The 57671-nt window shown below is 39.0% G+C and carries 49 protein-coding genes and 1 pseudogene (1 of these 50 running past the window's edge); 26 read left to right on the top strand and 24 right to left on the bottom strand.

Going from position 1 to position 57671, the window contains the following annotated elements; genetic code table 11:
• From dnaN to ACTB0Y_RS11350, 13 genes are all read right to left on the bottom strand, one after another.
• Positions 1-69, bottom strand: partial view of a DNA polymerase III subunit beta gene (dnaN, locus tag ACTB0Y_RS11410; RefSeq protein ID WP_463206949.1) — the 5' portion only. 1059 nt of this gene lie to the left of the window's left edge; the window shows 69 of its 1128 coding nt (coding positions 1-69); it begins with the start codon at positions 67-69; its stop codon lies beyond the left edge, outside the window.
• Between the two features lie 41 nt (positions 70-110).
• Positions 111-1145: a DUF4340 domain-containing protein gene (locus tag ACTB0Y_RS11405; RefSeq protein ID WP_463206948.1), complete on the bottom strand. Its 1035-nt coding sequence runs from the start codon at positions 1143-1145 to the stop codon at positions 111-113.
• A 212-nt stretch (positions 1146-1357) separates the two neighbouring features.
• Positions 1358-3097: a gliding motility-associated ABC transporter substrate-binding protein GldG gene (gldG, locus tag ACTB0Y_RS11400; protein ID WP_463206947.1), complete on the bottom strand. Its 1740-nt coding sequence runs from the start codon at positions 3095-3097 to the stop codon at positions 1358-1360.
• A gap of 17 nt (positions 3098-3114) precedes the next feature.
• Positions 3115-3846 (bottom strand): gliding motility-associated ABC transporter permease subunit GldF, encoded by a 732-nt coding sequence (gldF, locus tag ACTB0Y_RS11395; RefSeq protein ID WP_463206946.1) that lies wholly within the window; start codon positions 3844-3846, stop codon positions 3115-3117.
• A gap of 171 nt (positions 3847-4017) precedes the next feature.
• Positions 4018-5238, bottom strand: coding sequence for an ATP-binding protein (locus ACTB0Y_RS11390; RefSeq protein WP_463206945.1), 1221 nt, complete (start codon positions 5236-5238; stop codon positions 4018-4020).
• A gap of 54 nt (positions 5239-5292) precedes the next feature.
• A complete protein-coding gene (locus tag ACTB0Y_RS11385) occupies positions 5293-5847 on the bottom strand; it encodes a hypothetical protein (RefSeq protein WP_463206944.1) in 555 nt (184 codons plus the stop codon).
• Between the two features lie 169 nt (positions 5848-6016).
• Complete coding sequence (locus ACTB0Y_RS11380; protein WP_463206943.1) at positions 6017-7108, bottom strand: glycosyltransferase family 4 protein; 1092 nt, start codon at positions 7106-7108, stop codon at positions 6017-6019.
• A 189-nt stretch (positions 7109-7297) separates the two neighbouring features.
• Positions 7298-8143, bottom strand: coding sequence for an AmmeMemoRadiSam system protein B (gene amrB / locus ACTB0Y_RS11375; RefSeq protein ID WP_463206942.1), 846 nt, complete (start codon positions 8141-8143; stop codon positions 7298-7300).
• A 2-nt stretch (positions 8144-8145) separates the two neighbouring features.
• Positions 8146-9141 (bottom strand): AmmeMemoRadiSam system radical SAM enzyme, encoded by a 996-nt coding sequence (gene amrS / locus ACTB0Y_RS11370; protein WP_463206941.1) that lies wholly within the window; start codon positions 9139-9141, stop codon positions 8146-8148.
• On the bottom strand, positions 9141-9662 hold the full coding sequence (gene amrA / locus ACTB0Y_RS11365) for an AmmeMemoRadiSam system protein A (protein ID WP_463206940.1): 522 nt from the start codon (positions 9660-9662) through the stop codon (positions 9141-9143). Before amrA ends, amrS begins: the two co-directional genes overlap by 1 nt.
• Before the next feature lie 34 nt (positions 9663-9696).
• A complete protein-coding gene (locus tag ACTB0Y_RS11360; RefSeq protein ID WP_463206939.1) occupies positions 9697-10002 on the bottom strand; it encodes a hypothetical protein in 306 nt (101 codons plus the stop codon).
• Positions 10003-10005: 3 nt separating this feature from the next.
• Positions 10006-12438, bottom strand: a complete 2433-nt coding sequence (locus ACTB0Y_RS11355) for a bifunctional UDP-N-acetylmuramoyl-tripeptide:D-alanyl-D-alanine ligase/alanine racemase (protein WP_463206938.1) — start codon at positions 12436-12438, stop codon at positions 10006-10008.
• A 21-nt stretch (positions 12439-12459) separates the two neighbouring features.
• Complete coding sequence (locus ACTB0Y_RS11350) at positions 12460-13041, bottom strand: thymidine kinase (protein ID WP_463206937.1); 582 nt, start codon at positions 13039-13041, stop codon at positions 12460-12462.
• Positions 13042-13246: 205 nt separating this feature from the next.
• On the opposite strand from ACTB0Y_RS11350, the gene ACTB0Y_RS11345 reads away from it, so the two are divergent.
• The 5 genes from ACTB0Y_RS11345 (at position 13247) to ACTB0Y_RS11325 (ending at position 19269) form a co-directional block, all read left to right on the top strand.
• On the top strand, positions 13247-14062 hold the full coding sequence (locus ACTB0Y_RS11345; protein WP_463206936.1) for a hypothetical protein: 816 nt from the start codon (positions 13247-13249) through the stop codon (positions 14060-14062).
• Positions 14063-14065: 3 nt separating this feature from the next.
• Positions 14066-14734: a 16S rRNA (cytidine(1402)-2'-O)-methyltransferase gene (gene rsmI, locus ACTB0Y_RS11340; RefSeq protein ID WP_463206935.1), complete on the top strand. Its 669-nt coding sequence runs from the start codon at positions 14066-14068 to the stop codon at positions 14732-14734.
• A complete protein-coding gene (locus tag ACTB0Y_RS11335) occupies positions 14721-17504 on the top strand; it encodes a sensor histidine kinase (RefSeq protein WP_463206934.1) in 2784 nt (927 codons plus the stop codon). The genes rsmI and ACTB0Y_RS11335 overlap by 14 nt, the downstream gene beginning before the upstream one ends.
• 3 nt (positions 17505-17507) lie before the next feature.
• Positions 17508-18254 (top strand): LytR/AlgR family response regulator transcription factor, encoded by a 747-nt coding sequence (locus ACTB0Y_RS11330; RefSeq protein WP_463206933.1) that lies wholly within the window; start codon positions 17508-17510, stop codon positions 18252-18254.
• 319 nt (positions 18255-18573) lie between these two features.
• Entirely contained in the window at positions 18574-19269 is a 696-nt protein-coding gene (locus tag ACTB0Y_RS11325; RefSeq protein ID WP_463206932.1) for a YjjG family noncanonical pyrimidine nucleotidase, read from the top strand.
• Position 19270: 1 nt separating this feature from the next.
• On the opposite strand, the gene ACTB0Y_RS11320 is transcribed toward ACTB0Y_RS11325, so the two are convergent.
• The 5 genes from ACTB0Y_RS11320 to rpsO form a co-directional block, all read right to left on the bottom strand.
• Positions 19271-20722 carry a TrkH family potassium uptake protein gene (locus ACTB0Y_RS11320; protein WP_463206931.1) on the bottom strand — a complete coding sequence of 484 codons (1452 nt, stop codon included), beginning with the start codon at positions 20720-20722 and terminating at the stop codon, positions 19271-19273.
• 3 nt (positions 20723-20725) lie between these two features.
• A complete protein-coding gene (gene trkA / locus ACTB0Y_RS11315; protein ID WP_463206930.1) occupies positions 20726-22066 on the bottom strand; it encodes a Trk system potassium transporter TrkA in 1341 nt (446 codons plus the stop codon).
• Between the two features lie 126 nt (positions 22067-22192).
• On the bottom strand, positions 22193-24235 hold the full coding sequence (locus tag ACTB0Y_RS11310) for a ComEC/Rec2 family competence protein (protein ID WP_463206929.1): 2043 nt from the start codon (positions 24233-24235) through the stop codon (positions 22193-22195).
• A gap of 103 nt (positions 24236-24338) precedes the next feature.
• Positions 24339-26453 carry a polyribonucleotide nucleotidyltransferase gene (gene pnp, locus ACTB0Y_RS11305; RefSeq protein ID WP_463206928.1) on the bottom strand — a complete coding sequence of 705 codons (2115 nt, stop codon included), beginning with the start codon at positions 26451-26453 and terminating at the stop codon, positions 24339-24341.
• A gap of 60 nt (positions 26454-26513) precedes the next feature.
• Entirely contained in the window at positions 26514-26783 is a 270-nt protein-coding gene (gene rpsO, locus ACTB0Y_RS11300; RefSeq protein ID WP_057954892.1) for a 30S ribosomal protein S15, read from the bottom strand.
• Between the two features lie 264 nt (positions 26784-27047).
• On the opposite strand from rpsO, the gene fsa reads away from it, so the two are divergent.
• A complete protein-coding gene (fsa, locus tag ACTB0Y_RS11295) occupies positions 27048-27704 on the top strand; it encodes a fructose-6-phosphate aldolase (protein WP_324066918.1) in 657 nt (218 codons plus the stop codon).
• 9 nt (positions 27705-27713) lie between these two features.
• Positions 27714-28334, top strand: coding sequence for an L-threonylcarbamoyladenylate synthase (locus ACTB0Y_RS11290; RefSeq protein ID WP_057953639.1), 621 nt, complete (start codon positions 27714-27716; stop codon positions 28332-28334).
• A 12-nt stretch (positions 28335-28346) separates the two neighbouring features.
• On the opposite strand, the gene ACTB0Y_RS11285 is transcribed toward ACTB0Y_RS11290, so the two are convergent.
• Positions 28347-29240 (bottom strand): EamA family transporter, encoded by an 894-nt coding sequence (locus tag ACTB0Y_RS11285; protein WP_463206927.1) that lies wholly within the window; start codon positions 29238-29240, stop codon positions 28347-28349.
• Positions 29241-29601: 361 nt separating this feature from the next.
• Between ACTB0Y_RS11285 and ACTB0Y_RS11280 the strand changes: the two genes are divergently transcribed.
• A complete protein-coding gene (locus ACTB0Y_RS11280; protein ID WP_463206926.1) occupies positions 29602-31410 on the top strand; it encodes an aconitase/3-isopropylmalate dehydratase large subunit family protein in 1809 nt (602 codons plus the stop codon).
• A gap of 16 nt (positions 31411-31426) precedes the next feature.
• Complete coding sequence (locus ACTB0Y_RS11275) at positions 31427-33214, top strand: aconitase/3-isopropylmalate dehydratase large subunit family protein (protein ID WP_463206925.1); 1788 nt, start codon at positions 31427-31429, stop codon at positions 33212-33214.
• Between the two features lie 51 nt (positions 33215-33265).
• Here the strand turns inward: ACTB0Y_RS11275 and ACTB0Y_RS11270 are convergent, their stop codons facing one another.
• Positions 33266-34879 carry an ATP-binding protein gene (locus tag ACTB0Y_RS11270; RefSeq protein WP_463206924.1) on the bottom strand — a complete coding sequence of 538 codons (1614 nt, stop codon included), beginning with the start codon at positions 34877-34879 and terminating at the stop codon, positions 33266-33268.
• A gap of 245 nt (positions 34880-35124) precedes the next feature.
• Between ACTB0Y_RS11270 and ACTB0Y_RS11265 the strand changes: the two genes are divergently transcribed.
• The 17 genes from ACTB0Y_RS11265 to ACTB0Y_RS11185 all read left to right on the top strand — a co-directional run bounded on the left by ACTB0Y_RS11265 (position 35125) and on the right by ACTB0Y_RS11185 (position 54518).
• Positions 35125-37389 carry an aconitate hydratase gene (locus ACTB0Y_RS11265; protein WP_463206923.1) on the top strand — a complete coding sequence of 755 codons (2265 nt, stop codon included), beginning with the start codon at positions 35125-35127 and terminating at the stop codon, positions 37387-37389.
• Positions 37390-37399: 10 nt separating this feature from the next.
• On the top strand, positions 37400-38716 hold the full coding sequence (locus ACTB0Y_RS11260) for a citrate (Si)-synthase (RefSeq protein ID WP_463206922.1): 1317 nt from the start codon (positions 37400-37402) through the stop codon (positions 38714-38716).
• Between the two features lie 183 nt (positions 38717-38899).
• Complete coding sequence (locus ACTB0Y_RS11255; protein WP_324066901.1) at positions 38900-39172, top strand: HU family DNA-binding protein; 273 nt, start codon at positions 38900-38902, stop codon at positions 39170-39172.
• Between the two features lie 98 nt (positions 39173-39270).
• Positions 39271-39939: a TrmH family RNA methyltransferase gene (locus tag ACTB0Y_RS11250; RefSeq protein ID WP_463206921.1), complete on the top strand. Its 669-nt coding sequence runs from the start codon at positions 39271-39273 to the stop codon at positions 39937-39939.
• Between the two features lie 106 nt (positions 39940-40045).
• Complete coding sequence (locus tag ACTB0Y_RS11245; RefSeq protein WP_463206920.1) at positions 40046-41275, top strand: DEAD/DEAH box helicase; 1230 nt, start codon at positions 40046-40048, stop codon at positions 41273-41275.
• 14 nt (positions 41276-41289) lie between these two features.
• The gene (locus tag ACTB0Y_RS11240) at positions 41290-41790 is read left to right on the top strand and encodes a cupin domain-containing protein (RefSeq protein WP_463206919.1); all 501 of its coding nucleotides are present in this window, start codon (positions 41290-41292) and stop codon (positions 41788-41790) included.
• Between the two features lie 45 nt (positions 41791-41835).
• Positions 41836-42033 carry a hypothetical protein gene (locus ACTB0Y_RS11235; RefSeq protein WP_463206918.1) on the top strand — a complete coding sequence of 66 codons (198 nt, stop codon included), beginning with the start codon at positions 41836-41838 and terminating at the stop codon, positions 42031-42033.
• Between the two features lie 173 nt (positions 42034-42206).
• Positions 42207-42986: a porin family protein gene (locus ACTB0Y_RS11230; RefSeq protein WP_463206917.1), complete on the top strand. Its 780-nt coding sequence runs from the start codon at positions 42207-42209 to the stop codon at positions 42984-42986.
• A gap of 201 nt (positions 42987-43187) precedes the next feature.
• Complete coding sequence (locus ACTB0Y_RS11225) at positions 43188-43946, top strand: enoyl-CoA hydratase/isomerase family protein (protein WP_463206916.1); 759 nt, start codon at positions 43188-43190, stop codon at positions 43944-43946.
• 16 nt (positions 43947-43962) lie between these two features.
• Positions 43963-45300, top strand: coding sequence for a 3-hydroxyacyl-CoA dehydrogenase family protein (locus ACTB0Y_RS11220; protein WP_463206915.1), 1338 nt, complete (start codon positions 43963-43965; stop codon positions 45298-45300).
• A gap of 12 nt (positions 45301-45312) precedes the next feature.
• On the top strand, positions 45313-46563 hold the full coding sequence (locus ACTB0Y_RS11215; RefSeq protein WP_463206914.1) for a thiolase C-terminal domain-containing protein: 1251 nt from the start codon (positions 45313-45315) through the stop codon (positions 46561-46563).
• Positions 46564-46592: 29 nt separating this feature from the next.
• On the top strand, positions 46593-47735 hold the full coding sequence (locus tag ACTB0Y_RS11210) for an acyl-CoA dehydrogenase family protein (protein WP_463206913.1): 1143 nt from the start codon (positions 46593-46595) through the stop codon (positions 47733-47735).
• Positions 47736-47762: 27 nt separating this feature from the next.
• Positions 47763-48512, top strand: coding sequence for an electron transfer flavoprotein subunit beta/FixA family protein (locus tag ACTB0Y_RS11205; protein ID WP_463206912.1), 750 nt, complete (start codon positions 47763-47765; stop codon positions 48510-48512).
• Positions 48513-48585: 73 nt separating this feature from the next.
• Positions 48586-49551, top strand: coding sequence for an electron transfer flavoprotein subunit alpha/FixB family protein (locus ACTB0Y_RS11200; protein ID WP_463206911.1), 966 nt, complete (start codon positions 48586-48588; stop codon positions 49549-49551).
• A gap of 252 nt (positions 49552-49803) precedes the next feature.
• Positions 49804-50787 (top strand): aldo/keto reductase, encoded by a 984-nt coding sequence (locus tag ACTB0Y_RS11195; RefSeq protein ID WP_463206910.1) that lies wholly within the window; start codon positions 49804-49806, stop codon positions 50785-50787.
• Positions 50788-51158: 371 nt separating this feature from the next.
• Positions 51159-52013, top strand: coding sequence for a LytTR family DNA-binding domain-containing protein (locus ACTB0Y_RS11190; protein ID WP_463206909.1), 855 nt, complete (start codon positions 51159-51161; stop codon positions 52011-52013).
• Between the two features lie 165 nt (positions 52014-52178).
• A complete protein-coding gene (locus ACTB0Y_RS11185) occupies positions 52179-54518 on the top strand; it encodes a TonB-dependent receptor domain-containing protein (protein ID WP_463206908.1) in 2340 nt (779 codons plus the stop codon).
• A 160-nt stretch (positions 54519-54678) separates the two neighbouring features.
• On the opposite strand, the gene ACTB0Y_RS11180 is transcribed toward ACTB0Y_RS11185, so the two are convergent.
• From ACTB0Y_RS11180 to ACTB0Y_RS11165, 4 genes and pseudogenes are all read right to left on the bottom strand, one after another.
• A complete protein-coding gene (locus ACTB0Y_RS11180) occupies positions 54679-55845 on the bottom strand; it encodes an ATP-binding protein (protein ID WP_463206907.1) in 1167 nt (388 codons plus the stop codon).
• A gap of 690 nt (positions 55846-56535) precedes the next feature.
• Complete coding sequence (locus ACTB0Y_RS11175) at positions 56536-56928, bottom strand: type II toxin-antitoxin system VapC family toxin (RefSeq protein WP_463206906.1); 393 nt, start codon at positions 56926-56928, stop codon at positions 56536-56538.
• Positions 56907-57125: a hypothetical protein gene (locus ACTB0Y_RS11170; protein WP_463206905.1), complete on the bottom strand. Its 219-nt coding sequence runs from the start codon at positions 57123-57125 to the stop codon at positions 56907-56909. Before ACTB0Y_RS11170 ends, ACTB0Y_RS11175 begins: the two co-directional genes overlap by 22 nt.
• Before the next feature lie 438 nt (positions 57126-57563).
• Positions 57564-57671 (bottom strand): annotated as a pseudogene (locus tag ACTB0Y_RS11165) (IS1595 family transposase); the annotation flags it as partial.

The following is a 57671-nucleotide window of genomic DNA, read 5'->3' as shown; positions in this document are numbered from 1 at the left end:
GTTACTAATCACTTTAGCAATAGCTTGTAAATGATTTAGTAAATCTGTACTGGATACAACAAAATTCATTATACTTTCTTTTTTATTTACTCAAAATTAAGAAAAACTTTTCAAAATTGTGGTTTAAAGTCTCCAAGTTCCTTAAACATTGTGGCAAAAAGGTGAGTTTGTACAAGTACCCACGTATTTTGATTTATAACACCATGAAGATGACTTACTTTAAAAATATCCTCTTTTTCTGTATTCTCATCCTCATAGGTATTTAGCCGGTGCAAACTCAGTTCTACATTATTCCCAGTGTTTAAAGTTACATTATAGCGGTAAAATAAGGAACTGCTGTACACAGAATCAATTTGTTCCTGTGTTTTTCCAATGACAAAGCGACTATGATACTTATTGTTAAATTCTTTCACAAATCGCCGAACGCTTAATGTATCGAATTTTACTGCTTCCTGACCGTCAGGCCCAAAAAGTTCGTAGCTATTCTGGCCTTTTACATCTATTGCAAATGACTCATGTGGTTTTTTTCCAACTTCAACATCAATGCGGTCAATTTGCGATTCATCGAAAAGAAATATTTTTGTCGAGCGCCACTTTACGGGGTTTGTATTAAATCTACTGGATAAATAGCCCCGGAATCCTGGTATTTCTATCACAAACGGCCGATTTGATCCTTCGAGTAATGCATAGGTTCCCAACTGGTTTTGGGTGACACCTCCGATATAAATGGTTTTTAAAAGTTCCTCATCACTGTATACTTCCACTTTGACTGATTTTGTGGCAAGGTCCTTCAAAATATTTTCTTCTGCAGCTTTTGCCACGGGCGTTTTTATTCGCATCCGATGTAAGGTTTTCATAAGCAGCTCAATAGAGTTGTTTCTTACCGGATATTTATCATTTACAAACCAACGGCCATCTTGCCTTTGGGTAAGGTCCACGATATTATTTTCCTTATCAACCATAAAGATACGGTCCACACTGGCAGTATCTTCCACATTAAAGTCGCGCAATTCACGAATAGTAGCATGCTTGCCTATTTTGAGCATATCGAACAACCTGGAGGTGCCGTAAGGTGCCAGCTGCGCTGCTACAATTACACCAACCAATAGTACAATAACAAGAATCTGTATGATATATTTTTTCATCCGTTTATAATTTTGATTTTAATTGTCGGATTTAGCTCGCCATGATGAGGTAAATATCTGACACATAGTATTTGTAGCTTTATTAGAATCATGCGAGTGCCTCGCTCCGCCAAAGCTCCGCGAAGGCGATGTGTGTCAATATTTTTGTCATGGCTCGGTTCATCCCTCTATTATTTGATTATTTTTATTTTATCTCTTTTACCTTTTCGATTTTAACTTTTCTGGGCATATCTGTATTTTCTCAGGAAATTAAATATTAACGCTACCACAAGCATCACAAGTATTGGCAGACCAATATTTAAGGCACGCCAGAATGTTTTTTCATTTCTGAGTTTTTGCCGGTCGAGTAGTCGTAGTTCGAATTTTCGTCCTCTCAAGGCTACCAATTCAAGATCGTCTGTCAAGTAATTAACTGCATTGAGCAAGAACGGTTTATTACCGCTAAAATTAATATCTTCGAACCATTTATCCGAACCTAAAGGTAATGATTGTCTTTCACCATTTCGTGTTATTACCGGATTTTTGGCAATATCGCCATCAGAAACAACGATCATCTTGGTTTTTTTGCTTTTTTCTTTAAAGTCAAAAAAGGCATTTTGTGTAAAGTCTTCTACCAACCGATTTTTAAAGGCCGACTGAAAATTTCCTTCCAGCAACACTGCTACATTTTGAGGCCCGGACCTAAACCGCTGTGGATCGGGCTTTTGATTAATAATACTCAAATCTATGAGCGCCGGCGAACTTACCACACGTGAGTATTGCGATGTTTTAAGCAAAATTTGTTTTTTCACTTCACTATTTTGTCCAACGGTGTCTAAGGGGTTAATAAACTCTGTTCTTATTGGACCGATATTGGTAGTAATGGGATGTATTGGCCTTGGTGCTAAAACCGGAAAATAAATCCACGGTGTAGGCGTAAATTGTGGTTCTGCCCCCATGGCAGCAGTATTAACCGGGATGGGCGCTGACCTAAGGTCCTGTATTATTCCTGTATTAATTCTAACGCCATAATTAAAGAGCATGTCGTTTAAATTGAGTTGCCTTTGCAGCGGTAGCGCCTGGGTTGTGCTTTTTCTGGACAGGCTATCCATATGCACGTCGATATAATCGACCAGCCACAAAACTTTACCGCCATGCATTACATACTGGTCAATTATAAATTTATCTTTTTCGGAAAACTTATTTCTCGGTTTGGCAATAATTGCAGCATCATATTTTAAGCGCAAGGAATCGCGCAAAGCATAAATGTATTCATCCGGCTCAACGAGTTTAACGGAATACATTTTATCTAATTCTCTCGCAAAGGATATGCTTTCCATGCGACGCAACTCCCCGTGTCCGGATATGAATGCAATAGTTGACGGGAAAACACTTGTAACTTCCCTGATTTTATTAAGAAAATTATACTCTAATTTTTCCTGGGCATCATTAATTAGTGGTTCTACGGCTGTTCGTCCTGTGCCATTACTTTCAATAAAATTTAAGACTACTTCTTCTCCCCGATAAATAATTACAGCTCCGGGGAAAAGGTATTTTGTTTTATATCCATCCTTATCCTCAACACGAATTGTACGTGGGTTAAGTCCTTTATCGATTAATTGCCGTGCTATTTCATTTCTTGTTTCCTGGTTTTCACTGGCGGCCGGTTTAATAAACTCATACTGAATATTTGATCCGGCGTAAGCTCTGAATTCTTCGAGTGTTTCGAGCACAGAACGCCGCAATTCTTCGAAGGCTGCTGGCAGGTCGCCATCGAGATAAACTTTCACATAAACTATATCATCCAGATCTTCAAGAGCCTTTTTTGTACTCTCATTAATAGAATACCGCTTATCTGTTGTAAGGTCGATGCGAAAAAAAACTCTTGATGAAACAAACCCAATAAGTAAAACAATGACTATACTTAGAAGAAGCTGTATGAGATGATTTCTTTTTAGACGATTACGTTTCATTTTTCCTAATTTTTTGTTTACCATTTTCGGCTTTGTAAAACAGTGCGCGTGAACAATAAGAAGATGGTAATTACTGCCAGAAAATATACGATATCGCGGCTATCAATAACGCCGCGGCTTATGGAGCTATAGTGTTCATTTATACCGAGATTTTTAATATAATATGATAACTGATCAGCTGACGTTAGCTGAGCTAAAGAATCAAAACCCACATAAAAAATGAACGATAAACTCACAGCTATAAGAAATGAAATTATTTGATTTTCACTAAGGGATGATGCAAAGACTCCAATAGCCACATAGATACTTGCCAAAAACAGCAAACCAATGTAAGCTCCCCAGGTACCACCAAGATCCAGATTTCCAACCGGGTCGCCAAGTTGCCAGATAGAATAAAAATATACAAAAGTGGGAATTAACGAAATGATTACAATTCCTGTTCCAGCCAAATATTTGGCCAGCACGATTTGCATATCGGATAGCGGTCGCGTAAGCAATAAATCAATTGTGCCTGTTTTCTTTTCCTCACTAAACAAACGCATGGTAACTGCAGGTACTAAAAACAAGAATACCCAGGGCGCCATAATAAATAAAGCATCCAGGTTAGCGTAACCTGACTCGACAACATTTATTGTTCCGGGAAAAACCCACATAAATAAACTGTTAATCAATAAAAAAATGATTACGACAATATAACCTGTAAGTGAGGTAAAAAAACTGCTAAGTTCTTTCCTGAAGAGTGTCCACATTAGCTTAATTTTTTAATAGAAATGCAAAAATAGTGCTTTTAAAAAAAATTCAAGTGAAAAGGGAAGATTTCCACAACCTTGTTTTGTAATAGCTTAAATATCAGCTCAAATCATACTGGCTAGGGGATAGATCTTTAGAATAAACAAGGGTAAAAATATTGTTGGTAGTGATTATTCGCCACCAGCCGGTAAATAAAACTTAAATATGCTGCCCTCTCCTGGTTCACTTTCCACCCAAATTTCTCCTCCGTGTCTTGATATGAACTCATTGCACAAAATGAGCCCTAAACCCGTACCTTTTTCATCTGAAGTGCCTATTGTAGATGGATTAACATCGAGTTTAAACAAACGTTGGGCATCTTTCTTGGCTATGCCTACCCCTGTATCTGAAATAGACACGTAGAGTTTTTGGTTTCGTTCTTCGTAGTTTATATCTATGTTTCCATTCTCTTCGGTAAACTTAATAGCATTTGATATCAAATTACGCATCACAGTACTAATCATGTTTATATCGAAATGCCAATATGCAGAATCCTCCGGGTAATTGATTTTAATGTTTTTTTGCCTGGCATTACCATTCAGTAATTCTACATTGTCTTCAACTACATCTTTTAAATTATACGGGTTCTTTGCAAGTTTCAACTTTCCGGTTTGGCTCCTGGCCCATTGTAAAAGGTTCTCGAGCAAAGCATAGGCATTGCTTGAAAATTTATATATCTGCTCAATAAAAACTTTTAAACGCTCCTTTTCAAAAGAATCAAAATCGTCTAACAGCAACTCAGATAACCCAATTACTGTACTAAAAGGATTCTTTAGGTCATGACCGATTATAGAAAAAAACTTATCTTTTGTATTGTTTAAGCTTACAAGCTCTTTTTTTTGATTTTCCAGCTCATCGCGCTCTCTTATTATTTCATTTTTTTGTTTCTGTATGTCCAGGGTGCGCTTTGTAAGCCGCTCCTCCAATATGTTATTATCACGCAATCGTTTTACGAAACCTTTAAGCAATGAACGTGCGAGTAATGGCTCTCCTTCTAGTGCGTCACTAAAGGCTTCATAACTTAATTCATAGAGTTCAGAAGGAATTATTGCTGTAACGCTTGCGCTCCTCGTCTCCTCATCAATGAGCGAATATTCACCAAAGAAATCATTTTCATCGAAATTGGAGAAAATATACTCGCCATCGTGCACTTGTAAGCTACCCTTTATTACAATATAAAGCGCACGCATTCTATCTCCCTTATGAAAGATAGACTCTCCCTGCTCAATTTTTATATGCTTTAAGTTCCGGGCAATCTTCTCAAGAATTGCAGCCGGAGCATCCATAAATAAAGATACGTTCCTCAGAAACTTAACTTTATCATCCAATGCATGCGCTGATTTTCGAATCATACAACTAAAAAATCCTAATTATAAACTTGCAAAATAACAATTTATAACTTCACCTCAAAGTTTTAAGCCATTTTTAAAAGGCAGGAAAGTCATAAAATCTGAGTGATGCACAATGTAAGCTTCAGTGCTGCGCTTTACCATATCACCCTCTCCGGCATGCGTTGCAATAATATGATTAACTTCCGGCGGTAACCCAACCTCTTCTGCCAGTGCAACACCGCTAAAGGGGTGGCGAAGATACTTGCCATATGTACCCTGCACAGCATTTCCATTATCATCAAGCACATATTCGAGCAACTTTCCAACATCGCACAGAATAGCTCCTGAAATTAGCACATTCATATTTACAGGTAGCTCGTCTTTAAAAAACTGATTGACTTTTAAACCACTTTCCCGCGAGATATGCACTACAGCACGCTTATGATCCATAAAGGTTACCTTTAAGTCAGGACCGACCAGGAGTGTAAAAGGTATGCGATTCAGGTCTTCTCCTTTCAAAACACTTCTTTGAAGGGCTATTTCCCATACCCGCATAGTTTTTTCACGAAGATCATTATCCTGAATCCATTCCAGTTCCTCGCCCCATAACTTTAAAACTTCTTCTTTCATATTTTATAATTTTAATTTTAATTCGATATGCACTGTGTGTTGATGTATTTTGACTAAAAATCCCCGGTTGCTTTATTCAGAACATGGGCACCATATACATTCATTGCTTAAAAATAGTAAAATTTGCATATCTCTACAAGTGAAACCTTGTAATTAGGGCGTATTTACATTAATCGCTTAGTACAATAGCTTCAATACTATCGATCATACTTTTATAATCAAATTTTCTTGCCATTTCACGGGCGTTTTTCGATAATTTTTGGTGTAAAGCTGTATCCTGAGATATTTCATGGATTACCTCTGTAATTTTGTCCATCTTTTTCACACTGATTTTATAACCATTGTAGCCGTCTTCAACTAATTCACTAATTCCTCCATGCGGTGGAACAATAGCCGGGATGCCATAATTCATGGCTTCCAGCACGGTCAATCCAAACGATTCAAGCCATTTATCAGGGTGACTTAAATTAATAACCAGCGAGGCCTTCGAATAGAATGGATGCACATCAACCTGTGCAGGGTAAAGCGACATGTTTTCAGGAAACCGGTCATTCTTAAAGTACGCATTGAGATCTTCTTCAGAGGCACTAACGACCAAATCAAAATGAACATTAGACAACCGTGCAGCCAGTTGGATAAATTCTTTTATTCCCTTATACTTTTTAAGCGAACATAGCATTAATACTGTAAACTCGTCTGTTTTGCCCCGGGGTTTTATATTGTCGGTAAAATCTGGTGACAATGCATTATAAACAACGTGCGGGTGGGTTTGCTTTACCGGATCTTTTTGCTTTAGATATTTAGATACATAAATCACATCAGAGGCTGACTTATCAAGTATTCTGAATAAGAACCGCTTTAATCTTTTAGGTTTCACAGAGGTTTCGTGTAGATGGTAAATAACCTTTTTACCTGTGAGCTTACCCGCGAGTGCAGCCGCAAAAGGCCATAGAGTATTTACATAAAAAATTACGTCTTTGCGCCAATAGCGTAGAAAAATAAAAAACAGAAAAAATTGATTGAAAAAGAAACGAAAAAAATTGATATACCTCGTGGCTGTCCACCGGTAATGAAAATAATGGTGTTTAACGCCCTCCAAATTGCTCAAAAAACCTTTCGCATTTTTGCCCGATGTAAATAAATCTATTTGATGCCCCCGGGCACTTAATCCGTTAATGACTTCTGACAATACCAATGGCGCTCCACTGTAGTCGTTATACAGGTGGACACATACTATTCGCTTTTTTGTCTTATTTTCCATCAAACATTAATCTTCGGGCAAATAATGCACTTTATCTATTTCCTTTAATTAGGCATGCAAATATAATGGCTTTATAGTAGGAATCTAATTTAACGTCATATTTGTGATAGAAAAGTGAAATAGTATTAAAATTTTGCCAAACCCCTATGAAAGCGTCTTATTACAGACAAAATCAAGATTATAAAGAATTTAAGGTTTTACCTCCAGAGGTGCTGCACATAAAAGACTGACGTAATCGACAACTTCATCAGAAGGCATTATTTCGCCGGAATGCCCCCGTCGCAAAATACTAAAGTTCACCTTTTCATTTTTCATCTTACCATAAGCCATGAGTGCTGTGATTGGGCCATATCCGCATACACTGACATTATATTTTCTAACGCGTTCAATCACCTCAGCCTCATCAAGATTCTTAATGGCCTCCAGAATATAATCATCCTTTTCTCGTCCTTTTTCGGCGCTTTCGAAATGGTTAAAATCAGATGATGCAATTACCAGAAGCTTTTGCTCTGAATCCTGTTCATACCTGTAAAGTTTTTCTGCCACATTTCTAATATTTTGCAGCTTCGGGTTACGGATAGTAATAACCGCAATTTTATTTAAATCAGGTCGATAGTGGCTGAGGTAAGGTAGCATAACCTCTGCTGCATGCTCCTCATACTGCGCATCAGATGAGACATCAAACAAGCCACTGTTTAACAATTCCTTATCTGTTTGAAAGTCAGCTCCGGGTATTTCCCATTGATCATGACCATCAATCGAAATATCAGGTCCCAGGCCTCTATGACTGGGAGATAAGATTACAACACTGTCAAATACCTGATGAATGATATGGTGAAAAAAATGCACAGCCTGGTAACCACTAAACATATACCCGGCATGTGGCACCACGCCACCGAAAACATTCAGTTTTGCATCGACGATATGTCTTAGGTTGTTGGCTTCTTTCTTTTCAATATACTCAATGAGCTTTCTGGTTTCAATATGACTTGAAGGATAGAATTTACCAGAAAATTGCGCATATCTTGTAGTCATAGTTAAATGATTATAGGGAGTTCATAATGGCAATTTAAACAATATTTTTCAGAAAGTGCAACAGTTTTTGTACTATACCCACTCCTGCTTATAAGAAGCTCCCCACACTCAGGGCAATAAGTTGATGCATCTGCATGCACATTACCGGGATATACAAACTGCAATTTCTCCCTGGCTGCTGCAACATAATCATTTATCAGTGTCAATTCAGTCGCAGGTTGGCTATATTTATATTGTGGGTAGTAACGACTAATATGGAAAGGGATCCTTTGCCCGAGATTTTCGGCAATCCAGTACAACATAGCCCTGTACTCATCAAAATTATCGTTAGCATTTGTTACTACTAAATGTGTGACTTCAAGGTGACGATCAGCTTTCTTTATTTGCTTTAAGGCATCCAGAACAGGTGAAAGCCGGCCACCGGCAAATTTCTTATAAAACTGGTTATTAAAACCTTTCAGGTCAATATTAAATGCATCAATAACTTCAATTAACTTCTCAAGGGGTGCATGATTAATGTAACCATTGCTAACGACAACAGTTGGGATTTCTTGTGATTTGGCCAAACTGGCAACATCAATCATAAAATCATAATTAATCATAGGTTCGTTATAGGTAAATGCAATACCGGCTTTTGGAGCTTTCTCAAGGGCAATGTCTATAACCTCCTGAGGGCTTAAATACTCAGCTCTGGCAAGCATTTGATGCTGAATTTGCGAAATTTGGTGGTTCTGACAAAAACTACAATTAAAGTTACACCCCAAGCCGCCAACAGATAAGATCTGGGCTCCCGGATAAAAATGGTATAGTGGTTTTTTTTCAACCGGATCAATTGCCAGGGAGCTAATTCTGCCGTAACCCATATCAAAAAGCTTGTTATCACGAGCCTGACGAACATTACAAATTCCCCATTGCCGATCTTTTAATTTACAATTATGAGGGCATAGATGGCACTCTACCCTGTCGGCCCTGATTGTATAAAAACTGGCTTCTTTCATTACTCAAACCTTTCACTTCTAAAACGGTAAAATTTTAGTTGGTCATTGTCAACCATTTGGAGTCTGGCTTTTTTCTTTACAATATCAATTTGCTTTTCTACGGTATCGACACTTTCTAAAGCAGGCAACAACACGCCTTTCCGGTGCCCGTCAGATATTATTAATCCATACACAGCCGGATCGAGCTGATCCGGGGTTACCTCCTCAAATGGGGATAGCACATCAACCGATACTTTAATTTCGGATAATTCTTCGGGTGCTACTGGCCGAAATCTTGGATCTGTTGAAGATGCTGATATCGCATTTTGCACAATTTCCTCAAAAAGGGTCTTAAATCTGGGTTCAATTGTCCCAATGCAGCCTCTCAGGTCGCCGTTCTCAAGATGTAATGAAACAAAACATCCTCTTTTTAGTAACAATCTTTCATCAACATCTTCAGGTTGTTTCAGGCGAACACCATCTACCACAAACTTTCTGACTGCTTGCTCTGCTGTTAATACGTATATGTGTTTTTGCTCCATCTCATCATTGATTTCAAAAAAAGATACTAATTATTTAATACTTTTTCAAGAAACCAATGATTAAAATAAAAATATAAACTGCAAAACCATCAATCAGAAAATAAAGCAGAAGTTGCTCCCAGGTAATCTTATCATAAAAAACGCCGATTCCTGAGACAATAGAAATGGTAATAATCAGCAAAGCTACAATCAACAATGCAATTGCGGCAAACAGCTTTGTAATACCCCGGCGACGAGCCTTTTTCTGACGTACCGGGCGCTTTTTAAAGAGATCGCGTATACTGCGACCAATTATAAAAGCGATGCCGGTAATACCTATAATAAATATTGCTTCTATCATGTTTTAATCTTTTACATAAATTCTTTTAACCCTTGCAGCCACGCTGGTAAGCACTTCATAAGGTATGGTTTCTAACCATCCTGCAATTTCCTCAATTGGTAATTCTGGGCCAAATATTACAACCTCATCTCCAACCTCCACATTAGCACCCGTAATGTCTATCATGGTCATATCCATACATACATTACCAATCACTGGATATAAATTACCGTTTATAAAAACTTTACCTCTGCCATTACTAAGTATTCGCCTGAATCCGTCGGCGTAACCGATGGGTATTGTAGCAATTTTTTTCGGGTTTTCGACTTCTCCACTGCGGCCATAACCAACAGTTTCACCCGGCATTACATCTCTGATTTGAGCAATACTTGTCCGGAGCCTGCCAACCTGCTTTAGGTCAGCATCTGCTACACTTATTCCATATAAGCCAATTCCAAGGCGCACATAATCAAACTGGTATTCGCGAAAACGCTCAATCCCGGCACTGTTTAAAAGGTGTTTTTTAATGTTTCTATCAAAGGCTAATTCCAGTTTCTTGCACATTGTATTATAAACCCTGGCCTGGTCGTGGGTAAATTTGTCATGCATTGGCTCATCGCTTGAAGCTAAATGAGAGAAAGCAGTTTGCACATACATGGCCGGCTGTTTTTTCAGCTCATCTATCAGGTTATCTATATCAGAAGGATTAAACCCAGACCTGTTCATGCCCGTATTTAATTTAAGGTGCACAGGAAATCTTCTTTCTCCCTGCTGCACCAGATATTTACCCAAGCTCGAAAGCATTCCATAATCGAAAACCACAGGTTCAAGCCGGTATCGTATCAGGCTATCAAAATCAGAGATGTGCGGATTCATGACCATAATCGGCAAATCGATCCCACGTGCACGTAAATCCACACCCTCATCGGCAAAAGCAACTGCCAGGTAAGCTACCCGGTGATACTGTAAAATATTAGCAATTTCGTGCGAACCACTACCATACGAGAATGCTTTAACCATCACAATTATGCCTTTATCGGGCTTTAGCAATAACTTAAAGTAGTTTAAATTGTGTGTTAAGGCATTGAGGTTTACCTCCAGTACTGTCCGGTGTGTTTTTTCTTCCAGAATTTTATCAACCTCTTCAAAATGGAAGGCACGGCTGCCTTTAAGTAGTATAGTAGTATCTGTTAAATCAAAATCGCCCAGGGCTGCAATTAATTCAGTGGTCGATTTAAAAAAATGGCTATCGAGATGGAAAAGCTCTCTGTATTGCATCAGGTCTTTCCCGACTCCCAGCATTAAATCAGGCTTATGAGCATTAACTAGCACTGATACTTCTTTGTACAGGTTTTCTTTTGCATACCCACTCTGAAAAATATCTGATAGCACTAAAACCTTTCGTGGATGCTGTTTTTGCTGTTCAAGAAAATCAAGTGCATTAGAAAGCGACCCCAAATCGGAGTTATAACTATCGTTGATAATAGTATTATGTGCCTTTCCCGATTTTTGCTCCAAACGCATAGGAACAGCTCTGATTTTGGCTACTGCCTTGTAAATAAAATCTGAATCATATCCTAAATAGTACAATAGTGTAATGGTATGCATTAAGTTCTCTACTGATGCTTTATCGCTAAATGGTATTGAAAGGCTTAGTTTTTGATTTGCATATTGAACTTTTAACACAGCATCATCGAGTTGCGCCTGTACATCGGCCTCTTCTTTAAAAGACCAGGTAAACTTTTTCCTCTCAGTGCAATAAGCTTCAATTTTCTCAATTACCCAATCGCCTTCATTGCGATAGATTACCACATCAGCATTTTTGAATAGCCTTAATTTTTCCTCAAGTTTTTGAGTAAATGAACTGAAGTTTTCCTGATGAGCATCACCAAGATTGGTAAACAGACCAATTGTAGGCTTTATAATAGTCTGTAATTTTTCCATTTCGCCCGGAAAAGAAATACCCGCTTCAAAAAGGCCGAATTCGGCGGCATCGCTGAGCATCCAAACAGAGAGCGGAACACCAATTTGTGAATTATAGCTACCAGGGGTCCTGGTCATCCTTACGGTGTCTCCCAGGCTCTGGGCAATCCACTCTTTAACAATTGTTTTACCGTTGCTTCCGGTTACTCCAATAACCGGTAAACTAAAATGCGACCTCCACCATGCAGCAACCAACTGCAAGGCACTAATCACATCATGGACCTTGACGAAATCTGCCTTTTCAAGCCATTGCTTTTCGGGCAATTCTGAAACTACAAATTGGCTGACACCTTTTTTAATTAAAGTAGGGATGTATGCATGGCCATTGTGATACTTGCCGGGGATAGCAAAAAACAATACCTGTTCTGGCAGGGTGAGCTTTCTGCTGTCGGTTAGCAAATATTTTACCTGACCGCTACACGACCCCAAGCATTCACCTTGCGATATTTCTGCTACTTTCTTTAGATTCAACATATCATACAATTAAAATATGCACTATTTCTGCTTTGTGACTTCTAAATAGCAATTGCGGCAAAGTGGCTCATATTCGTCTTTTTCGCCCAAAACCACTAAGTCCTGATTTTTTACCACGCGGTGAGAAAACTGGGCCAATCCTCCGCATTTTACACAGATGGCGTGCACTTTCGATACATATTCAGCCATAGCCAGTAACTGAGGCATTGGTCCAAAAGGATTGCCCTGAAAATCCATATCCAAACCCGCCACTATAACACGCACGCCCTGATTTGCCAACTGATTACAAACTCTTACCAGGTTTGAATCAAAAAATTGTGCTTCATCAATTCCAACCACATTGTTACCAGAGGCAAGCATTAGTAAATTTTCTGCAGCATCAACAGGTGTTGAACGTATAGCAGTGGAATCATGTGAAACAACATCGCTGTCTGAATACCGCACATCGATTTTGGGCTTAAATATCTCGACCTTTAACTTTGCAATTTGTGCGCGCTTGAGTCTTCTGATAAGCTCTTCTGTTTTACCACTAAACATAGAACCAACTATTACCTCCACCCAACCCGACCGATGGGTCTCTATTATTTCGGAATGTCTCAACATTTAATTTATTCCTTAAAAATCATTCAATTATAAATATTAAATATATGTCAAAAAAAGTCGTTTGTACTAAACAAAATTATAATTTTATTGACAGAAGACAGGGGGATATTTAAAAAAGCATTGAAAAAAGAAGTAACTTCTGTATAATTGGAATATTTCCAATAAATTTGCATGTTAATATAAATAATCAAATTAGATCATATTGATGAATTTTAAGAGCCTTTTGCGTTACATAAAAAATGATGTGTATGAGTTGACTGAAATACTGGGAGATTTAAAGCCTGGTAAAACTTTGACCGAAATGGATATAAAGCTTATTCATTCACGAATAAGATCGATCTCTGAGGAGTTTGATATGCTGGAGAATGGGCTTACAGATACGCTCCCAAAAGCAAAAGAAGGGCAAACCGAAAAGATTAAAGAAACGTCAGTTAGTGAGCCTCAAGTCAGCTCAAAAAAAACGGAACCAACTACTAAAAAAACGCAGCCTACTGAACCTGCAGAGCAGCAAGAACCAACCAGTGAAAATCTGGATATTGAAGCTGCACCCGAAGAAAAACCGGAAGAACCTGATCAAAACACTGACCCTGTACCTGAAGAAGAGCCCACAGATTTAAATGAAGAAATAGAAAAAAAAATACAGGATGAAATAGAGTATGCAGATACAGCTACTGAATCAGATGAGCCCAAAAAAACCATTGCAGATAAATATACGGGTGTGAAAAACTCAATAAACGAAAAAATTGCAATGCACTTTGACCAGAAGGACCTTGCCTCTAAGTTGCAACAGCACCCCATTGAAGATTTAACCAAAGCCATTAAGCTCAACGATAAAATATGGTTTATCAATGATCTTTTCGAGGGTAACGCTGATTTATACCGGGATACCATTAGTAAATTAAATACAATGGATGACCTGGAAAGTGCATTGATATTTCTTGAAAACAATTTTGATTTTAATCAGGATAAAGAAAGTTTTAAATCATTCATAGAATTCATTTATCGCAGATACCTTAAATAGCCTATGTTAAACATTGTTCCCACACCTATTGGCAACCTGGAAGATATGACTTTTCGCGCAATAAACGTGCTTAAAGCTGCTGAGGTGATTCTGGCAGAAGATACCCGAAAAACAAAAAACCTTCTTGAACACTACGAAATAACTTATGACGAGTTAATTGCATATCATAAATTTAATGAACACAAGCAGCTTCAGAAATTTGTGGAGCTTGCACAGGCAAAAAATGTTGCTTTAGTTACCGATGCAGGGACTCCGGGCATTAGCGATCCCGGCTTTTTACTTATCAGGGAATGCCTGAAAGAAGGTATCCAGGTACTTACGCTACCCGGTGCAACCGCCTTTGTGCCTGCACTCGTAAACTCCGGACTGCCATGCGACAAATTCTATTTTGAAGGATTTCTGCCGCACAAAAAAGGTCGTCAAAAAAGACTTAATTACCTGAAAGAGTTGGATCAAACCATTGTATTGTATGAATCTCCCTATCGTATAGTAAAAACACTGGAACAATTATCGGAATTTTTTGGACAGGGTCGGAAAGCTTCTGTTAGCAGGGAAATATCGAAAATATATGAAGAAACAAAAAGAGGAAATTTAATCGAATTAATTGAACACTTTAAAAACAAACCCCCTAAAGGTGAGTTTGTTATAATTATTGAAGGTGCAAATACGTAATTTACTCATAACATTAATTTTTCTTATTGCCGCATATCTTTTGCCGGGCCAACCTCCTCGCGTTATTAATTTCGATAATATTGAAGCGCTTCCGCAGGTCAAGATCAATGACATTGCACAAGATTATAAGGGTTTTGTTTGGTTAGCCACTTCAAAAGGACTGTATCAATTCGACGGCCAAAAACACAAGCTTTACGGACGAAGCACTACACTCGAATACTCCAATATTGCAGCCCTTTATGTAAGTAAGCTCGATAGTAGTTTGTGGGTAACAGCAACAAATGGAAGAGCGTGGCAAATAAAAAACACAAAAATCAAATGCTTAAATAAAGGACAATATTCGGAAACATCCAACGGAACACCTATTCAAAGCAGCTTCAAGGAGACAGATACGACGCTGAGCTTTTATACTTACGGATTGGAAGAATATACCTTTTCTAATGATTCTTTAGTTACAAAAGACACCGTTAATTATCTTTCCATTGCTTTTGATCTTGTTAAAAACTTAAAATCACAATGGCAGCAAAAAGTTGCCTTGTTCCTGCAACTCAATCTGGTTGATTTATACAATGATAAACGGTTTAAGAAAGGCAATATCATGCTTTTCAGTAATGGCAACCAGGCCACAATAAGTTTTGGTAACTTAACCATTACAGCAAATAGTGAAGAAATTAAATACAGCTTCAGTCCCAACATCATACTTGAAATGATACAAGTAGAAGGTACTGTACTGAAAAGTATTTCTGGAATTGGGCTCATTATTCAAAGACCTGAACATAAACCAGATACAATATTAAACAACCATACAATTACGAAACTTTTTGCAGACAGGAAAAATGGAATCTGGGCAGGCAGCGACAATGGAGACCTCTTCTACATTCAAAACATAGAATCGGATCACTACCAGTATCCTTTTTCAGACATTGCCACATACAAAAGTAAAGTTGTGTTATCTGAAAAAAACGGGGCACTCTACGCCTTAGAAGATAGTAAAATAAAGCAAATTGGGAAGATACCTTTCCCGGTTAATCGGCTTCATTTTATAGATTCCAACAAATTATTAGTGCTGGGAGAAAGAAAAATCCATTTGCTTTTAATGGAAAATAATAAACTTAAATTATTGCAGAAAGCGAGTCTTAAGCATGATCATATTAATAAATATACAGTTCTCGAAAATCAAATATTTACCATCGGAACTAACGGTCTGAATGTTTATAGCATTGACTCTGCCAGGTGGAAGAAAAAATGCTTACCCAAAAAGCATTTTACAAACATTTCGAACCACCGTGGAAATATCATTATAACCAATGACAATGGCATTTGGGAATTAAACAATGGGGGCAAATGCCATAAAATAAGCAATCAGCGAGTGGTTTCCCTGGGACAGAGTAATAAAACTTTGTTTTTAAGGGATACGCAAAATAAATTATCAATAATAAATGAAAAAGACGAAAAAAGTATTTATAAAATAAGACCGAAGGCGATAAATTCAATAGAAAAACATGACAGCATTATTCTAATTAGCAATTCAGAAGGGGCCTTGCTTTGTTCCATCCCAAATGAAAAAACATGGTTAAACTGCGATTTAATAAATGAAACTGCAGGATTAAACATCAAAAAAACGATTATTTATAATAATAAGCTTTATGCATTACATAAAAATGGACTGTTGGTTGTACCCTTCGATAAAATTAAGAGACAACAGCAGTACAGGCTTCAACTAAATTCCCCGTATTTAACCAAGCACAAACAGCGCGAATTCTTTTTTGATGTTGACAAAAATACTGAAAACCTTAATATTGAGATAAATAAACTTAATTTCACAAATAGCACAGAGCCGAAACTATATTACAAACTACACAACGATACAACAATATATGCTCTATCAGAAAATTACCTGGCAATAAGTAAATTGAGTGGTGGGATATCGCACCTGCAGTTATCATTCGATCCCACATTTAAAGAAAGCGAACAAATTTACCATGTGATCATAAAAAAAGAAAAGCAACTACACCAAACCTTAGCTTTTCAAATTGGATCACTTATAGTGTTTTTTGGGCTAATACTGTTGTTTTTGCGACATAGAATAAAAACTATAAACAAAAAAAATACACTTGAAGCTGCACAAATAGCTCAGATGCAAACTGTGCTTCAACAGCAGATGAATCCGCATTTTATATTCAATTCCCTTACCTCAATAAATCATTTTATTTTGCAAAATAAAGCCATGGACTCCAGTCGTTATCTGACGAAATTTTCTGTTTTGATCAGAAACATTCTGGATAATTCAAAAGAAGCATTAATTCCCCTGGCAGAAGAGCTTGAAACGTTAGAAGTATATCTCGATCTTGAATTATTAAGATTTAAAGACAGATTTACTTATTCGATTAACCTGGCACCCGACATTGATAAAAACCGCTTGATGTTACCTCCCTTTATTTTGCAACCCTTTGTTGAGAGTGCACTGAGAGAAGGTATAATAAATAAGCCGGGGAAGGGCAATATACTGCTAAATATTAGGTATGTCAAAAGCTCTATTCAATGTACCATAATAGACGATGGTATTGGCAGACCAGATGTTTTTGAACAACATACACAAAAAGGAAAAATAAATGTTAAAAATGGAACACATATTGCTGAACAGCGTATAGATCTTTATAATAAGTTAAAAAGTCGCAAAATAACCGTCCAGAAGGAGGACATGATTAATCACGAAGGAAATGCAATCGGAACCAAAGTTATATTGAGTTTCCCGATAAACTATAAATAAATTATGCTAAAAGCTGTTATTGTAGACGACGAAATAGCTGCAATTGATTCCCTTGAAATATTGCTAAACAACTGCAAACAAGATATTATTGTTGCAGGGAAAGCATCAAATATTGACGATGCCCACCGCACAATATCCAATATCAATCCAGATGTAGTATTTCTTGATATTGAAATGCCCAATGGATCAGGTTTTGATTTATTAGACCGAATTGACAATATAAATTTTGACATTATTTTCATAACTGCATTTAATCAATATGCAATAAAAGCTTTTAAATACGCTGCAGTAGACTATATTCTTAAACCGGTAGATATCAACACGCTCTCAAACGCAATTGAGCGCATTGATAGCTCAAAAGCCCAGAACAATCCGGACAAACTTAGCATATTGCAGGAAAGTATCGAAAATGAAAAACCTCAAAGAATAGCATTAAGTACCCTGGACTCTATTGAAATTGTGTACACCGATGATATAATTCAGTTCGAAGCCGAAGGAAATTACACCAAGGTATACACACTAAATAATAAACCTATAGTTGTTTCGCGTTCAATTAAAGAATATGAAGAACTGTTGACCACACCAAGTTTTTTCCGTTGTCACAAATCTCACCTCATTAACTTTAAACATATAAAAAAGGTATACAAAAACCAGAATTACATAGAAATGGTAGACAACAACCTGGCTTACATCTCCAGAAGAAAGATAAATGAATTCTTTGAAGCAATAAATGTATTCCTCGCACAATAAATCCGAACCAGTGGTGCAAGCACAAAACCTACCTGCACCATTGTTATAAAAGGTAAAATATACCGAATATTAAAAAAGTAAAACCGTTTATACATCTAACAAAACCGATAATACATCCGCTCAAAATAGTCATAGGTTTTTACATATATTTGAACCAGACAAATTCATTATGGTAATCTATCCTTATACCATATTATTGTCTGGTTTTTAGTTGGTTTATTTCAAATTCCGGGGCATTTGCTGGTTACAAATGCCCCTCTTTCTTTTAAATTTGCACGTAATTTGCATTCCACGCACTACAAATTTGAAAAAACGCGCTATGAATCGATCATACCAGCACCTGTTTTTTGACCTTGACAGAACCATTTGGGACTTTGAAACTAATGCTAAAGAGGCTATTGCAGACATCCACACACATTTCAACCTCAAAAGCCGTGATATTACACTGGAAAACTTCCACATTACATATAAAAAAATAAATGAGCAGCTTTGGGAGAAATACCGGAATGGCCTTATTACAAAAGAAAAACTTACCACCGAGCGCTTTTACAAAACTTTCAAGACACTTGGTTTCGATAGCCAACAGCAAGGGAAAGCTGCAGGTCAACTATACCTGGAACTAAGTGCTCAAAAAACACATTTATTTCCACATACGCATGAAACCCTCAGCTATTTGAATAAAAAATACGAGTTACACATCATAACTAATGGTTTTAAAGAGGTGCAAACCGGAAAGCTGAGAAATTGCAATATAGGTCAATATTTTAATCACCTTATAACCTCAGAAGATGTCGGTTTTCAAAAGCCAGATGTTAGAATATTTGAATATGCGCTACAAACAGCAGATACAAATTCTGAAAAGAGTTTAATGATTGGAGATGATGAAAAAACTGATATTCTGGGCGCCAGTAAAGCAGGCATGAATTATATTTGGTTTAACCCCGGCAGACGCGATTCACTTTTCAATTCAAGGCCAGCAATTTACTCCCTAAAAGAACTAACTGAAATACTTTAAACTAACTACGCCAAAATACAGGTGTCAATATTGCCAAAACTGTAAAAAGTTCCAGGCGGCCTAAAAGCATTAAAAAAGCAAGAAACCATTTACCCGCATCAGGAATAAAGGCAAAGTTTTCTGTGGGCCCTACACCACCAATACCCGGCCCGATATTTCCAAGTGAGGCTGCAACCGCCCCCATAGCTGTTTTAAAATCGAGTCCAATGGAAGACATTATGCCCACACCTAACACAAAAATGACAAAATAAAAAACAATGAATGCTAGCACATTCATAACTACCTTTTCCGACATAACTTTTCTATTGAGCCTTACAGGTAAGACGGCTTTGGGATGCAATAGGCGTTTGACCTCGTAGTAACTGTTTTTAATCACCACTACAATTCTTACTATTTTTATTCCACCTCCTGTTGACCCGGCAGAGCCACCAAAAAACATTAATGCAAATATCACAAACAACAAGAACTGCCCCCATACAGCATAATCAGCCGTTGCAAAACCGGTTGTAGTTACGATAGAGACAACCTGAAACAAGGCATCACGGAAAGATTTTTCGAGTGTCAACGAATCCATAATGTAATAAAGGCCTAACGTAACCAATATGGTAAAGGCAAGTACAAATCCCAAGTAATATCTAAACTCTTCGTTTTTCCAGACTTTGCTCAACTTACCATGTAATGCAAAATATGATAAAGTAAAGTTTGTACCGGCAATAAACATGAATATGGCTATCACATAATGGATGTAGGGAGAGTTAAAATAGGCTATACTGGCCTGTTTTGTAGAATAACCACCTGTTGCCATTGTGGTAAAACTATGATTAAGTGCGTCGAACCAACCCATTCCACCACCCAGCAATAATAAAAACTCGGCAAGCGTAAAAAGTGAATAAATTACCCATAGGCGTTTAGCAGTTTCCTTTACTTTGGGGTGTAACTTATCTGGTGTAAGTCCGGGCACTTCAGCACTAAACAACTGCATCCCGCCTATTCCTAAAAAAGGCAAAATGGAAAGGCTAAGCACAATAATCCCCATACCACCTAGCCATTGTGTGAGACTTCTCCAAAACAACAATCCGTGAGGCATGGATTCAATATCATTCAAAATTGAAGCTCCTGTTGTGGTAAACCCGGATATGGTTTCAAAAAATGCATCGGTAAAAGAAAGTATTTCGCCGCTAATTATAAACGGTAATGAACCAAACAGTGAGAAAACAACCCAAACAAGGCTAACAATTAGAAATCCTTCACGTTTACCAAGTTCTTTATTGGCTTTTCTATTGTAATAGAATGAAAAACCTCCAACTAAAAAAGCAATCCCGCCCGAAATAAAAAATGCCGGGGCGTCGGTACCCTCAAACCCAATTGAAACAAGCCCTGAAACAAATAGAAAAAAAGCTTCGATTAGAAGCAAAATGCCGAGAATGAATAAAATGATCTTACGATTAAGCATGAACTAGTTAAAAAAGCGTTCTATCCGATGAATAATTGATGGCAGTGCAAACACAACAACACGGTCATTGGCCATGATATGGGTATTACCGCGTGCGATAAAACCTTTTTTGTCGCGAATTACGCCGCCAATAATTGCTTCTTTTGGAAAATTCACCTCCTTTAAACTTGCCTTGGTAATTTTGGCACCCGGGCGCACTACAAATTCAAGCACCTCAGCATCTGAGCCCGTAAGGCATACAAATGAGGGGACATCAGCGTTTACTGTAAAACGCATAATGTAACTTGCCGATATTAGCTTTTTATTAATCATGGCATCGATGCCCAGGTTTTCAGCCAAATTAATATAATCTGTATTTTCTGCCGCCGCAATTGTTTTCTGAACACCAAGCCGTTTAGCCTGTATGCAAGTCAGAATATTGGTTTCCGAATCTCCAGTGACAGCCACAAACACATCCATCTTATCGACCCCTTCTTCGCGTAACAGATCTATATTACGACCATCACCATTAATTATCATGGCGCGAGGCAGTTCATCGGCCAGCTGAAAGCATTTCTCCTTGTCAAACTCAATAAGTTTAACATTACTCGACTCTTGCAATGTAATGGCTGTTCTCCGACCTATACGGCTACCACCCAAAATCATAATGTTATGCGTATCAAGTTTCTTCTGACCCGAATACTTCATCATTTTAGAGACGCCTTTCTGATTGGTAATTACATACACAATATCATTAGGCAAAAAAACATCATTACCACGTGGTATAATTGTTTGGCCGTCTCTCGAAATTGCAACTGCACGATAAATAAGTTCATTATCAATCGTCGCAGCCTCTTGTAAAGTTTTATTTATTACTGGCGCATTTTCATCGAGCTTCAACACAAAAAGCGACAACGAACCACCTGAAAAATTAAAGACCTCTGATGTTCCCGTCTGACTCAAAAGATTTACAATCTCTCTGGCAGCAAGCATCTGCGGATATACTAGCGAATCAATTCCAAGTGCTATAAACTGAGCTTTATTTATTGGAAGCAGGTATTCACGATTATCGATGCGTGCAATGGTACGTTTCGCACCTAATTTTTTACTCAAAATACATGCAGTAATATTCACCTCTAACTCATGTGTAACTGCCACAAAAAGGTCGGCATTCTTCACGCCTGCCTCCTTTAACTTCTCAAAAGATGTCGCAGAACCCTGCACTGTAAGCACATCGAAATGTGTACTAACATCCTCCAGTCTATCCTCCTGGGTATCTAATACCACAATCTGATGGTGTTCTGTTGCCAACATTTTGGCCAGATACATCCCTACTTCACCAACACCTGCAATTATTATCTTCATCGTATTCAATTAATTAGGCAATCAAAAATTTAATAGCCACAACAGGGCAATATTAAACAATTCATTTCAATTAGAAAACAATAATGCCATTGAATTTAATGCTTTATATCAACAATGAAAAGCCCTTCACCATTTTGCGACAAACGCTCCGTCACTTTTAACATTATGAAAATCAATATTAGAATCTTTGAGTTGCTCCTGCCACTTTTCTACCTTAAATTGTGAAACAGAAGCATCAGCTATTACTTTAACGGCCTCGATTTTTTCAAGCAATGGCAATAATTTGAATGGACTGCCAGAAGATAAGACCAACCATTTACATTTAATTTTCTCATGCTCCGGATAGAGGTCGGCATCGAAAAAAATGGCTCTATTTGGCATTTTACCCCATACAACATAAGGCGAACCATTGACTAATTCAGCATTTCGGGTTTCACTATGATTAAGTCCAAATTTTACTTTAAGCGGATCGGTGAACCAGGTTATGTTTTCAATACTATCAGGATTATAAAGTTGGTAGTTTTGCCCGCTAATTTGCATGGTTAATGGCTCTCCAAAAGTATTAAACACTATAAAAGAATGATTATTTATTCGTATGAAATTTTGCCAAAAAACTGTTATTACAAATAAAAACAATACGATAAAAACTTTCTTAAGATTCATATAATTGGTTCTAATGCCCCAATATGTACTAACAGCTACTAACAAATAAAGTAATACTAGCTGTATATCAGATATGTACACAGAGCTTAATGTAGACCAGCCTAAATCTTTTATCCAGCCCGTAAAAGCATTCATTAATGAAGCAAAAAAATCTACCACCTGCCCTATTTTTAAAGCGATAAAAGGGAATGGCATAAAGACCAGTAGCAATACGAACAAATACATTAATAAGGTAGCCAATGGAACCATTAATAAATTCGACAATAAAAATAGCAGTGGAAATTGATGAAAATAATATAAGCTAAGCGGTGTGGTTATGATTTGGGCAGCAATAGAAACTGCCATAAGTTGCCAAATTTTGTCGAGCGGTTTCCAGGGAATGTAAATCCACCGGTAAACAATTGGGTAAAACCCTACAATTCCAATAACGGCAAGAAAAGACATTTGAAAACCTACACTGGCAATTAATATAGGATTATTAAAAAGTAGAATAAATGCAGCAAGCGCAATGGAATTATAAATTGCATAGCGCCTACCCAGCAAGTCTCCGATTACAAATACTGTAAACATTGTAGCAGCTCGTGAAACAGAGGGAGACATACCTGTAAACATTGCATAACCCCACAGCACAGATACTGAAATTATAAACCGAAGTATTTTGCCCCATTGGGTTTTTGAAAGTGGTTTTAATAAATGCGAAATCACAAGATAAATAATACCGACATGTAAACCACTAACAGCCAACACATGCATTAATCCTGCTGCCACATAGCCTTGCCGCAAATCATGTTCGAGCATAGATTTATCGCCGAGGGTAAGTGCCGAAAAAACTGCCAGTTGTTTGTCGCTTATGCCAGACTTACGATAATAATTAAAGATTTGCCGGCGAAGCTTTTTTAGATATATTGATAGATTAAATTCCGGGGTTTTATTGAGCCTGACCCAGTTCTCATCATTCACATAAAACTGATAAAAAAAACCTTTTGATGCAGCCCAGCTACTGAAATCAAACTCTCCAGGATTTCCCTGATTGGCAATTAAATCTGGTTTAGCTTTCAATAAAAGGTAATCGCCTAAATCGAGGCTCATTGAATCCTCCCTGGAAAGGTAAACAAATGCATTGCCCCTCATCTTTTGTTTTCCTGAATCCGTAATTTGCCAGCCCAAATCCAGTTCTAATTTGAGACTATTTTTTGTACTGTCGGGGTAATCAGAAATTTGAGCTGAAAAAACCACCTCATCTTTATATTGTTGCGGCTCAACATATGTATCTGCAGTGCGGCTAACTCCAAATAAAAAGAATATCGAGATTATAAGCAGATCCTGTAGCCAGATAAATCTGTTTATTGCAAACAATAATGTAAACCCCCAGATGCCCGTCAGAACGTAAATGATAGAAGTAGTAACCTCATCAAAGGATGAGTTAAAGCAAAATCCCAGCAATATGCCTGCAAGGAAAGGTATAAGCAACCGCAGAAACGGATTATTGCGAATAATATCCTGCATTCAATCAACTTGTTTGCACCAAAAATAAATGAATGCATTGTAAGTAACAAAAAAAGGCCGTCCAAAATTTAATGGACGGCCACTTTATAAACTATATAAGGTTTTAGCTTTTATTAGGCTTTGGAAGTAATGCTTTGCGCGAAAGCTTTAACTTACCATTGTCGTCAATATTTAACAGTTTTACTTCGATTTCCTGACCAACTTCGAGTACATCCTCTACTTTACGAATGCGATTCCAGTCGATTTCAGAAATATGAAGCAACCCATCTTTATTCGGCGTAATCTCTACAAAAGCACCATAGGTTTGAATAGATTTCACTTTTCCTTTGTAAGTAGCACCAACTTCAAGAATACCGATGGCCTCTTTTATGCTTTCAATAGCATTATTGATGGCCTCAAGATCGGAAGCAACCACTTCAACGTACCCGCTATCGTCGCGCTCTTCGATAACTATGGTGGTATTAGTTTGCTTTTGTATTTCCTGAACAATTTTTCCTCCGGGGCCAATTAATGCACCAATAGATTCGGTTGGGATAACCATTTGCTCAATATGCGGTGCATGTGGTTTAAGTGCTTTGCGCGGCTCTTCAATAGTTTCTGCCATACGATCAAGTATATGCAGACGACCTGCTTTGGCCTGTTCAAGCGCTTTTTTAAGCACGTCAAATGATAGTCCGTCGACTTTAATATCCATTTGAGTGGCCAAAATACCATCACGCGTACCTGCAACTTTAAAGTCCATGTCGCCAAGATGATCCTCATCACCCAGAATATCGCTAAGCACAGCCCAACGGTCATCTGAATCTGTAATTAGTCCCATGGCAATACCTGACACAGGCTTACGAATCTGAATTCCAGCATCCATAAGTGCCAAAGTTCCAGCGCATACGGTAGCCATCGATGACGAACCATTTGACTCTAGAATGTCAGATACTACGCGAACAGCATACGGAAAATTGTCATTGGGCAACATACGTTTCAATGCTCTGTGAGCAAGGTTTCCGTGACCTACTTCACGACGACTAACACCTCTTGCCGGACGTGCGTCACCTGTTGAATATGGTGGAAAGTTGTAATGCAACAAGAATTTATCTTTTCCCTGACGCATCACCTCATCAATTATTTTATCGTCGAGTTTGGTTCCCAGCGTAACTGTGGTTAAAGACTGAGTTTCACCCCTTGTAAAGATGGCTGATCCGTGAGCTGTTGGTAAATAATCTACCTCACTCCAAATGGGTCGAATTTCATCTGTTTTGCGGCCATCGAGGCGAATTTTCTCATCAAGAATGAGATTACGTACAGCTTTTTTCTCTACATCGTGAAAGTATCGGCCTATAAGTGATTCATTAACTTCATCTTCTTCTGTAAACTGCTCAAGAAATTCATCTTTCACTGCAGCAAAAGCTTCCGAACGCTCCTGCTTATCGGCCATTGCCTTTTGTGCAACAGCATACACTTTATCATAAGTTTCTTCCCAGACTTTTTTCTCAAGGTCTTCGTCGTTTTCCTCGTGCGAATAGGTGCGTTTTTCAGTTGTACCTAATTCTTCAGCCAATTCAATTTGCACCTGGCATTGCTTCTTAATTTCTTCGTGAGCAAAACCAATTGCTTCAATCATCTCTTCTTCACTAACCTCATCCATTTCGCCTTCAACCATCAGGATATTGTCTATGGTTGCGCCTACAAGGAGGTCAATATCGGCATTTTCAACCTCTTCGGAAGTAGGATTAACCTTAAGCTGCCCATCAATGCGGGCTACGCGGCACTCTGAAATAGGGCCGTGAAAGGGTACATCTGAAACGGCTAATGCTGCTGATGCTGCCAATCCGGCCAATGCATCTGGCATTACTCCTGCTTCAGCACTGATCAACTCAATTGTTACAAAAGTATCAGCATGATAATCATCAGGAAACAATGGTCTCAGCGCCCGGTCTACGAGACGGGCAATAAGTATTTCATTATCTCCCGGACGTCCCTCGCGACGTAAAAACCCGCCTGGGAAACGACCTGCTGCTGCAAATTTTTCTTTGTATTCTACTGAGAGTGGCATAAAATCCACGTCTTCTTTGGCCTCTTGAGCTGAAACAACTGTTGCGAGCAACATAGTATCACCTAAGCGCAAAACAACTGAGCCATCAGCTTGCTTGGCCAACTTCCCTGTTTCGAGCGTAATTTCTCTGCCGTCTGCCAGGGGAATTGTTTTTTGAATAATGTTCATATAAAAATTGTTAATTTGGTAATTATATACAAAAAAAGGCAATTTCCATTGCCTTTTTTATTACTTGCGAATCTTGAGTTCTTTAATTAAGGAACGATATTTCTCAATATCTTTCTTCTTAAGGTAATCAAGCAAACTACGACGCTTCCCTACCATAGCAAGTAGCGCACGCTGCGTACCAAAATCCTTACGGTTTGTTTTCAAATGTTGCGTAAGATGACTAATACGTTCTGTAAAAAGCGCAATTTGGGCTTCTGTAGCGCCAGAGTCGTTCTCATCCTTACCGAACTTTTTGAAAAGCTCTCTTTTCTTTTCTACTGTCAAATTCATATCGCTCTTAACCTTATTTAATTTCATATTTTACAGACCGCAAAGATAGAATAATTTTTACAAAATCAACCAAAAACTACATAAAAATCCAAAATTGTGCTTTTGAGTATTGGTTTGATACTTATAAAAGTAAGCGCCCATAAGAGCTTCATACTTTATGCGCTATTATTTTGGCATAAGTATTGTCTTTTATTCCTAATTAAATTATATTTTTGCCCGACACATTAGCTTTATATAAATTTTTCAACACAAAAACGTTACAACATGAAATTTTTTATTGACACTGCAAATCTTGATCAAATTCGCGAAGCCCAGGACCTTGGTGTGCTGGACGGTGTAACAACAAATCCTTCTTTAATGGCCAAAGAGGGCATCAAAGGCGAAGACAATATCAAGAACCATTATAAAACCATTTGCGACATTGTTGATGGCGACGTTAGCGCTGAAGTAATTGCTACTGATTTTGACGGCATTGTTAAAGAAGGAGAAGCTTTAGCTGCACTTCATGAGCAAATCGTAGTTAAGGTTCCGATGATCAAAGATGGAATAAAAGCCATTAAATATTTCGCCGACAAAGGAATACGCACAAACTGCACATTGGTATTTTCACCCGGCCAGGCATTACTTGCTGCAAAAGCTGGTGCAACCTACGTATCACCTTTCATTGGCCGTCTTGACGATATTTCTACCGATGGAGTAGAGCTAATCAGGCAAATAGCCGACATGTACAACTATTATGGATTTGAAACTGAAGTGCTGGCAGCATCTATCAGGCACACCATGCACATTATACAATGTGTTGAAGCCGGTGCTGATGTCGCTACATGTCCGCTGAATGCAATTCTTGGCCTGTTAAAACACCCATTGACAGATGCCGGGTTAGAAAAATTCCTTGCTGATTACAAAAAACTTAACGGATAGCTTTAGCACATGTCAGACTATATTAAACTCTACCAGGAGGCAACTGATCAGGGCCTTGTAAGAAATGTGGCCGAAATACTTGAAGAAGGGGCAATAGTAATATTGCCTACTGACTCAGTGTATAGTCTGGCATGTGATATTCAAAATGAGCGTGCATTAGAGAAAATGGCCCGGCTTAAGGGGCTGAAGCTAAAAGAAGCTGAATTCTCAATTATATGCGAAAACCTTAGTCAACTTTCAGATTATTGTAAACCTATCAATAATCAAATTTTTAAATTATTGAAAAAGAATCTCCCGGGACCCTTCACCTTCATACTCGAAGCCAACAATAATATCCCGAAAATCTTCAAGAAAAACAAAAAGACAGTAGGGATACGGATTCCCGATAATAATATTACCCGACAAATAGTAGGTGAACTCGGGAGGGCTGTAATTGTTACATCTGTAAAAGACGATGATGAGATACTCGAATATACAACCGATCCGGAATTAATTTATGAGCAATACGAAAAACAGGTCGATATGGTTGTTGATGGCGGACTGGGTCATATAAAACCCTCAACTGTAGTTGATTGCTCATCAGGCGGTGTAGAAATAATTCGTGAAGGAATTGGAGAACTCAAACTATAACTTCTTAGGCCACTAATCCAATATAACCATAATAGCTCCGAATACCATTATTGAGATCGCTATAGTCTTAAACATTAACCGCTCCTCTTTAAAGATATACCCACCAATAAGTGCTGCAAAAAAAACTGACGTGCGCTTTACCGAAAGGGCCAAAGCCACAGCACCTGTTTTTACAGCCCATATGTGTGCATAACGATATAAAATGGTTACAACTGCCACTAACAGAACCAATCGCCACACTTTTTTTAAATCGAAATGTAATGCTTGCCTTAATACTTTACCTATAGCGGCAAAAACCGTAAAAAATAGAGCCATAAAAAAATGCTGTAGAGGCAGAAAAACCTCAGGACTTAACTTATAAGAACTAAGCAACCATTTATCGAGCAGTGATGTCAATGTAAAAACCGCCAGCGCTCCAACAATATACCAGTATCCTTTTTTAATAAATGTAATACGCAACGGCTTAAGCAAATTGCTAAAACCACCAGTTTGCAACATATAGGTGCCGGCTAATAGCAAAATCATACCAAATATTTCGGCTCCGGTTAATATATCGCCCAAAAATATCCAGGCAAACACAGCCACCAATCCCGGTGTCAGCACCAAAAGTGGCAGGGCACTGCTCAATTCAAGACGTTTAATACCAGACATAACCAGCAAGAAGGATATACTCCCTAATAAAGATTTTAACGCCACATACAAATATGTGATCAACGTAACGGCAGACAAGTCAATAAAGAACAAAAAAGGCAAAGAAAAAACGGCATTAAATAAAGCAAGTAAAAATGAGAACGACAGTGCTCCTGTTTCAAAAAGCACCCGCTTTTCAAAAATAGCCGCTATTGCAGATAACAAAGCTGAACCTAAAGCAAAATAAAACCACATAAGCTCAAAATGTGCATGCAAAGTTATTTTTTTTGTTGTATAAGAACTAAAAAAAAAGAGGAATGGTGACTAACCATTCCTCGCAGCATCCCAATAACTATTCAACACCTATATTTTTTTTGGATGCTATATTCAAACAATGAAACATACAAAAAGTTTCATTTGTTCCGTAATATCTCTGATTAGTATCAAAAAAATCGTTTTTTTTTAAATCAATACCACATTTTAATTTCACAGATCATGCTCTGTGAACTCCCTATTGCAAGAGCATCAGGTTTAAAATGTCATAATAATCATAGCCTTAGCCAAAATATTAAAAGAATTACCTTTTCCAAGGCTAAAATATTATATTTGTTTGAAACAAAACAAAACCAAACTTACCATGGGAAAAACAATAATTGAAAAAATACTGGCTTCGCATTCTGCCAAATATGATGTAAAACCCGGAGACATTGTAGATATTGAAATTGATGTAAGAGCTGCAAGAGACTTTGGTGGTGCCAATGTTGTAAAAAACATCAGAGACAACAACCTTACGATTGTAGATCCGGATAAAACCTTCTTTACTTTTGATACCAATCCGACCGGATCGGACCAGAAATATGCCGTTAACCAGCAAATTTGCAGACAATTTGCCCGCGAATATGGCATAAAAGTTTATGATATCGATAATGGGATCGGAACCCATACCATGATTCACGAAGGTTTGGTATATTCAGGACGTACAGCCATTACTACCGATTCTCATGCCAACATACTGGGTGCTGTAGGAGCCTTCGGTCAGGGCATGGGCGATAAAGATATAGCTGCAGCCTGGGCAAATGGTATGATTTGGTTTAAAACTCCAAAATCAATTAAACTTATTTTTAAAGGCAAACGCCCTGAAAAGGTAACTGCTAAAGATATTGTCCTTAATCTGCTCGAAAAATTTGGGGCCAACACCCTACTTGGATATTCGGTGGAATTTTATGGCGAAGCTATTGATGAGCTAACCCTCGATGAGCGCATTACAATAGCCTCAATGGGAACCGAAATGGGTGCAATCACACTTATGTTTCCGCCTTCAGAGCAAATCCTAAAATATAGTGAAGAGCGTGCAGGACATAAGATAGAACCCATTTTTGCAGACAAAGATGCCGAATATGATCAGGAAATCAGCCTGGATATCAGTAAATTCACACCAAAAGTATCACTGCCCGGGGCACCACATGATACGCAAAATATCGACAAATTAGACAAAATAAAAATAGACTCTGCTTTTCTTGGCAGTTGCACTAACGGACGTATCGAAGACCTGAGAACTGCTGCAGCTATCCTCAAAGGACGACAGGTTGCACCGGGTGTTGTATTTAAAATCGTGCCTTCGACAAATGAAGTTTGGGAACAGGCCTTAGAAGACGGCCTGTTACAAATCTTTAAAAATGCAGGAGCATTATTCTCAAATGCCGGGTGTGCAGGCTGTGCTGCCGGACAGGTAGGGCAAAATGGCCCCGGAGAAATTACTATTAGCACTGGTAACAGAAACTTCCCGGGAAAACAGGGTAAAGGAGAAGTTTACCTGGCCTCGCCGCCTGTAGTAGCCGCATCAGCAGTGGCTGGTTACATTACCACACCTGAAAATATACCAGACGAACCCTTACTTTTCGACACCAATTACGCACCAGCACCAAAACGCAAAACAGAAAAAGACAAGGCCATAAATGAGAAAAAAACTGTGGTTGAAGGCCGGGTCTGGTTTATTGAAAGAGACAATATCGATACTGACATGATTTTCCATAACCGGTATTTATCTATTACAGATCCCGAGGAAATGGGTCAATACGCCTTCGACAACCTTGAAGGTTACGAAAAATTTGCCTCACAATCTGAACCAGGTGATATTGTGGTTACAGGTAAAAACTTTGGTAGCGGTAGTTCGCGACAGCAAGCTGTAGACTGCTTTAAAGTACTTGGTATACAAGCCATAATTGCAGAATCATTTGGTGCTATTTATGAACGAAACGCAATTAATGCTGCAATGCCCATTCTTGCTTATGATGATATTTCAAAACTGGACCTTTCAACCGGTGACAGGGTGAAAGTAAACTTCGAAACAGGGCTGATGGAGAACCTTACAAAAAATAAACAAACCCAGATTAAACCCTTTAGCGAAGTACAAATGGAAATATACCAAAGAGGTGGATTGTTTTAATGAAAACCAATAAGTTATGAGCAACAATAAACAAACTTTTGTAGAAAAAATTCTGGACGCACCAGTGGGTAGCATCGTTTTTAAAAAGCCCGACCTGGTACTGACACACGATAATAGCGCCAGTATAAAAGGCACTTTTGAGAAAATGGGTGGACAAAAGGTGGCCAATCCCGACCAACTCTTAATGGTATTGGACCATAATGCCCCTCCCACCAATGCAAAACTAGCTACGCAATATCAAACCATCCGGGACTTTGCATCAGAACAATCGGTTAATAAATTCCATGATGTAGGTGATGGTATATGCCATCAAATCATGGCCGACCATGCCAAACCCGGAATGATTATCGTTGGGAGCGACAGCCACACCTGTACAGCAGGAGCATTTAATGCACTGGCTGCGGGTATTGACAGAACAGAAGCTGCAGGTATTTGGCGACGCGGAGAAACATGGTTCAGGGTGCCAGAAACAATCAAAATAAACCTCTCAGGGAAATTACCCGAAGGGGTTTACGCCAAAGACCTCTCACTTTACATTATAGGAATGATTGGTTCTGCAGGTGCCAACTATATGAGTATTGAATATCACGGAGAAGGGGTGAAAACCCTTGATATATCAGAGCGCATGACCATTGCAAACCTCGCATCTGAAATGGGTGGTAAAAATGCAGTGTTCCCGCCAGACGAAGTGCTCGAAAAGTGGATCGGTGCAAAAATAAACAATGGTTTTTGGGCCGATGAAGGTGCCAGCTATACCCGCGAAATACACATTAACCTTTCAGAGTTATACCCGCTTACTGCAGCTCCACACCATGTGGATAATGTAAAGGCTATTGCCGAAGTCAAAGGGAAAGCCATACAGCAAGCACTGATAGGAACCTGCACAAACGGCCGCATTGAGGACCTGAGAATTGCAGCAAACATATTACGTGGCAAAAAAGTTCCCGCAGATGTGCAATTACTCATAGCCCCCGCCTCGAAAAAAATATATCTGCAGGCCATAAAAGAAGGCCTGATCAGCGACTTTATTGAAGCAGGTGCCAACGTCCTTGGAGCAAGCTGCGGGCCTTGTTTGGGCACAGGCCAGGGCATACCAGCCGACGATTATACTGTGATATCAACTGCCAATAGAAATTTCAAAGGACGCATGGGTAATAAAAACGCAGAAATTTATCTTGCTTCCCCTGCTGCTGTAGCACTAAGTGCCTTAAATGGAGAAATAACTGATCCACGTGATAAGCCCGGAAACGAAAAATTCCCCTATCCAAAAGCTGAAGGCAATACCATTGAAATACAACCCGGCGATAACAGGCACATCAACGGTGTGTGGAACTATGCCGATGCAGACAACCTGAATACAGACCAGATGTTTGCCGGAAACCTCACCTACAACATTATGAGTTCTGACCCTGAGGCTATTATGGAACATCTCTTTGCTGGTTTCGATGAAAATTTCGGCAAAAATGTACAGGAAGGAGATATTATTGTAGCCGGAGAAAACTTTGGTTGTGGTAGTTCCAGAGAGCACCCTGCAGTCGGACTGGCTCATGCAGGCGTAAAGGCCGTGATTGTAAAATCTGTAAACAGAATTTTTTACAGGTCGTGTATCAACCAGGGACTATTACTTATTGTAAACAAAGATATAGTTGAACAATACAGCCCCGGTGATCAGATAGAAGCCAACCTGGCTAAAGGGAAAGTTACAGTGGGAGATAATACTTTTGATATCCCGCCATTACCTGAAAAATTAATGGAAGTTATTGAAAAGAAAGGTCTGGTGAATTGGATAAAAGCCCAGGCATAGAAAAAAAACAAAAGAGGCTTCTTTCGTTTCAATAGATTGGAGCCTCTTTTCTTAAATCTTATTTAGGTAAAACGTAGTGCCATTCCCCGGTGTAGATTCCACATTAATTGCAAAACCCAATAAATGGGCCAGGCCCATGACAATAGTAAGACCGACCCCTGTACCGCTGTAGAAACGATCATTATGGATTGAAAACTTATGAAACTTATCAAAAATTTTGGGCAACTGCACAGGATCAATTCCTGATCCGGTATCTCTCACAAACACCTGTAGTGTATTATGAATTAATTTATATCCTATAACAACCTCACCCGCTTCAGTAAACTTAAATGAGTTATCAATTAAAAGACTCAGCATTTTCCGAAAATAAAACGGGTCTGTTTGCAGCGGATAAGCTTCTGATGCATATTCTGCTTTAAAATCAATCTTGATTAATTTATCCGGAACCATTTCTTTGAATTTCATAACTACGGAGTCCATAAGTTCATTCAAATCAACCTTTTGATTGCTAACTGTAACCTCTCCGCTCTCAAGCTGCGAAAATATTATCATACTCTCAATTACACTTGTTAACCTGTGACTATTGGCCAAAATATCGTTACTGTAATCCTGTATTTTCGGGTCAGAAAATTCAAGAGCCAACAATTCGGAGTAACCGTTTATAGCATTCAGCGGTGTACGCACTTCATGTGAAATATTGGATACAAAAGCGGTCTTAAGCCTGTCGCTTTCCTCTGCCTTTAATTTAGCTTCTAGTAATTGCTCAGTTCTGCTTTTCACCTCACGTGAAAGGGTTTTGTTCCAAAAAAGAAGTAATAATGCCAAACCTGCTGCCAACAGCCCTGTATATAACCAAAAGCTATATTGCCTGTAAAAAGGCAGGTAGCGCTGGTATGACCATTTGTTTACCAATTTAGCCAAATCATCTTCTGATATTCCGTTTATCGCTTTTGAATAAATCTGGTAAAGCATAGTTTTATCTTTCTGAACCCCGATAGATAATATTGTATTTGCAGGAATATCGCTGATAGTTATAAGGTTATCATTATCCTTGAGGAAATACCGAACAGTATATTTTTGAGACATAAATACATCTGCTTCTCCTCTATTCAAAGCTTTTATGCATTTTCTATCATCTGCATAATACACTATTTTATGTTGATCAAAAGTATTGAGTAAATAATCAGTGATAAAATAATCTTTTACTGCAGCTATTCTTAGTTCATTATGCTGTTTTAAATCAGCAAGGCTTTGTGGCTTTTCCGAGTCTTTGGGAACGACCATTACATGTGGGTCCATAACTACCGGACTTGTAAAACTTAAATAAGTCCTCCGTTCTGTAGTAGGAATAATCGGATGAATAACATCTATATTACCAGCTTCAGCCGCTTTCAGATAATCGGCCCAGTTTGGATAAAAAACCTGCTTGTATCTGAACCCAGTAGCATCGTCAATAATCTGCTGCAATTCCTTAAATAAGCCCGTTATCGATTGTTTCTCCTCTACAAATGCATATGGAGGATATAAAGGATAAACACCTATTGTAAACTCATGCTTTGCAATCCATTCCTTTTCTTTTGGTGTTGGCTCATAAGAAGTACTTACATTATTACAACTAGCTAATAAAAAAACACCCCAAATGATTAACAATATTGGTTTAGTCATAAATTACCTGGTTTATTTCTACAGACAATTTACAAATAAATAAGGGAAAAAACGGGCTTTTTTACTCAATTGGTTTTCGAGAGCGGATATAATTACGGTTTGGAAATATCAGTAATATGAATTATATTCACCTATGTAAATATTTTTATGTGCAGCATTTTAAATAGAATGTTTCTTAATAACAAGACCGCTGCCAACAAATGAAGATCTAATTTTGTTAAATAACCAAAATAAAATATACATCTATGCTGTTTGATTTAGACTTAATAAAAAACGTATATGCGTCATTCGAAGACAAACTAAAAGACGCAAGAAACACATTGAACCGACCATTAACCCTTACGGAAAAAATTCTCTATTCGCACCTGCATAAAGACCAGCCAATAAAAGAGTTTAAACGTGGGGAAGATTATGTAAACTTTGCCCCTGACAGGGTTGCAATGCAAGATGCTACAGCGCAAATGGCGCTATTGCAATTTATGAATGCAGGCCGCAATAAAGTAGCCGTTCCCTCCACAGTGCATTGCGATCATCTTATTCAGGCGCAGGTTGGCGCCGAAAAAGACTTATCAACAGCCTGGAACCAAAACAGTGAAGTTTTTGAATTTTTAAAGTCTGTTTCTAAAAAATATGGAATTGGTTTTTGGGAACCCGGTGCTGGTATTATTCACCAAGTTGTACTAGAAAATTATGCATTCCCCGGCGGCATGATGATTGGCACGGATTCGCACACAGTAAACGCTGGCGGACTGGGAATGGTGGCTATAGGCGTAGGCGGAGCCGACGCCGTTGATGTTATGGCCGACATGCCCTGGGAATTAAAAATGCCTAAACTCATTGGTGTTAAACTTACAGGTAAACTCAGCGGCTGGGCATCTTCAAAAGATGTGATTCTAAAAGTGGCCGAAATTCTTACCGCAAAGGGAGGAACAGGCTTTATACTGGAATATTTTGGCGAAGGAGCAAATTCTATAAGCTGTACGGGTAAGGGTACAATTTGTAATATGGGTGCTGAAATTGGTGCTACCACATCACTATTTGGTTATGACAACAGAATGAGCGACTACTTGCAAAATACCGGTAGGGAGGATGTAGCCGAATTAGCCAATCAACTAACAGCCAACCTTACAGGTGATAAGGAAGTTTATGACAATCCTGACCAATATTTCGACAAAGTTATTGAAATAAATCTCTCCGAAATAGAGCCACTTGTAAACGGACCATTTACACCAGACCTTGCCCACCCTATAAGCAAGCTAGGCGATAACGCTACAAAAAACGATTATCCGTTAGATATTGAAGTTGGATTAATAGGTTCTTGTACCAACTCATCGTATGAAGATTTAACAAGAGCAGCATCCATTGCAAAACAAGCAAAAGAGAAAAAACTCAAAGTAAAAACTGAATTTATGGTAACCCCGGGGTCAGAAATGATTCGATATACGACCGAAAGAGACGGGGTACTCAAATATTTTGAAGATATTGGCGGAATTGTATTGGCTAATGCATGCGGGCCATGTATTGGACAATGGAAAAGACATACCGATGACCCTGAACGTAAAAACACAATTCTGACCTCTTTTAATCGCAACTTTGCCAAGAGAAATGATGGTAATCCAAACACCCACGGATTTGTATCTTCACCCGAATTGGTTACAGCACTAACAATAGGTGGTACACTTACATTCAATCCAATGAAGGACCCACTCATTAATGAAGATGGTGAAAAAGTATATCTCGATCCTCCAACAGGTGAAGAGTTCCCGCAACAGGGCTTCGATCTAAAAGAGATGGGCTTCATTCCTCCGGCAAAAGACAGTAGTGACGTCGAAATTGTGGTAAAAGAAGATTCAAACAGACTTCAATTACTTGAGCCTTTCCCGGCTAATAATGAAAAAGATATAAAAAATTTAAAGCTTTTAATTAAAGCCAAAGGTAAGTGTACAACTGACCACATCTCCATGGCCGGTCCCTGGTTGCGTTTCCGCGGCCACCTTGATAATATTTCTGATAATTTATTGCAGGGTGCAGTCAATGAATTTCATGACAAAGCCAATTACACCAAAAACCAGGTCAATGGTAAGTATGACAAAACACCGGGTGTAGCAAGAGCATATAAAGAAGCGGGTGTACAGTCGTTTATTATTGGAGATGAAAATTATGGCGAAGGCTCTTCCCGTGAGCATGCCGCAATGGAGCCCAGGCACATGGGTGTTAGGGTGGTTATAGTAAGGTCATTTGCTCGCATACACGAAACAAACCTGAAAAAACAGGGTATTCTTGCGTTAACTTTTGCCAACACTGCTGATTATGATAAAATAAAAGAAGACGACACTATTAATGTACTTGATATTGATAAACTGGCACCAGGCAAGGATGTGACTGTAGAAATTAATCATAAAGACGGAGCTACTGAAAAAATCATGGCTAAGCATACCTACAGTCCGGTGCAAATAGAGTGGTTCCATGCAGGATCTGCCTTAAATTTAATTAGAAAACAAAATAAATAAACTATATTCTATGAAAACGTTCAAAGAAACACTAGCCGAAAAGATAGAAGCATGGCGACCAAGAACTGAGCGCCTTATAAAAGAGTATGGAGATGTAGAAGTAGATAAGGTTACCATTGGTAAAATTCTTGGCGGAATGCGCGGCCTGAAATGTCTGGCTACAGATATCTCATACCTCGATCCGAATGAAGGTATTCGCTACAGGGGGTATACCCTTCAGGAAGTTTTCAAAAAACTTCCCAAACCACCCGGAAGCGAAATGCCCTATGTTGAAGGCGTTTTCTATCTTTTGGTTACAGGTGAAATGCCAAATGAAAAAGAGCTGGAGCATGTTCTTGACGAATTTTCAAAACGTAGAATATTACCACGTTATGTATACGAAGTAATAGATTCATTTCCATGCTGTAGTCACCCTATGTCCATTTTTTCTACGGCGATACTTACTATGGGAAGAGAATCTTTCTTTGTTAAAAAGTATCATGCAGGGGTCAGTAAAAAAGACTACTGGGAGTCTACGTATGAAGATGCATTAAACCTTCTGGCTAAGCTACCCGAAATTGGTGCATATATTTATGCTAAGCTTTACCGCGATGGTAAGCGAATACACAGTAATCCCGATCTTGACTTTGGAGCAAACTTCGCCCATATGATGGGTAAAGAAAAGCCTTACGACGATGTTTCGCGCATGCATTTTATAATTCACAGCGACCATGAAAGTGGTAATGTAAGCGCGCACACCGGACACCTTGTAGGAAGCTCACTAAGTGATGTCTATCTTTCCATCGCATCAATGGTCAACGGTCTTGCCGGACCGCTTCACGGGTTAGCCAACCAGGAAGTTCTGCGTTGGTTACAACAATTAATGGACCGCATGGGAGGAAAAATCCCTAATGAGGAAGAAATGAAACAATTTGTGTGGGACACATTAAATTCAGGTCAGGTTATACCAGGGTATGGTCACGCAGTATTGCGCAAAACAGATCCACGTTATGCATTGCAAAGAGAGTTTAGCCTTAAACATCTGAAAGAAGACCCGTTATTCAAATATGTGGACATGCTCTATAAAGTTGTTCCCCCAATTCTTAAAGAACAAGGTAAAGCCAAAAACCCATGGCCTAACGTCGACGCACAAAGCGGAATAATACAATGGCACTATGGCATTACCGAGTATGACTTTTACACAGTACTATTTGGAATAGGAAGAGCTATAGGTATTACAGCCAATTTAATTTGGGACAGAGCTCTTGGCTATCCACTTGAAAGGCCCAAATCCCTTACCACAGAAATGCTGGAAGAAATAGCAGGAATTAAGAAAAGCGATAAATAGCTGACAACCAGTCTATTATACGCAAACAAAGGATTAACTATTGATTATTAAGACAATATATAGCATTCTGTTTTTATAAATTAGACAAAAAAACCCAGTTAAAATTTGCAAAAGACAAGAAATGGCCTATATTTGCAATGAACTGGTACATAAAATTTGGTTAAACGTAAAAATTTTAGGTTTATGAACAAAGCACAATTAATAGATGCTATGGCATCTAAATCAGGTCTTTCAAAAAATGACAGTAAAAAAGCTCTAGAAGCTTTTGTTGAATCAGTTACCGACTCACTGAAATCAGGTGATCGCATTCAATTAGTAGGATTCGGTTCTTTCTCAGTAGCAGAAAGAAGCGCAAGAACAGGTCGCAATCCAAGAACAGGCCAAGAAATTAACATCCCTGCTAAAAAAGTTGTGAAATTTAAAGCAGGTAACGATTTAGCTGACGAAGTAAGCTAGCATACTGCTAAAAGTTTAGAAAAAGGGTCCCTTTATTTTGGACTCTTTTTTTTTGCACTAAATTTACACTGTTCAAGTATTAATCAGAAGAAAAAACAGTGAAACAATTAATTACACAACTTAAAGAATTCATATCTGAAGAGCGTTTTCATTTATTCGAAAAAATTCTTCAAAATCGCACAAACTATATTACAGTTGCCATAGAAGATATTTATCAATCTCACAATGCCAGTGCGGTTTTGCGTTCATGTGATTGCTTCGGAATTCAAACAGTACATGTGGTAGAGCAACAAAACGAATTTATCCCAAACCCCGAAGTAGCAATGGGCTCATCAAAGTGGCTTAATATAAATCACTACAAAAATAAAAACGCATTACCCAATGCCATCTCAACATTAAAAAAGCAAAATTACACGGTTGTGGCTACCACGCCCCATCAAAATGATACATTACTACCAGACTTTGATCTTGAAAAGGGCCCTGTAGCCTTACTTTTCGGTACAGAAATGCGTGGGCTAAGCAACCAGGCCATTGACCTTGCCGATGAATACCTGAAAATTCCGATGTATGGTTTTACAGAAAGCTTCAACATATCGGTGTCAGTAGCCATAATATTAAATGAGCTACGGCAAAAACTAAACAAATCATCTATTCCATGGCAATTGAATGAACAGGAATACGAAGAAACCTTGTTTAAATGGATTAAAGCTTCGATAAAAAGACCAGAACTTATAATAGAGCGCCTTCAACAAACTAAAAAAGAATAATCCGACAGATTGATATCAGACAATAAACTACGAATTAGAGCTTAAAAAGTGTAAAATTCGCTCATTCTCATTACTTTTGCCTACAATTTAGCTAAAACAGAACTTAATGAAATTTGAAGCATTCCAGTTGAACGAACAGTTGCTTGAAGCCATTTCTTACATGGGCTTTGAAGAAGCTTCGCCAATACAACAATTAGCCATTCCGCCAATTTTGGAAGGCAAAGACCTAATAGCCTGCGCCCAAACCGGAACAGGTAAAACGGCTGCATTTATTTTACCTGTAATCAATCAAACCATTGCATTAGAATCAGAAGGAGTACATACACTGATTTTAGTTCCCACACGTGAACTTGCAGTACAAATAGATCAGGAGATCCAGGGAATTGGTTACTTTGCCAATGTTGATACCATAGCAATATACGGAGGAGGCAATGGTACAGATTGGGACCTTGAAAAAAAGGCACTTACAAAAGGCTCAGGAATTGTAGTAGCAACACCCGGCCGCTTGCTTGCCCACCTAAAACTGGGCTACGTAAATTTTAGTCAGGTAAAAAACCTCATACTTGATGAAGCCGATAGAATGCTGGATATTGGCTTTTTCGATGATATCGTTAAAATCATATCTCACCTTCCTGAAAAAAGGCAAAGCCTGATGTTTAGTGCCACGATGCCCGGCAAAGTAAGACAATTAGCCAATAAAATTCTGCATAAACCCCTTGAAGTTAATACAGAAATATCTAAACCCGCAGAAGGAGTGCTGCAAGGAACCTACCTGGTATATGATAAGCAAAAACTACCTTTACTAATTAGTCTAATTGCAGATAACCCCGAATATGAAAGCATTCTAATTTTTACTTCAACAAAAAAGAATGTAAACACTATAGTGAACCAGCTTAAAAAGAAAGAGTCCAGTACAGAAGGAATTTCTTCAGATTTAGAACAAGACGAAAGAGAAAATGTACTGCTTAGATTTAAATCCAAAAAAACGCGCATTCTGGTTGCCACTGATGTGTTGAGCCGGGGAATTGATATTAAAGATATTCACCTGGTGGTAAATTATGATGTGCCCGGAGATGCAGAGGATTATGTACACCGTGTGGGACGTACTGCAAGAGCAAAATCTACAGGAGTAGCACTTACGCTGATTAATGAGCAGGACATGTACAAGTTTCATCGCATTGAACAACTCATTGAACGCGAGCTCATCAGAATACCCCTGCCCCCTGAACTCGGCGATGGTCCACAATGGAACCCAAAGCCACAAAAAAAATACGGAAAAAAAGGCCCTCGGGGACATTCGTCCGGCAACAGAAACCAAAAAAGGAGAAAAAAATAACACCTTCGTATTAAATGAAACCCAAAGAACAGAGAATAATTGACAACCTGAACCTTAAGGCACATCCCGAAGGTGGTTTTTTTCGCGAAACTTACAGGACTTCTATCTTTGTGGCAGAAAAAAATCTGCCTCAATCATTCGGTGGCCGGCGTAACCTTGCTACTTCAATTCTGTTTTTTCTGCCGGAAGGTAATTTCTCAGCTTTTCACAGGCTAAGGCAGGATGAAGTTTGGTATTATCATAGTGGCACCGGACCCATTCTGCACTGTATCTTTCCGGATAATACCTATAAAAAAATGCTCATGGGACCAGGTATCGAAAAAACGGAATACCCACAGGTAGAAATTCCTGCAGGTACCCTTTTTGCCGCCCAAACAATTGGCAATTATGCCCTTATTGGGTGCCTGGCCGCTCCGGGATTTGATTTTGCTGATTTGGACATGCCTACTGCAACACAGCTAATCAAAGAATTCCCTGATCATGAAAAAATAATAAAAACATTTACCAGAACCTGATAATTTATTTTTTTTCACACATCAATTGTTACTTTTATCAAAAAAATGGGATTTTACCCTTTACTAATCGCACTTACCTTTTCAGGTCTATCCCTTTTCGGTCAGACAGAAGAAGGTTATTTTACCAAAGATTCAGTTTCCAATGTTGGTTTCAATGTAACGCTTTTTAGCCCTGCCCAAAATGCTCAATATTGCCATATTCAGTATGATAAAGGTGTAAAAAATACACCCCCGAAGAAGTAGATGAATATGGCGTAAAAGGACGTGTATTTGTCTCCAAGAAAATTAATTACAATAACGAAACAAAGCGGGTTTTTCTTGAGCGATTAACAACAGGTAAAATAAAAATATACCTCTATGTAACAGAACAAGATAAACTGTTTTATTACACAACAAAAAATCAGGAACTAACGCCCTTGCCTAAAAAAGAAGGAGAAACAACTTACAAAGAGATTGTCAAAAACATCACAAGCGACTGTCCGGTAATGACAGACAAACTCTTCCGGCGTGTAAAGTATAAAAGAAAACCGCTATCCAAAGCCATTAAATACTACAATATTTGTAAACCAAGATACATTCCTGCCATTAAAACAGGTATCGTAGCGTCAATAGGGCTTCACAAAAACACACTTACAGAGTCCATGAAAATAGAAACGTATAGCACCAATAAACTCGCTGATTTATCATACCCCCTTAAAACAAATATATCATTTGGTGCCTTTATTGACATCCCAATTAATTTAACAAGACACGCTTTTCACTTCGAAGCACTTATTAACCGTTATAACCAGGAATTCAGTGAGAAGGTAAGGGCCAATTGGGCAAACCAGACTATGATGGAAGCTGACCTGGTATTGGAACTCAACACTACAACGCTGCAGCTCCCAATAATGTACAAATATACCATCCCCTTTGAAAAAAGTCGTTTTTATTTCAATGGCGGTCCGAACTTTCGCTTTCTAATCAACGATGAATCCACATTACGTTATGATTTTATAAATGGTGAAACAGAGGCAATAAATCAGGAACTTGTAGATAATTTCTCCTTTGGCATTTCAGCCGGTCTGGGTGTTGAGTTTGATATTATTGACCGGGTTAAAGGCTTCACAAGTTTTCGCTATACAATGACCAGTATTAACAATAGCGAAACGTTTATTGAGCATTTAATGGCTTTGAATATTGGCATTTTTATTTAGATAGAATTATTTTATTACAGTTCGATAAAAATATCTCACACATAACACATAATATAGCCGCTACCGTCAGGTAATATGCGGCTATATCTTATTTAAAGCTTGGCATATGTTCATAATTTAAACTTTTTGATAGGCTGATGGTTATATAACCAAAAACCGTAAATATTTATTTACGGACACCCCTCAAAAAGTTTTTAACTTATGGACTACACAATTCTTAGTTTTGAGCAAAAACAGACGATAGGCATACTTACCATTAATCGTCCTGATGCTATGAATGCGCTAAATTCAAAATTCTTCGACGAGCTAGACCATTTCTTAGACAACCTGCCTGAAATAAGAACCCTTATCATAACTGGCGGAGGCAAAGCATTTGTAGCAGGTGCCGATATTGCCGAAATGGTTGAAATGAAAACCGATGCTGCACGGCAGTTCTCGCAACGTGGACAGGATATTTTCAACAAAATTAAAGACTTGAGGATTCCCGTTATTGCTGCCGTAAACGGCTTTGCACTTGGCGGTGGCATGGAATTGGCCATGGCCTGCGATATACGCATTGCGAGTGACAAAGCCAAATTTGGACAACCAGAAGTAAACCTGGGACTAATTCCCGGTTTTTCGGGAACACAGCGCCTTTCACGCTACACTTCTTTAGGTAATGCGCTTTACATGCTGCTTACCGGCGAAATGATTACTGCCCAAAAAGCTTACACAATGGGGCTCGTTCAAAACGTAACCAAGCCGGAAGAACTTATGGATGAAGTAATAAAAGTAGCAGAAATCATTGCATCAAAAGGCCCCAAAGCCATTGAGCATGTCAAAAAAGTGGCCAGGCAGGGACGGTTTATTCCTTTTAAAGAAGCCAACCGGCTGGAATCAGAAGTTTTTGCTTCGCTGTTTGGCAACGAGGGAACCGAAGGTATGAAGGCCTTTCTAGATAAAAGGGATCCAAATTGGTAATCGCAAATTTTAAACTATGGACTACACAGAAAGATTAAAAAATGTTTCCGTGCTGGGGGCGGCCGGCAAAATGGGCAGTGGAATATTGCTGCTCACTGCCCAGGAGCTCGTAAACCAAACCCTGAAGCAAAAAAGCAATGAGCAAAAGTTCGTGCTCAATGCCATTGATGTTTCTCACAATGCGCTGGATGGTTTGCTAAAATACATACGGGCACAAGCCCAAAAATTTGCCGAAAAAAAAATCGTGCAAATTCGAGAGATGTATGCTGACCACGAAAATCTGCATGAAAACTCAGATTTTATTCAACAATACGTAAATGATGTGGTAGACATCATCAAACCAACTACACGTATAGAAGCAGCATATGACTCTAAACTCATTTTAGAAGCGGTTAGTGAAAATCCAGAGCTTAAAAATAAACTCTTTAAGCAAATTAATACAAATAACGACAACCACCCGTGGTTTTTCACCAACACCTCTTCCATACCTATTCAGGAAATCAATAACAATGCAGGACTCAATGGCCGCTTAATGGGAGTGCATTTTTACAACCCCCCGGCCATTCAAAAACTTGTGGAGCTTATCAAAGCAGAAAGCACCCTACCCGAATTGGCAGCGTTTGCAGCCCAATACGTGAAAAACCTCAAGAAAATAATTGTGCCTTCGGCCGATATAGCTGGTTTCATAGGTAATGGCCACTATATGAGAGACACAAAATATGGAATCGATTTAGCCACAGAATTAAGTAAAAACATGCCGTTGTCGCAAGCTATCGCTACTGTTGATGTAATTACACGTGATTACCTGGTGCGCCCAATGGGCATATTTCAGCTTGCCGACTATGTAGGAGTTGATGTGGTGCAGTATATCATGAAAGTTATGCACGACCGCAACATTGATAAAAACCTTCATAGCACGTTACTCGATCGCATGGTTAAATCAGGAATAAAAGGCGGTCAGAATAGCGATGGCAGCCAAAAAGATGGATTTTTTCGCTACGAAAAAGGACGACCTGTTGCTGTGCTGGAACCCGACAAAATGGATTATGTAAACCTTGAAAGTATACAATCCGAGATGCAATCGTATCTGGGAGATATACCCGCAGGCATCGTCAAATGGAAAACCCTCTTAACAGCTGCCGACAAACACCAGCAATTGACACAATGGTTCGCCAACATCCAAAAAGACAACAGTAAAGGCTCACAATTGGCAAAAGCATATTTGCAAAAATCAAAAGATATAGGTCTGCGCCTGATAAAAGATGGTGTAGCAGCAAAGGATGCAGATGTCAATACCGTACTGATTACAGGTTTTTTCCATGCCTACGGGCCTATTAATGATTTCATAAACTAAACTCCATTTGCTATGACCACACTTCGCAAAAAAATATATATGACAGCCGGTTACAACACCGTATCTTTTGGAACCGGTCGCAAAGAATTTCACCCCAAAAAGCCCAGGCCGGGTATAGAACATTACCTGAAAGAAGCAGGCGAAGGTACCATCAAAAAACTCAAGGATGATCACAATATCGATGAGTCTGTGGTAGGTAATTTTATGGCCCCGCGTTACAATAAGCAAGGACATCTGGGCGCGTTTGCCCCTATGATTGCTCCTGCCCTCCAATACAAACCCAGTTTAAGCGTAGAAGCAGCATGTGCATCAGGTGGTATGGCGCTAATGACTGGAATGAAATCTATTTTAGCAGAATCAGCCGATACGGTTTTAACATTAGGCGTAGAAGTGCAAAATTCCGTAAAAGCAGTATACGGAGCCGATATTTTGGCGGGTGCCGGTTGGTTCCAGGAGCGCAAAACCGGACATGCCCACTTTTTCCCGGGGCAGTTTAGCGATCGCGCCGGAGCATATTTTGAAAAATTTGGGCGGGAAAAAACCCGTAAAGCTTATGCTCGCTGGTACCGTAATGCCATTGAAAATGCCAGGCTATGTGAAACTGCCCAGGAATTTCACAACACGCATCCGGATCCAGAAGAACTTGCATTGGGCACCGAACCCAACCCCAAAGCATTTACCGATCATCTTACCGTTTTCGACTCTTCCAAAGTATCTGACGGAGCATCGGCTATTGCCATTATGTCTGAAGAAGGATTAAAAAAACACAACATACCGAAAAATCAGGCTGTAGAAGTAATAGGATATGGTCATGCAGTAGAAAATCTTACCGAAAAGCCAAAAGACTTTACAAAGCTCCATACCATGCAAAATGCCATTGAAAAAGCAATGCAAATGGCCGCTATCACAAAAGATGATTTGGGGACGGTTGAAATCCACGATTGCTTCACCTCAGCAGCCATTATGGGTATAGAAGCTATCGGCCTTGCACCTTACGGCAAGGGAGCCGACTTCGTACTCGATGGTCATACAGCCCGGGATGGAAAAATACCCTTCAATACAACCGGAGGACTAATTGGTTGGGGCCACCCCACAGGAGCTACAGGCGTGCACATGGCGGTAACCATTTGGGAACAATTAACCGGAAATGCCGGCGATGCACAAATCAAAATTGATCCCAAACGGACTTATGGAATGTCTGTCAACATGGGTGGTGACGACAAAACTGTAATGGTTGTCATTTATAAAAAAGCCGGTAAATAAAAGCATCATCACTAAAAATTACTCATTTTATGAATTTTGAACTTACCGAAGAACAGGAAATGATAAGGCAATCGGCCCGCGACTATGCGCAACGTGAGCTGATAAAAGATGTCATTGAGCGTGACACCAATGCCATCTATCCTGCCGAACACGTCAAAAACCTCAAGGAACTGGGCTTTTTCGGCATCATTACCGATGAAAAATATGGTGGTACAGGCCTGGATTATTTATCTTATGTGCTTACCATATCAGAATTTTCAAAAATTGACTCATCCATTGGCGTTATCCTGTCGGTGCATAATTCCCTTGCCGTTGCAGGAATACAGCGGTTTGGTAACGAAGAACAAAAACAAAAATACCTGCCACAACTCGCCAGTGGTAAAAAAATAGGAGCTTTCCTCCTGTCTGAGCCTGAAGCTGGCTCCGACGCCTCATCACAACGCACCTCAGCTATTGAAAAAGATGACCACTACATCATAAACGGAACCAAAAATTGGATTACCAACGCACACAGCGGAGGCATTTATCTCGTTGTGGCCCAAACACATCCGAAAAAAGAATACCACGGTATTAATGCATTTATTGTAGAAAAAGATACGCCGGGCATCAGCCTCGGACCTCATGAAGATAAAATGGGTATGCGCAGCAGTGACACCCATTCCGTGATGTTTTCGGATGTAAAAGTACCCAAAGAGAACCGTTTAGGTGAAGATGGCTTTGGGTTTAAATTTGCCATGAAAATGCTCGATAGCGGTCGCATAAGCATTGCAGCACAGGCGCTGGGAATTGCTGAAGGAGCTTATGAAAGAGCCCTGCAATACAGCAAGGAACGCAAAGCATTTGGACAGGAAATATCCAAACACCAGGCTATTGGTTTTAAATTAGCCGAGATGAAAACACGTATAGAAGCGGCACGCAACTTTGTGTGGAAGGCTGCATGGGAAAAAGCCAATGGCAAAAATTTCAGCATGACAGGTGCTATGGCCAAATATTATGCCGCTGAAACAGCCATGTTCGTAACTACAGAAGCTGTACAAATTCATGGTGGATACGGTTACGTAAAAGAATATCATGTGGAACGTTTAATGAGAGCAGCCAAACTCACCCAAATTTATGAAGGAACGTCAGAAATACAGCAACTTGTAATCTCAAGAGCCATTTTGGAAGAATAATTTTTTGAACTAAAAAAAGCCAATATCATGAATATACTTGTATGTATAAGCAGTGTACCAGAAACAACTACGAAGATAAGGTTCACAGACGATCAAAAAAAGTTCGATACCAATGAAGTTAAATGGATTATTAACCCATGGGATGAGCTGGCACTCACCCGTGCACTCGAACTAAAAGAACAATACCCGAACAAGGTAAACGAAATTACCGTTGCCACGGTTGGAGAACAATGGACCGAACAAGTAATAAGAAAAGCCCTCGCCATTGGTGCTGATAAGGGCATCAGGGTAAATACCGACCCCGCCGATGCATGGCATACCGCTGCACAGTTGCTGCCGGTAGTTAAAAACGGTGATTACGATATCATTATGGCCGGAATTGATTCCAGTGACTACAATGGAATGGCTGTGGGTAATATGCTGGCAGAAATGGCAGAATTGCCATCGGTAGCAGCCATCAGTCATCTAAACTTTGTGGATGAAAAAGCAGTTATCAAACGGGAAATTGCCGGCGGAAAAGAGACCATTGAAGCACAAACGCCCTTTGTAGCCATTGTACAAAAAGGAATTGCCGTAGAACCCAAAATTGCCGGAATGCGGGGCGTAATGAACGCTCGCCGCAAACCGCTTGAAGTTTTGGAACCTGTAGAAGCAGAGGCCATGACAACGTTTCTATCATTTGAATTACCTGAACCCAAAGGCGATTGTGTAATGATTGAGCCGGGTAATGAAACTGATCTCATGAACAAACTAACCAACGAAGCCAACGCTTTGTAGCAGGTGTCAGTTTATTAAGGTTTAATACAATTCTTTAACGGTAACTGAATATTATAACTCAAAACAAATAACCATGTCAATACTCGCATATACATCAGACAGAGACGGACAATTCTCCAAATTAAATTTTGAATTACTGAGCTATGGCCGGGCGCTGGCCGATCAGTTAAACACTGAACTTATTGCGCTTTCACTTGGCGAAGTAGATGAAAACCAGTTACAACAATTGGCAAAATATGGTGCTGATAAAATACTTAACGGCCAGGACAAACGCTTCGAAACACTGGACAACCATGCCTTTAGCAAAGCTATTGCGCAGGCTGCTGAAAAAACAGAAGCACAAATTATACTGATGTCCAATGATTTTACCGGCAAAGCCCTGGCTCCGGCCACTGCAGCTCAACTCAAAGGCGGATTGGTAACAGGAGTTGTCGGTTTACCCGAATCTACCGAACCTTTTGTGGTAAAGAAAAAAGTCTTTACAGGCAAAGCCGTTGCCCGTATTCAGATCAATGCTGAAAAGAAAATATTTACACTGGAATCCAATAGCTACGAAATCAACCAATCTGAAAAAGAAGCCAAAATTGAAGCTTTTACCCCGCAAGTTGAAGATACGGACTTTACAACCAAAGTAGTAGATGTGAACAAGCAAACCGATAAAATTCTGCTCACCGATGCCGACATTGTTGTATCGGGTGGCCGCGGTATGAAAGGCCCCGAACACTGGCAACCACTTGAGGACCTTGCAGAAATATTGGGAGCAGCCACAGCCTGTTCCAGACCGGTTTCTGACGAAAAATGGCGCCCGGAAGAAGAACACGTCGGCCAAACCGGAAAAATCATTGCTCCAAACCTTTACTTTGCATTGGGAATATCGGGTGCTATACAGCACGTAGCAGGCATCAGTGGTTCGAAAACTATTGTTGCCGTAAACAACGATCCGGAAGCCCCCATTTTCGAAGTGGCTGATTACGGCATTGTAGGCGATTTAAAAGAAGTTTTACCTAACCTGATTGAAGCTGCCAAAGCGGTGAAATAAATAAATTGTGCCAGGAAAAAGTCAGGTTATCGCTGTATGTTCATGAATGTTGAATGTAGCTGGCAGTCCTATTGTTAAAAACAACAATCTCAGATGACGGCTAAATCCAAAGCGTCCTTGTTTTGCTATTTTAGGTTAGCGAATTTTAATTAAAAGACGTATATAATTTATAGGGTGTTTAAATAATTATATGACTGAACAATAGGCCACACATCTATGTAAACCTTAATACATAAACAAAAGGAGAAAACTATGGATACTACAAAACTGCACAATATTGAAAAACCCGTTTCAAGAATAGGCCTTGGCACATGGGCCATAGGCGGATGGATGTGGGGTGGCACTCAGGAGCATGAGTCCATCAAAACCATATTAAAAGCCATTGATAAAGGGATAACACTCATAGATACGGCCCCTGTTTATGGTTTTGGCACATCGGAGAAAATTGTGGGACAAGCCCTTAAGGAATATGGCAAACGTGAAGATCTTACGCTAATTACCAAAGTAGGCCTGGACTGGCAAAACGAGCAGCCTTTCCGTAATTCCAGCAGAGAAAGATTAGAAAAAGAAATTGAAGACAGCCTTCAGCGCTTACAAACCGATTATATTGACGTGTACATGGTGCACTGGCCCGACCACAAAGTGCCTTTTGATGAAACCGCAAAGGTGTTGGAAGAATTTAAAAAGCAAGGTAAAATAAAATCCATCGCAGTATCTAACTACAGCCCGGAGCAAATGGACCAGTTCCGCAAAGGAGGACAGTTAGATGTATTGGAACCACCATACAACATGTTTGAGCGCGATTTTGAAAACGAGCTTCTACCCTACTGTAAAAAAAATGATATAAAAACCGTGGTTTACGGAGCTATTTGCCGGGGATTACTTTCCGGAAAAATGACCAAAGACAGAGAATTTCAGGGTGATGACCTGCGTAAGGCAGACCCCAAATTTCAGGGAGAACGTTTCCAAATGTATATAAAAACTGTAGAAGAACTGGATAAGTTTGCCCGCGAAAATTACCAAAAAAGTGTAATACATTTAGCCGTGCGCTGGATCCTTGATCAGGGTGCAGATGTAGCTCTGTGGGGTGCACGTCGTCCGGACCAGTTGGATGTAATCGACAATATGAGTGGCTGGCATCTAAATGATGATGCCATGAAAGCCATTGACCAAATTCTGGAAAAAAACATCACAGACCCTGTGGGGCCTGAATTTATGGCACCACCCACCAAATAAAAAAGATAATATAGAGCAAACCTTAAACTGACACAAACTCAAAACCGAATTTAAGCCTGGCCATTTCTGAATAAAATGGTCAGGCTTGTTCTTTATTGTGGAACCCAACCCACATTATTCATCCAATTTCATAATCATGATCCGGGTTTAAGAGCTTAGCAAAGCTAATGCAATTGTGGTTTATACCGACATAGCTGAACCCAATTTTAAGTGACAAAATTAGCCGTGAGAATAGTCGCTGTGGGAGCCAGACATTTTTCTCTCGAACAATTCGAACTTGCTCAGGCTACATTAAGCCGCTCAATCATCTTAAAGAAATAAAAAATAATCACTATTTTCGAGCAAGTTAATTAAGCCAGATTGCCAGCATTATGAAAAGTCTCTTTAAAAGACATTTTCCTCAAAACTTCATACTACGCCACCCTTTTGCGGGAAGCTTACTAATTGCTGCTTTCTGTTTCATCTGCGTGGCATTATATCATCCATTAAACACGCACGCCTCAGGTTCATTCAAATACACTGAAACCATGGCCATTTATACCATTTTTGCCGGGTTGGGTGTTTGGGCCATAATGGGTATATTAAAACAATTTCCTTATTTCAGAATAGAACAGAAATGGAATCTAAAAAAGGAATTACTTCTGAGTCTATCCGCAATTGTTGGTATTGGGGTTATTATTTACTTTGCAGCATTTATCATGGAGCCCCCTGCTGATCGCTGGAACTTTAACACCTTTTTTGATTCAATGATTAATGCGGCTTTAATTGGCATATTACCACTAAGTTTTTTTACAATAATTAATATCGGATATCTTAAAAGTGAGCCGGTTCACATTACCTCCGACAATGATAACAGTCAAAATACCCAAACAAAAAAGTTAACCATCACATCACAACTCAAAAAAGAATCCCTGCAATTCTATCCGTCACAGTTGATTTATGCCGAATCAGATGGCAATTACGTTGTATTCAACCTTATCGAAGATGAGAAAATAACCCAACGTATTATCCGAAATGCCATCAGCGACATAGAAGAGCAGCTTACAGCCTATTCCTTCTTCTTCCGTTCGCACCGGGCTTTTATTGTTAACCTGAACAAGATAGTTGCACGCCGCGGCAATTCTTCCGGGTATCAACTTAAACTTGAGGGCATCGATAAAGAAATCCCCGTTTCAAGAAAAAAAGCCAAGCCATTTAAGAAAATGATGGAGCAACTTGAAAGTTAAAGGCTTGCCTCCTGTACCAAATGCTTGTTGCTCATCCCAATTTGGCGTAAATATTATCTGACTTTTTGCCTTCTGCAACAAACTTTTGCCTTATATCCCAGATACTTGCACCATCATAACTAATTGATTCTATTTGCATTACGACTAACTACAAAATCAAATATCATGTGCAAATTAATCAATTCAAAATCAGCATTACTTTTGGTCCAACTTTTATTATTGCAATTGCTATCGTTGGGACAAAGCTCTAATAGCATTTCCGGAATCTTAAAAGACCAAACATCCGGAGAAGTTATTCCTTTTGCAAGTGTTGTGCTGTTGAACAGGACAGATTCTACTCAACTTTCAGGAACCATGAGTACCATACACGGGGAATTTAAGCTGACACCTGCGAACAAAAAATCAGGTTATATTAAAATTTCCCATTTAAGTTATCGCGACACGCTGCTACCCATCGCAAAAATCACAGGTGCAGCAATGGGTACGCCCGTGATTTTTTTAAATAACAATGCCGTATCCATCGATGAAATTCTGATCAATGCCGAAGTCATTAAGGCAAAAAGTAATGGAGCGGGTACAACCTATTTTATGAATAATGCACTAAAAAAGCATTCGACATCGGCTATTGATATTGTAAAACGGCTGCCGGGTATTCACATAGACTTCTCACAAAATCTAAAGGCCCAGGATAATGGCAAAATTGTCCTTTTTGTTGACGGGAAACCTCATAAACTGGAATATCTGCAACAAATAAGCGCACAGAAAATTAGTAAAATAGACATTTCGAATAGCCCGGGGGCCCAATACGGAGCAGATGTGGGTACTATTATTCATATCTTTCTGAAAAAAGCAGATAAAGGTGTAAGCGGCCAACTTTATAGTGACATACCTACCAGCAAATCCATAATTTACATGTTTCCCAAATTCAATTTGCAACTCGCAAAAAGAAATTATCAGTTCTCGGTGGCTTACAATGGAAAGATGAATTATTTTGATATTTCAGAAACCAACGAATTCGTAACCACCACCAACAATGAGCATTTACACCTGTTGAATAGCCAAACCCTGCGACAAAAAACCTGGTCGCACCGCCTCAGCTATAGCGCAGGTGCACAATTTGATAAAAAACAATTAAGTTTTTACGGAAATTACAATCCATACTCGCAGGAACTGGATGGGAATATATTGGCACAAAACAACCTAACCAATGAAAATATCTTACAGGCAAGCAGGAACGATCAGGATATCAACCACCAACTTTACAACTCAGTTAATTATCAACAAATATTTACCGGTGAAGCCAAGCTGAACGTAAACCTTCAACATGGGTTTTACAATGGCAGAAATTCAGTTACCTACGATTCTGTGGATGGAGCAAATATATCCAGGTCCAACTCCCGGCCAACGCAACAATCTGTACGTTTTGCCACAGACCTGCACGTGCCGTTATCAAAAACCTACACGCTTAACCTGGGAACAAAAGCCACACATAAAACGTTAGAAAATGCCGGACTGGAAAAATTTGCATATCAATCTGCAATCATAGCAAGCTATGCAACATGTACTTACCAAAAAAACAAGTTGGAAATTAATTCGGGTTTAAGATTAGAGTATGAACGAACCTTTAATAAAAGCCGTTTTAGCAGAAAAGGAGTTAGTTTATTGCCCGATTTTGCAGCCAATTATCAATTCAACCGAAAACACACTTTAATGCTCCGTTACAGACGATCAATTATTCGCCCCCATCGGTATCAGCTCACTCCCCTGCCCAATATCATAAATCCATTTCAAACAATAATTGGCAATAACCAACTTAATAACCAATTGCACAATGAGATGTCGCTCACTTACCATTTAAAGCCCGGAAATGATTATTACGCATTCAGGCTTTTCTACAATTGTAAAAAAGATGTAATCTCACAATTTACAATACCAGATGAAACCAACATGCTGACTACCACATTTCAGAATGCCGGGAACATATACAAGTACGGCATTTCGTTAGATGTTGCACTAAAAGCATTTAAACATCTTACAATTTATAGCAATATAAAAGTATACAATATCAGCACCAGGCCAATCTCTGCGTTGGAAAATCATGTACCCTCAAAGGATAACAAAGCAGCGTATGAAATCTCTGCTTCCGCGCTTCTGAGTCTTCCAAAAGATTTTACAGCTTCAATACAGTTTCAATATGTCAGTCCACAAAAACATATTCAGCGTATTACCTCCGCTGATCCGCTTTGTTTTGCTTCAATAGAGAAACACTTCACACCTCAGTTCAAAGTAGGTATTACAGGTGCAGTTACAATTTCCGAAAAATTACTCTATAGCGGAGAAAAAGTCTCAGGGGCAGATTTTACGCAAAAAACACAAGGAAACATACACTTAAATAAGATTCCTGTATGGTTTAATTTAACATACAATTTCTCGGCAGGTAAAAATATAGTTCCCGGCAAGCATAAAATAAAAGATGCAGAACAAATCAGGCAAAAAGGTTTTTAGTTTACAAAGTACAACTCCATTGCCATGGCAAGCAATTCGGCAATATCGTAATTCTATAAAACGTTTTTCCGGTTATGTGCCTTAAGGCCATAACAGCTAAGCAGATCACGGGTTAAGCGTCTGAAAGCCGTTAAGCCGGTTCGGTTTTTAAATATGGTTGCTAATTTGAAAAATTCTGTGCGAAAGTTCTGAAATTGACAATGCGAATTTCGTCGTTTTCCCACTCCTGTGTCCCATCATAAATTACTGTTTTGTTGATGGATTTTGAGGACAATTGTCTGGCCAGCCAGTCTAAGTTCTTGCGAAAAGCTGTATGGTACGTATCTGCTGATTTTATCTCAATGAGTTCGTAATGGTTACCCGTTTGGATAAGCAAATCAACCTCATTTCTATGATTATCTCTATAGAACCAGGCATTGCTTTCCATTCCTTTATTATGCCTGTGTTTCAGATATTCATTAATCACCATATTTTCAAATAATTGACCGCGCAAAGGATGGCTCTCTATGTGTTTCTCTTCCTCTATGTTAAGTAAATAGGCAGCAAAACCCACATCATAAAAATACAACTTTGGGGATTTTATGACCCTTTTTTTAATGTTCTCAAAATAGGACGGCAAAAGATAAACAATGTAAGAGGCCTCTAAAACTGATATCCACGATTTTATTACTTTTCCTGTCACACCTGTTTCACTGGCCAGCTGATCATAGTTTAATAATTGACCACTTCTGCCTGCACACAGTTTTATGAATCGTTGAAACAGACTCATATCTTTGATGTTGATGAGTTGTCTTACATCACGTTCAATATAAGTTTGGTAATAGTAGGAATAGGATTTTGTTGGCGCCAGTTTTTTGGCATGAATTGCCGGATAAAATCCTTTATAAAGCAATTCATCAGTAGAAAAGCGATCATTTAGCTGCAATAATTCCGGGTAGGAAAATGGCATTAGTTTTAATATGGCAGCCCTACCGGCAAGTGACTGGCTGACTTTTTCCATTAGCAAAAAGTTGTTGCTGCCCGTGAGTATAAACATGCCATTTTCGTCTTTCTCATCGGCAATTACCTGAATGTATGAAGCTAAATCAGGCGCACGCTGAAATTCGTCAATAATTGCACCCTTATGTTTTGTCTTGCTTAAAAAAAGGCGGGGATCATTTATTGCAAGCTCCCTCGTGTCCGGATTTTCAAGGTTAAAATAAGGCTTATCGGCAATTTGTCTGACTACAGTAGTTTTGCCGGTTTGCCTTGCTCCAGTAATAATCACTACCGGATAATTGGCCATGGCCTCCCTGATCTCTGTTTCAATTTGTCGCTGAACAATCATTTTGTACTAATTTGGAGTTAAAGTATGATTCTGTACAAATTTACTAGTAAATTTTACAACTCAAATTATTTACACTGAGTCTCTTTTGAAAATTTGTGGTCAACTTATACTTTCAAATACCGAGCAATAATTTGACTATTACCCAAACCCGCATTGTCCGTGAACCTCAGTCATCACCAAAGTTGCTAAGGAAAGTTAAAAGCCCGCTAAACCGATTCCGGTTGTAATAAAACAATTTCCCAAAATAAGCCCAACGGGCTTGAAACCATCAACGCAGGGCACCGCTCTGTGAACAGGTCAACAGCCTGCCTAAGGCCCTGAAAGGGCAAAAGTGCCGGGAAAACCCCGCTAAAGCGGGCTACCGTTGGTTATTGGACTTCATAAATCACCATGATCAATCATGGTGCTAATCTAAATTGCAGCTGCACCCCTCATAATACCTTCATGGTGCTTAGCTTAGCGGATAAAAACAGTAATACAGGTTAATCAACAACGTTATCACAATCCGCCCGAAGAAGCGATCTGTTGCAATACACCTGAAGGGAAGTTTGAGACAGATGGCTTCGCTGGTCCTCGCTCGCGTCGGTGTTTGTTGGGTTGGGGAAAACCAAAAATACGCCCCGCATACGCCTTCACTGCGTCTGGCAGATAAAAAAACAGTACAAAACAACCATACACTCCACAGCTTAGCTAAAAACTATATGAGTCTATTATTTCAATATTCGGAAGTTGTTCAAAATCTTTAACGTTTCTGGTGATAATGGTAAGGTCATACTCTAACGCTGTTGCCGCAATAATGGCATCGGGCAGTTTAATCCGTGCCGTTTTTCTAAGCGCTATAGTTCTCTCGATAATTGCATTTTCTAAAGAAACTAAGGTCGCTGATTCAATAAGCTGGTTGAACTTTTGTTCTTCTTCATGGCTTAAATCATGAAATCCAAGTAACTCAATTTTATTGATTACTGAAAGAAAGAACCGCGAGTCTATTATTGCATCAAGCTGATTTAGTGATTTTTCTGGCAAAGTAGCTCCAATATATTCAATGACTGCATTGGTATCAATTAAATAGCTCTGCTGTCCCATTCATCTCTGTTTTTTTCGTGCTTCTGAGTAAGTTCATGTGCCCGCTTTTTGCTAATTGAGCCTCGCAATTGTGCTGAAAGTTTATTTTGCGTGTCGTTTTTTTCTTTATCCAATATTTTGATAATACTGGCCATCTCTAAATCTTTAAGAAGCCTCAGGGCAACTTTATCTTTAATTTGAATTCTGATTGTTTGCATAATCCCAAATTTACTCAATTTAACGAAAAATACTTAGAAAAGTTTTAATATATCTGATTTTGGGCAGGTTGAAAACAGCGCTAAACAATCATAGACGATGCTGCCTGGAGCCGCCGGTTCCGGTTGTAATAAAACAATTTCCCAAAAAAGCCCAACGGGCTTGAAGCCATCAACGCAGGGCACCGCCCTGTGAACAGGTTTCGCCCAGAGCTAAGCCCCCGGTTGCCAGCACACACTGAACCAATCCACGAAGTCTGGACGGGTGTATGAAATGCCATGGCCGGTATTTATTGCCAGCCAAAATTCGCATACCGCCCTTTTGGCGCCTGGCGGATAGAATAATTTAATTCATGAATGGCAACAATCAGTTATGTTTTTCGTACATTTGATATAAAGAATGTTCCTATGGAATCAATTAGTTTAATATGGGGTATCCGATCAACACCCGTGATTTTCGTTAATAATTTTATCATATGTTAAAGGCTCTGCAATAACAGCCTGTTCAAGTAACCGCATAAACAATAAACCTCTACTATTTGATGTTCT

This window comes from Salinivirga sp., from assembly GCF_055145285.1.
The sequence above is the reverse complement of the archived record's forward strand: the minus strand, read 5'-3'. Positions and strand labels throughout refer to the sequence as shown.

Excerpts from the sequence above, each read along its gene's own strand:
- ACTB0Y_RS11405 (WP_463206948.1), bottom strand. The coding sequence starts at position 1,145 with ATGAAAAAATATATCATACAGATTCTTGTTATTGTACTATTGGTTGGT.
- gldG (WP_463206947.1), bottom strand. The coding sequence starts at position 3,097 with ATGAAACGTAATCGTCTAAAAAGAAATCATCTCATACAGCTTCTTCTA.
- gldF (WP_463206946.1), bottom strand. The coding sequence starts at position 3,846 with ATGTGGACACTCTTCAGGAAAGAACTTAGCAGTTTTTTTACCTCACTT.
- ACTB0Y_RS11390 (WP_463206945.1), bottom strand. The coding sequence starts at position 5,238 with ATGATTCGAAAATCAGCGCATGCATTGGATGATAAAGTTAAGTTTCTG.
- ACTB0Y_RS11385 (WP_463206944.1), bottom strand. The coding sequence starts at position 5,847 with ATGAAAGAAGAAGTTTTAAAGTTATGGGGCGAGGAACTGGAATGGATT.
- ACTB0Y_RS11380 (WP_463206943.1), bottom strand. The coding sequence starts at position 7,108 with ATGGAAAATAAGACAAAAAAGCGAATAGTATGTGTCCACCTGTATAAC.
- amrB (WP_463206942.1), bottom strand. The coding sequence starts at position 8,143 with ATGACTACAAGATATGCGCAATTTTCTGGTAAATTCTATCCTTCAAGT.
- amrS (WP_463206941.1), bottom strand. The coding sequence starts at position 9,141 with ATGAAAGAAGCCAGTTTTTATACAATCAGGGCCGACAGGGTAGAGTGC.
- amrA (WP_463206940.1), bottom strand. The coding sequence starts at position 9,662 with ATGGAGCAAAAACACATATACGTATTAACAGCAGAGCAAGCAGTCAGA.
- ACTB0Y_RS11360 (WP_463206939.1), bottom strand. The coding sequence starts at position 10,002 with ATGATAGAAGCAATATTTATTATAGGTATTACCGGCATCGCTTTTATA.
- ACTB0Y_RS11355 (WP_463206938.1), bottom strand. The coding sequence starts at position 12,438 with ATGTTGAATCTAAAGAAAGTAGCAGAAATATCGCAAGGTGAATGCTTG.
- ACTB0Y_RS11350 (WP_463206937.1), bottom strand. The coding sequence starts at position 13,041 with ATGTTGAGACATTCCGAAATAATAGAGACCCATCGGTCGGGTTGGGTG.
- ACTB0Y_RS11345 (WP_463206936.1), top strand. The coding sequence starts at position 13,247 with ATGAATTTTAAGAGCCTTTTGCGTTACATAAAAAATGATGTGTATGAG.
- rsmI (WP_463206935.1), top strand. The coding sequence starts at position 14,066 with ATGTTAAACATTGTTCCCACACCTATTGGCAACCTGGAAGATATGACT.
- ACTB0Y_RS11330 (WP_463206933.1), top strand. The coding sequence starts at position 17,508 with ATGCTAAAAGCTGTTATTGTAGACGACGAAATAGCTGCAATTGATTCC.
- ACTB0Y_RS11325 (WP_463206932.1), top strand. The coding sequence starts at position 18,574 with ATGAATCGATCATACCAGCACCTGTTTTTTGACCTTGACAGAACCATT.
- ACTB0Y_RS11320 (WP_463206931.1), bottom strand. The coding sequence starts at position 20,722 with ATGCTTAATCGTAAGATCATTTTATTCATTCTCGGCATTTTGCTTCTA.
- trkA (WP_463206930.1), bottom strand. The coding sequence starts at position 22,066 with ATGAAGATAATAATTGCAGGTGTTGGTGAAGTAGGGATGTATCTGGCC.
- ACTB0Y_RS11310 (WP_463206929.1), bottom strand. The coding sequence starts at position 24,235 with ATGCAGGATATTATTCGCAATAATCCGTTTCTGCGGTTGCTTATACCT.
- pnp (WP_463206928.1), bottom strand. The coding sequence starts at position 26,453 with ATGAACATTATTCAAAAAACAATTCCCCTGGCAGACGGCAGAGAAATT.
- rpsO (WP_057954892.1), bottom strand. The coding sequence starts at position 26,783 with ATGAATTTGACAGTAGAAAAGAAAAGAGAGCTTTTCAAAAAGTTCGGT.
- fsa (WP_324066918.1), top strand. The coding sequence starts at position 27,048 with ATGAAATTTTTTATTGACACTGCAAATCTTGATCAAATTCGCGAAGCC.
- ACTB0Y_RS11290 (WP_057953639.1), top strand. The coding sequence starts at position 27,714 with ATGTCAGACTATATTAAACTCTACCAGGAGGCAACTGATCAGGGCCTT.
- ACTB0Y_RS11280 (WP_463206926.1), top strand. The coding sequence starts at position 29,602 with ATGGGAAAAACAATAATTGAAAAAATACTGGCTTCGCATTCTGCCAAA.
- ACTB0Y_RS11275 (WP_463206925.1), top strand. The coding sequence starts at position 31,427 with ATGAGCAACAATAAACAAACTTTTGTAGAAAAAATTCTGGACGCACCA.
- ACTB0Y_RS11270 (WP_463206924.1), bottom strand. The coding sequence starts at position 34,879 with ATGACTAAACCAATATTGTTAATCATTTGGGGTGTTTTTTTATTAGCT.
- ACTB0Y_RS11265 (WP_463206923.1), top strand. The coding sequence starts at position 35,125 with ATGCTGTTTGATTTAGACTTAATAAAAAACGTATATGCGTCATTCGAA.
- ACTB0Y_RS11260 (WP_463206922.1), top strand. The coding sequence starts at position 37,400 with ATGAAAACGTTCAAAGAAACACTAGCCGAAAAGATAGAAGCATGGCGA.
- ACTB0Y_RS11255 (WP_324066901.1), top strand. The coding sequence starts at position 38,900 with ATGAACAAAGCACAATTAATAGATGCTATGGCATCTAAATCAGGTCTT.
- ACTB0Y_RS11245 (WP_463206920.1), top strand. The coding sequence starts at position 40,046 with ATGAAATTTGAAGCATTCCAGTTGAACGAACAGTTGCTTGAAGCCATT.
- ACTB0Y_RS11240 (WP_463206919.1), top strand. The coding sequence starts at position 41,290 with ATGAAACCCAAAGAACAGAGAATAATTGACAACCTGAACCTTAAGGCA.
- ACTB0Y_RS11235 (WP_463206918.1), top strand. The coding sequence starts at position 41,836 with ATGGGATTTTACCCTTTACTAATCGCACTTACCTTTTCAGGTCTATCC.
- ACTB0Y_RS11225 (WP_463206916.1), top strand. The coding sequence starts at position 43,188 with ATGGACTACACAATTCTTAGTTTTGAGCAAAAACAGACGATAGGCATA.
- ACTB0Y_RS11220 (WP_463206915.1), top strand. The coding sequence starts at position 43,963 with ATGGACTACACAGAAAGATTAAAAAATGTTTCCGTGCTGGGGGCGGCC.
- ACTB0Y_RS11215 (WP_463206914.1), top strand. The coding sequence starts at position 45,313 with ATGACCACACTTCGCAAAAAAATATATATGACAGCCGGTTACAACACC.
- ACTB0Y_RS11210 (WP_463206913.1), top strand. The coding sequence starts at position 46,593 with ATGAATTTTGAACTTACCGAAGAACAGGAAATGATAAGGCAATCGGCC.
- ACTB0Y_RS11205 (WP_463206912.1), top strand. The coding sequence starts at position 47,763 with ATGAATATACTTGTATGTATAAGCAGTGTACCAGAAACAACTACGAAG.
- ACTB0Y_RS11200 (WP_463206911.1), top strand. The coding sequence starts at position 48,586 with ATGTCAATACTCGCATATACATCAGACAGAGACGGACAATTCTCCAAA.
- ACTB0Y_RS11195 (WP_463206910.1), top strand. The coding sequence starts at position 49,804 with ATGGATACTACAAAACTGCACAATATTGAAAAACCCGTTTCAAGAATA.
- ACTB0Y_RS11190 (WP_463206909.1), top strand. The coding sequence starts at position 51,159 with ATGAAAAGTCTCTTTAAAAGACATTTTCCTCAAAACTTCATACTACGC.
- ACTB0Y_RS11185 (WP_463206908.1), top strand. The coding sequence starts at position 52,179 with ATGTGCAAATTAATCAATTCAAAATCAGCATTACTTTTGGTCCAACTT.
- ACTB0Y_RS11180 (WP_463206907.1), bottom strand. The coding sequence starts at position 55,845 with ATGATTGTTCAGCGACAAATTGAAACAGAGATCAGGGAGGCCATGGCC.
- ACTB0Y_RS11175 (WP_463206906.1), bottom strand. The coding sequence starts at position 56,928 with ATGGGACAGCAGAGCTATTTAATTGATACCAATGCAGTCATTGAATAT.
- ACTB0Y_RS11170 (WP_463206905.1), bottom strand. The coding sequence starts at position 57,125 with ATGCAAACAATCAGAATTCAAATTAAAGATAAAGTTGCCCTGAGGCTT.